47 protein-coding genes and 1 other RNA gene (1 of these 48 running past the window's edge) are annotated in these 57671 nt (G+C 31.2%); 11 read left to right on the top strand and 37 right to left on the bottom strand.

Annotation, left to right across the window (positions count from 1 at the left end; translation table 11 throughout):
• Window positions 1-479: hypothetical protein (locus OA93_RS25175; RefSeq protein WP_039115933.1), on the top strand; the 479-nt coding region annotated here is incomplete at its 5' end.
• Window positions 480-773: 294 nt separating this feature from the next.
• Here the strand turns inward: OA93_RS25175 and OA93_RS20775 are convergent.
• From OA93_RS20775 to OA93_RS20875, 21 genes are all read right to left on the bottom strand, one after another.
• Window positions 774-1181, bottom strand: a complete 408-nt coding sequence (locus tag OA93_RS20775; protein ID WP_039115934.1) for a hypothetical protein — start codon at window positions 1179-1181, stop codon at window positions 774-776.
• A gap of 182 nt (window positions 1182-1363) precedes the next feature.
• Window positions 1364-1834 carry a phage holin family protein gene (locus OA93_RS20780; RefSeq protein WP_039115935.1) on the bottom strand — a complete coding sequence of 157 codons (471 nt, stop codon included), beginning with the start codon at window positions 1832-1834 and terminating at the stop codon, window positions 1364-1366.
• Between the two features lie 18 nt (window positions 1835-1852).
• On the bottom strand, window positions 1853-2320 hold the full coding sequence (locus OA93_RS20785) for a hypothetical protein (protein ID WP_039115936.1): 468 nt from the start codon (window positions 2318-2320) through the stop codon (window positions 1853-1855).
• Between the two features lie 104 nt (window positions 2321-2424).
• Window positions 2425-4722 carry a fibronectin type III domain-containing protein gene (locus tag OA93_RS24270; protein ID WP_052259552.1) on the bottom strand — a complete coding sequence of 766 codons (2298 nt, stop codon included), beginning with the start codon at window positions 4720-4722 and terminating at the stop codon, window positions 2425-2427.
• 80 nt (window positions 4723-4802) lie between these two features.
• Window positions 4803-5429 (bottom strand): hypothetical protein, encoded by a 627-nt coding sequence (locus OA93_RS20795; RefSeq protein WP_039115937.1) that lies wholly within the window; start codon window positions 5427-5429, stop codon window positions 4803-4805.
• A gap of 15 nt (window positions 5430-5444) precedes the next feature.
• Window positions 5445-6512: a hypothetical protein gene (locus OA93_RS20800; RefSeq protein ID WP_039115938.1), complete on the bottom strand. Its 1068-nt coding sequence runs from the start codon at window positions 6510-6512 to the stop codon at window positions 5445-5447.
• 202 nt (window positions 6513-6714) lie between these two features.
• A complete protein-coding gene (locus OA93_RS20805) occupies window positions 6715-7017 on the bottom strand; it encodes a hypothetical protein (RefSeq protein WP_039115939.1) in 303 nt (100 codons plus the stop codon).
• Window positions 7004-7291, bottom strand: a complete 288-nt coding sequence (locus OA93_RS20810; protein WP_039115940.1) for a hypothetical protein — start codon at window positions 7289-7291, stop codon at window positions 7004-7006. The genes OA93_RS20805 and OA93_RS20810 overlap by 14 nt, the downstream gene beginning before the upstream one ends.
• A gap of 235 nt (window positions 7292-7526) precedes the next feature.
• Entirely contained in the window at window positions 7527-7859 is a 333-nt protein-coding gene (locus tag OA93_RS20815; protein ID WP_039115942.1) for a hypothetical protein, read from the bottom strand.
• A 4-nt stretch (window positions 7860-7863) separates the two neighbouring features.
• Complete coding sequence (locus OA93_RS20820) at window positions 7864-8334, bottom strand: hypothetical protein (RefSeq protein ID WP_039115944.1); 471 nt, start codon at window positions 8332-8334, stop codon at window positions 7864-7866.
• A gap of 4 nt (window positions 8335-8338) precedes the next feature.
• Window positions 8339-8821 carry a M15 family metallopeptidase gene (locus OA93_RS20825; protein WP_039115946.1) on the bottom strand — a complete coding sequence of 161 codons (483 nt, stop codon included), beginning with the start codon at window positions 8819-8821 and terminating at the stop codon, window positions 8339-8341.
• 388 nt (window positions 8822-9209) lie between these two features.
• Window positions 9210-9824, bottom strand: coding sequence for a hypothetical protein (locus OA93_RS20830; protein WP_039115948.1), 615 nt, complete (start codon window positions 9822-9824; stop codon window positions 9210-9212).
• 63 nt (window positions 9825-9887) lie between these two features.
• Window positions 9888-10502 (bottom strand): hypothetical protein, encoded by a 615-nt coding sequence (locus tag OA93_RS20835; protein ID WP_039115949.1) that lies wholly within the window; start codon window positions 10500-10502, stop codon window positions 9888-9890.
• A 100-nt stretch (window positions 10503-10602) separates the two neighbouring features.
• Complete coding sequence (locus OA93_RS20840) at window positions 10603-11061, bottom strand: hypothetical protein (protein WP_131474514.1); 459 nt, start codon at window positions 11059-11061, stop codon at window positions 10603-10605.
• A 517-nt stretch (window positions 11062-11578) separates the two neighbouring features.
• Window positions 11579-12193: a hypothetical protein gene (locus tag OA93_RS20850; RefSeq protein ID WP_039115953.1), complete on the bottom strand. Its 615-nt coding sequence runs from the start codon at window positions 12191-12193 to the stop codon at window positions 11579-11581.
• A gap of 11 nt (window positions 12194-12204) precedes the next feature.
• Window positions 12205-14487 carry a hypothetical protein gene (locus tag OA93_RS20855; protein ID WP_039115957.1) on the bottom strand — a complete coding sequence of 761 codons (2283 nt, stop codon included), beginning with the start codon at window positions 14485-14487 and terminating at the stop codon, window positions 12205-12207.
• A 38-nt stretch (window positions 14488-14525) separates the two neighbouring features.
• Window positions 14526-14870: a hypothetical protein gene (locus OA93_RS20860; protein ID WP_039115960.1), complete on the bottom strand. Its 345-nt coding sequence runs from the start codon at window positions 14868-14870 to the stop codon at window positions 14526-14528.
• Between the two features lie 339 nt (window positions 14871-15209).
• Window positions 15210-15635: a hypothetical protein gene (locus OA93_RS20865; RefSeq protein WP_035684757.1), complete on the bottom strand. Its 426-nt coding sequence runs from the start codon at window positions 15633-15635 to the stop codon at window positions 15210-15212.
• 140 nt (window positions 15636-15775) lie between these two features.
• Entirely contained in the window at window positions 15776-17107 is a 1332-nt protein-coding gene (locus tag OA93_RS20870) for a DUF2586 domain-containing protein (RefSeq protein WP_039115962.1), read from the bottom strand.
• A 292-nt stretch (window positions 17108-17399) separates the two neighbouring features.
• On the bottom strand, window positions 17400-17579 hold the full coding sequence (locus tag OA93_RS24955; protein WP_039117084.1) for a hypothetical protein: 180 nt from the start codon (window positions 17577-17579) through the stop codon (window positions 17400-17402).
• 112 nt (window positions 17580-17691) lie between these two features.
• A complete protein-coding gene (locus tag OA93_RS20875; RefSeq protein ID WP_039115964.1) occupies window positions 17692-18267 on the bottom strand; it encodes a hypothetical protein in 576 nt (191 codons plus the stop codon).
• A 283-nt stretch (window positions 18268-18550) separates the two neighbouring features.
• Between OA93_RS20875 and OA93_RS20880 the strand changes: the two genes are divergently transcribed.
• Entirely contained in the window at window positions 18551-19351 is an 801-nt protein-coding gene (locus OA93_RS20880) for a S24/S26 family peptidase (protein WP_039116100.1), read from the top strand.
• 111 nt (window positions 19352-19462) lie between these two features.
• Here OA93_RS20880 and OA93_RS20885 read toward each other — a convergent pair whose 3' ends face one another.
• The 12 genes from OA93_RS20885 to OA93_RS20940 all read right to left on the bottom strand — a co-directional run bounded on the left by OA93_RS20885 (window position 19463) and on the right by OA93_RS20940 (window position 33987).
• Complete coding sequence (locus OA93_RS20885; protein WP_039115967.1) at window positions 19463-19711, bottom strand: hypothetical protein; 249 nt, start codon at window positions 19709-19711, stop codon at window positions 19463-19465.
• A gap of 4 nt (window positions 19712-19715) precedes the next feature.
• Window positions 19716-20561, bottom strand: a complete 846-nt coding sequence (locus tag OA93_RS20890; protein ID WP_039115969.1) for a hypothetical protein — start codon at window positions 20559-20561, stop codon at window positions 19716-19718.
• 11 nt (window positions 20562-20572) lie between these two features.
• Window positions 20573-21877, bottom strand: a complete 1305-nt coding sequence (locus tag OA93_RS20895; protein ID WP_039115970.1) for a hypothetical protein — start codon at window positions 21875-21877, stop codon at window positions 20573-20575.
• Entirely contained in the window at window positions 21870-22427 is a 558-nt protein-coding gene (locus OA93_RS20900; RefSeq protein ID WP_039115971.1) for a DUF6046 domain-containing protein, read from the bottom strand. Before OA93_RS20900 ends, OA93_RS20895 begins: the two co-directional genes overlap by 8 nt.
• Window positions 22428-22445: 18 nt before the next feature.
• Window positions 22446-22916 (bottom strand): hypothetical protein, encoded by a 471-nt coding sequence (locus tag OA93_RS20905; protein ID WP_039115972.1) that lies wholly within the window; start codon window positions 22914-22916, stop codon window positions 22446-22448.
• A 64-nt stretch (window positions 22917-22980) separates the two neighbouring features.
• A complete protein-coding gene (locus OA93_RS20910; RefSeq protein ID WP_039115973.1) occupies window positions 22981-23175 on the bottom strand; it encodes a hypothetical protein in 195 nt (64 codons plus the stop codon).
• Between the two features lie 414 nt (window positions 23176-23589).
• A complete protein-coding gene (locus OA93_RS20915; RefSeq protein WP_052259553.1) occupies window positions 23590-25128 on the bottom strand; it encodes a BspA family leucine-rich repeat surface protein in 1539 nt (512 codons plus the stop codon).
• On the bottom strand, window positions 25128-26096 hold the full coding sequence (locus tag OA93_RS20920) for a hypothetical protein (RefSeq protein WP_039115974.1): 969 nt from the start codon (window positions 26094-26096) through the stop codon (window positions 25128-25130). Before OA93_RS20920 ends, OA93_RS20915 begins: the two co-directional genes overlap by 1 nt.
• Window positions 26097-26541: 445 nt before the next feature.
• A complete protein-coding gene (locus tag OA93_RS24275) occupies window positions 26542-28752 on the bottom strand; it encodes a BspA family leucine-rich repeat surface protein (protein WP_052259554.1) in 2211 nt (736 codons plus the stop codon).
• Window positions 28752-29720, bottom strand: a complete 969-nt coding sequence (locus OA93_RS20930; protein ID WP_039115975.1) for a hypothetical protein — start codon at window positions 29718-29720, stop codon at window positions 28752-28754. The genes OA93_RS24275 and OA93_RS20930 overlap by 1 nt, the downstream gene beginning before the upstream one ends.
• A 452-nt stretch (window positions 29721-30172) precedes the next feature.
• Window positions 30173-32275 carry a BspA family leucine-rich repeat surface protein gene (locus OA93_RS24280; protein WP_052259555.1) on the bottom strand — a complete coding sequence of 701 codons (2103 nt, stop codon included), beginning with the start codon at window positions 32273-32275 and terminating at the stop codon, window positions 30173-30175.
• Window positions 32275-33987, bottom strand: coding sequence for a hypothetical protein (locus OA93_RS20940; protein ID WP_039115976.1), 1713 nt, complete (start codon window positions 33985-33987; stop codon window positions 32275-32277). The genes OA93_RS24280 and OA93_RS20940 overlap by 1 nt, the downstream gene beginning before the upstream one ends.
• A 462-nt stretch (window positions 33988-34449) precedes the next feature.
• On the opposite strand from OA93_RS20940, the gene OA93_RS20945 reads away from it, so the two are divergent.
• The 7 genes from OA93_RS20945 (at window position 34450) to OA93_RS20975 (ending at window position 51476) form a co-directional block, all read left to right on the top strand.
• Window positions 34450-38478: a hypothetical protein gene (locus OA93_RS20945; RefSeq protein ID WP_131474515.1), complete on the top strand. Its 4029-nt coding sequence runs from the start codon at window positions 34450-34452 to the stop codon at window positions 38476-38478.
• Between the two features lie 31 nt (window positions 38479-38509).
• The gene (locus OA93_RS20950; RefSeq protein ID WP_039115978.1) at window positions 38510-39535 is read left to right on the top strand and encodes a hypothetical protein; all 1026 of its coding nucleotides are present in this window, start codon (window positions 38510-38512) and stop codon (window positions 39533-39535) included.
• 372 nt (window positions 39536-39907) lie between these two features.
• Entirely contained in the window at window positions 39908-40939 is a 1032-nt protein-coding gene (locus tag OA93_RS20955) for a hypothetical protein (protein ID WP_039115979.1), read from the top strand.
• 375 nt (window positions 40940-41314) lie between these two features.
• Window positions 41315-42928, top strand: coding sequence for a tetratricopeptide repeat protein (locus OA93_RS20960; RefSeq protein ID WP_039115980.1), 1614 nt, complete (start codon window positions 41315-41317; stop codon window positions 42926-42928).
• Window positions 42929-43341: 413 nt separating this feature from the next.
• Window positions 43342-49485: a M4 family metallopeptidase gene (locus OA93_RS20965; protein WP_082001859.1), complete on the top strand. Its 6144-nt coding sequence runs from the start codon at window positions 43342-43344 to the stop codon at window positions 49483-49485.
• Window positions 49486-49549: 64 nt separating this feature from the next.
• Window positions 49550-50191, top strand: coding sequence for a porin family protein (locus tag OA93_RS20970; RefSeq protein ID WP_039116108.1), 642 nt, complete (start codon window positions 49550-49552; stop codon window positions 50189-50191).
• A 301-nt stretch (window positions 50192-50492) separates the two neighbouring features.
• On the top strand, window positions 50493-51476 hold the full coding sequence (locus OA93_RS20975) for a hypothetical protein (RefSeq protein WP_039115982.1): 984 nt from the start codon (window positions 50493-50495) through the stop codon (window positions 51474-51476).
• 217 nt (window positions 51477-51693) lie between these two features.
• Here OA93_RS20975 and ssrA read toward each other — a convergent pair.
• Both ssrA and OA93_RS20985 read right to left on the bottom strand, forming a co-directional pair.
• Window positions 51694-52090: a transfer-messenger RNA gene (gene ssrA / locus OA93_RS24680) on the bottom strand.
• 117 nt (window positions 52091-52207) lie between these two features.
• Window positions 52208-53404 carry a serine hydrolase domain-containing protein gene (locus OA93_RS20985; protein WP_039115984.1) on the bottom strand — a complete coding sequence of 399 codons (1197 nt, stop codon included), beginning with the start codon at window positions 53402-53404 and terminating at the stop codon, window positions 52208-52210.
• A 246-nt stretch (window positions 53405-53650) separates the two neighbouring features.
• Here OA93_RS20985 and OA93_RS20990 point away from each other — a divergent pair, with 246 nt between their 5' ends.
• Window positions 53651-54853: an NAD(P)-dependent oxidoreductase gene (locus tag OA93_RS20990; RefSeq protein ID WP_039115985.1), complete on the top strand. Its 1203-nt coding sequence runs from the start codon at window positions 53651-53653 to the stop codon at window positions 54851-54853.
• 383 nt (window positions 54854-55236) lie between these two features.
• On the opposite strand, the gene fumC is transcribed toward OA93_RS20990, so the two are convergent.
• Window positions 55237-56634, bottom strand: coding sequence for a class II fumarate hydratase (gene fumC, locus OA93_RS20995; RefSeq protein WP_039115986.1), 1398 nt, complete (start codon window positions 56632-56634; stop codon window positions 55237-55239).
• A 298-nt stretch (window positions 56635-56932) separates the two neighbouring features.
• On the opposite strand from fumC, the gene OA93_RS24850 reads away from it, so the two are divergent.
• Entirely contained in the window at window positions 56933-57097 is a 165-nt protein-coding gene (locus OA93_RS24850; RefSeq protein ID WP_035621077.1) for a hypothetical protein, read from the top strand.
• A 70-nt stretch (window positions 57098-57167) separates the two neighbouring features.
• Here OA93_RS24850 and OA93_RS21005 read toward each other — a convergent pair whose 3' ends face one another.
• Window positions 57168-57671: the final stretch of an outer membrane beta-barrel family protein gene (locus OA93_RS21005; RefSeq protein WP_039115987.1), read on the bottom strand. Its footprint extends 1953 nt past the window's final position; the window shows 504 of its 2457 coding nt (coding positions 1954-2457); its start codon lies off the right edge, out of view — the gene reads right to left on this strand; it ends in the stop codon at window positions 57168-57170.

The raw sequence follows: 57671 nt of genomic DNA on the forward strand, positions 1-57671 counted from the left end.
TTAATTATAAAGTTAATGATAAAGGGAAATTTGAAATTGTCGATCAGTTTACCCCTCCTAATGAAGAAAAAATGTCATCTACAGATAGACTCGAATATATTATTAAAAAAACAACTCCAGTCAGTGGCAATGTAAATTTAAAATCATACTTAGAATCAGATGAGTTTACTTCTTCAAACACTACATTTATTGATGAAAAGGATGTGGAAAATATCTTATTTTCTAAAAGCCATTCAAGCAATGTGTACAAATTGTTTCATGACTCAATTGGAGAATATACTGATGATGATAAAGGCATAAATGTTTTAGGAAAAATAGTCAATACTGATAAAACATTGCTTATTTGTAATATAAGTGGAGCAGACCAAATTGGTATTATATTTATACTAAACAAAAATCACGAAATTACAGATTATAAAATTTTTAGTAGTGATCATCCGTCTGCTGATGAAAGTATATCTGGTTTGGTAAAAGAATAAAACACTACTTGATTATTTTTAAAGAAAAACATAGTTCAAAAATGTTACCACCAAATATTATGTTTCCAAGAAATTCTGAAAAGATCACATTTAAATATTATAACTTTAGAAAAACTAAAAAATCCTGTAAATAATCTTTACAGGATTTTTTTGTGGAATTCACTTGCAATCAAAACTCTTTTTTACTTTCAGAGAAATTTCATTAAAGTATTACAACTATTTCAATTCTATAAAACACCAATTTGTTAAACATTTTCTTAAGGCTGAATGCAATTTTTATTCATGATTTCTTTATCAATTTGTTTTTCTAAAAATTACCAAACCTTTATCTACCTCATCGGATTCTACAAACGAACTGTTTTCCTGATCAAATTGGATGGCAAAATCTGTTTGATAATCCAGAATTTCAAATTGCGATCCATCTCCAGAAAGAATTATACCCAAATACTCTTCTAAGATATTTACCTCTTTATCACAAATCAATTCATTACTAGTCAAGAACAGATCGTAACTTTTTAGTTCCCCATTCCTTTCTGCACTGAACGTCACTCTATAAATTTCTGCATCAAATAATCCCGAAGAAACTTCTTTATTTACAATATAAAAAGAATTACTTAAATCTATTATATTCTTTATTTTTTTTATCCTAAATACCCGTCTTAATGAATAAGGCTCCTCTTTAATTACTGTTTTTAATTTCATTGGTCATGTTATTCTTTGAAATTTTGAAAATATACAAACAGCATAATCTGCATCATTGATTGTAAATAATATGCGAAAATTTAATCTTTCTTTCTCCTTTATAAATCAAATTAATAAGAGATAGTATAGAAGTTGTTTAGTTATCTATACTATCTCTTTTATTTAATTGGATATTAATCGATTTATTTTTCTATATGATATTTTGGATCGATTGTAATCAAAACTCTTTTAAAGAGTTCTATCAAACGATTTCTTATTGACTTCAGAATCAAAGTCATTGCGTCAAAGTTTTCTACTTCTTTTTTTGTCTTTATAGCAATAATATTGCTAATTATCGAAATCCCATCACTAACAATCAGTAAATCCATTACTATGGTTACAAACCATTTAAAGTTGTAATTAAGTCCTTTACTCATTAATGCTAAAGCTGTTGGTATTAACAATACGGCTAACTTGGAAACAAATCCTAAAGCTAATTTTTTAAAACTAAACGGGTTATTTAATACTATGGTTTTGATAATGCCTAAAAAAGTATCCATTACCATTAAGTAAAACAACACTTTAACAATTTCTATATCCATTTCTAGGTAAATAAAAATCCCATAAAGTAATAGTTTTATTTCGTTTGAATATTCTGAAATTTTATGCATCATCGGTTTTTCTATTTTTTTTTAATCTTCTACTATAGATTTTTGAGCATGATTAAAATCAATTACTCCTAATAAGTTGGTAAACCTTTTTCCGAAAATTGATAATGTATTATCTCTTTCATTTTCTCCTAAATTATCGCTTATGGTTTCCTGAACCACACCAAATTTATTTGTAGAGGAAGCGATAATAAAGTTATCGTTTAATAATGCCCCAGCTACCATATTTCCGCTAATGTCGATACTCAAACTAAGTTTTCTTAAATAGCTTAAAAAACCATTCCATTTTATAACGGCATACATAAAACATATAGGATAAACACCTAAAGAACAAATCAATGCAAATAAAAAAAGGATCCATTCTGTATAATGTTTTTTTGAGATAAGTAAGGTTGGTAGTAATAAGGTTGCTATTGGCATCATTGTTAGTATTGTAATTAAAAGCCACAGCAATGCTGAAGCTGTAAAAATAAATTTCACAATTTTATTCATGTATAATCTTTTTTAGTTTAATTATTCTTTTAACAAATAATCTTTTGGGGCATAAAGTATGAAGCCCCAAAAAATTATTACATATTGTTATTTCTTATTCTCCTTTAATTCCCTGGAGCATTTGGATCCTTTGGATCTATTGGTTTACTATTGTGAACAACAATTCCCGAAATAACATAATTATCCACATTCTCAACATCTAATAATGCAACTTCTAGAGGCTCTTCTTTAAATAAGATTGATTCGATAGCTTTTGTCTTTCCAGTTTTATCAACCAATAGCATACTTTGTATTAAATTTTTCGCACATACATATTGAACATTTTCTCCATCTTGAGAAACTAATAATGGATGTTGCCCAGTAACTTTAATCACTATATCTGCTGTTATGATTTCGTAGTAATTTGGCTGTACACTTGTTTGTTTACTTACTACTGTTACTTCTGCTTTGGCAGCTTCATTTAATTTACCATTCCATAGCATGTAATCTCCTTCAGACTCATCAATTTCGTTCGGGAAAGAAAATCCTTGAAGTTTGTCTCCAACTACAATATTCTTTAATTTCTTTGCTTGTCCAGATGCCATTGTTACCAAAGATTCTACATCAAAACATGAATATTCTCCTTCTGTGGTTACTGAAACTTCAGGAGTAAAGTCAGATTTTTTTCCTGCAGTATCTATAGCTCTTACTTTAAAAAAATATGTTGTTTTTGCTCTACCAAGAACACTACGAGTGGTAGTGTCACCAGCATTTGTATGTGACGCAGTTTGTCCATAAGTTTCACCAGATTCTCTTTTAAATATCTCGTAGTAACTAACATTACCTGTTGAACTATTCCAACTAAGATTCATTAGATGCAAGTCTGTAACGTAGCAACTTAAGCCTGTTGGCGGAGCTATAACGATTACCGTTGTAGTTGTGGTTGCACTTACAGTTTTACTGACACCCAATTGTTTTCCAGCTGCATCTTGTGCTACAACATAAAAACTGTAAAATGTTCCTGCAGCCAATCCGGTAACATCATAGGAAAGAACATTCCCTACTGAGAATGGTAAAGCACCATTTATAGACACCAGATAATTAGCTACAGCTACGCTATCCGTAGATGCTGTCCAACTTAAAGTTACAGTTGTATTACCGATGTTCGATACCTCTAAATTTGTTGGGTTTGTTACTGCAGTTGTTCCTGTATATTCTATGAAATGAACTACTCTGTAGGGGTTCAATATTGAAAAATCATGACCAGCCCCAGCAGGTTCAGTAGATGAAGTTCTATCATTTACAGTTCCACCACCAATAGCGTATTCTCCTCCCTCATTATTTTCATTCCTATCAGATTTAATTGTATGACTATGTTCTGGAAGTTCATTAACTGTAATTTGTTTACGTTTTTGTCCAGCAGCATATCCTAGACCATTAAATTCAGTTTGTGTGATATCTAAACCAACTGGCATTCTTCCTCTTAACGGCACATATTCTTCCCATCCTTTCGGAAATGGTGCAGTTTTCCCCCAAATAGCAATCATTCCGATAGGTACTGTTGTTGCAGGTTGTTCTTCTAACTTTACGATACGATCAACAAGTGACTTGATTAATGTATTGTTCTTAATAACCTGATTTGAATCATCTAATACCAACAAAGAACTAGTAGAATCTGATGTATTTAAATTCTCTAAATATACTTTCCCTCCTATATTTGTATTCTGCCAATCTGAACCATAATTTAAAGAAAGATTAGTATTACTATTCACTATTGCTCTACCTAAAGTTGATCCCAATCTAAAATCTGTAACCCTTACATTGGCTGTAGCGCTTTCTTTTATGTCTAATTTTGATAATTTGTAAGAGCCCAAATCAAGATCTCCTTTCATTGCCTTTGATCCATCAAGCGGAAGATAGGTTTGATTGATTAAATCAATATCAGTTTCTATTGCCTGAAGATCTTTTACGGTTTTGAAATCTTTTAATTCATAATAATATACTGCTAATGCATCAGTGATTGGAGAAGGTACAGGACGATTTGCATAATCTTCCGGACTAATGTATTGGGCTTTATAATCAAAATAGGCATTTTGTACTACCCCTGTTCCGTATGTTAAACTTGTACCTGTTCTGGTAGTTTTTAAAAATCCAGTTGGAGTACCTTTTTCAATAGGATATAAAATTCCTTCCAGTATTTTCGCACCTGTTTCATCTTTAGGATCTTTTTCTTCTTGATGAATAATAGCCCAACCTTTCTTGTCGATCATTGCAGGGGCTACGATATAGTTTTTATTGGTCTTGATGCTTAAATGTCCTTTTAAGGCTTCGAATAACTCATGTCTGTAAGCGGTTTGAAGTCTTTCTAAAGTTTCTTGCTCCAGAGGAAATCCTCCTGAATGACTAAAATTTACTTGTTTCATTTTTATGTTTTTAAATGTCTATTATTTTTACTATTTTTTTTGAGATAAGAATACCTCTATTTTATATTTCAACTTTTAGTTTAATCTTTTACTGAATAAGAATAGGTCCCGTAACTTTTACCCGCCAGTTTATAAAAATTGAGTAGATTGTGGTATTCCATATTGGCTACGTTAATAGCATCCGTTTGTACAGATTGATCTTTGGCTGGCTGAACTGTTATTGTATTATTTGCTATTAAACTTTCGGGTATAAACACTCTAAAATTGGCATAATTTATTTGGGTATAATCCTTACGATGAGCGAGGTAAACAGGTTTATTGTTTCTTTTTTTATATTCATCATGTGTATATACTTTTAATTGCGGAATCATTAAAGTACCATCCGGTTCGTAGTATTCTTTGTGAAGATATACATACTGTATAGTGGGCTTAACCGATTCGTCTATATAAATTAATTCTTCTAATCGTTTTTCTTCTATACTTAAATTAGGATTGTAATTTTTAGTTGGATTATAAGTTTCATTCAGTACTTTTTCCAGATAAATGACCTGTCCTGTATGCTGCATTTTATACAGCGTTTCTTCATAAATGGTACGAAGAGGCGTCAACAAAACATTAAGCCAATCAACATGAGTTTTTTTCCTAAGAATTGGAGGAATAAGCCATAACAGCAACTTTTCCCATTTTAAAACAGTGTATTTATTCATTGTATATATATTAGACTATTGTTTATCTCGGTAAAATGTGTAAGGGATGTAGTTTACCTCAACCTGAAGTGTATCCATGTCAAAATAACCTGCGTTTGGAATAAAATATTCAATCTTGGTTGCATCCTTAAAAATAGGATCTACTTTGTCGTTAGGATTTTTTGCCCAAGCAGTTTCAACTTTACTTAGTATTGGAATTTTAACTCCTTGTGCTTTCTGAATAGCGTCTACCAGGTATGTTTTTACAAAAGCTCCATTAAACTCAATATTTTTTAAATGATTTTTAATGGCATCTAAAACTGGAAACACCGTATTATTATTTAAGATTAATGATCCGTTTCTTGAATCGAATTTATAATTATCCAATTCGTATTGTTCTTCTGGTGTTAAAGGTTTGTTTGAAATTTTTGATTGGTAATATTCAATATCTTTTGGGTTGATAAAAATGCTCAAAGGATCGATGTAAACATTCAAACTTAATTTCAGGTTATCTCCTTGGTCAGAAGTGATATGCACTTGATTTCCTGCATCTTTAATTTTTGCGATGTATTCTTTAAAAGCAAAAAGTTCGTTTGGAACGTCGATTCTCGAGATTTTATCCTCTTTTACAGTGGCAACTTTTATAAAAACAACTCCAACTTTATTGTGGAAATAATCAGAGAAAATTTCTTCTATTTCTTCTATTTTTTTATTTCGTTTAAGGACAGTTTCTAGATCAATTTCGCTTACTGCACAATGCTTTATAATTTTTGAATCTTCAATTTGTTTTTCATCTAGATTTGTGGTGTCAAATTGATAAGAGCCATCTTTCCAGATCAGCGACATTTCGTTACTCGAATCTGGATCTAGTGGTGCGCCATAATGAAAATTCAAAGCCTGTTCTCGATACCAGTTTAACGTATGAGGCCTCGATATAAGGGCATTTTTTTCGACTATTTTTTCGTGTATCCAGATAGCTGTAGCCACTATATTGATCCAAAGTTTCCAAATCGCAGCTTTTGATTCTGTTAAGCCGTTTAGGGAGGCTTGTTTCCCTTTCTCAATCAGAATTTCGTTCTGTATTTCAGCAATTGTACGTGCCATATTTTAATTTTTTAATATAGTTTAGCCTGTAAGACATGTGTAATATGCTTATAGAAAATTGTTTATGTTTTTTTTGTAAATACTACTGAGATGTAGCTTTCTTTTTAGAGAATTCTAAAAGAGAAGATTTAAATGTGAAATTTCAGTCAGTTTGATTGTTCATAACTGATGCTTCGGGTAATTAAAACAAAGAACTTTTTTATTAATAAATGATAAAATCATCTTCAATTATCATATAATCAATTCCGGAGAAGTCATCCAGTAAATACTGTTCTTCATCTGAAATAGAAGTTGCAGGCTTTAAGTTTCTGGAATTGTAGTATTCAACAATATCCTTTTTAAAGGCTTCACGGCCTATTTTTAAATCTTCGTAAACAGAAATATCATCTGTAATATTAAATTTTTCATTGTCTTCTAAAATATCAAATACTTTTTCTATACTTCCATATTCTTGCAAAGAGATGTCAAAAATGTTTTGGTTTTCTTGTGGTTTAATAGTTCCCATCGATTTTAATGTTTTGTAAATCGTTAACATCTAATGTTTTTACATTAAAGTTGTCATACGATAATTGTTTATCTATTTCGTTTTCTAATCTTAGCCTGGATGTTGCATCTGGACTATTCATGTATTTTTTTATTCCTACTCCAAGAATAGGAAACTCTTTATAACTCCCTTTCTGGCTTAATAATAGATGCTCTATATTTTGCTGATCTGCATCTTTAATAGCAAAATCTCCATTTGTAATTAACAAGTCTTCATCTATGATAAAATCTTTCATATGTCGTTATTATTTGTTCTTTTATTAATTAATTTCTTCTTTTGAATTTGCGCGCCATACTCAAAAGATGATGTCTTATTTGATACTGTAAAAATACGCTATGCTTTGCCTTTAACCAAGATTTTAAAGGTTGGGAATCAGTAGTTTCAGTAAGTTAAAATTCAACAACAAAAACCTAATTATCAATAACTTAAACCCATTACGTAATTGTTTTACAAGTTAAAAAATAACCTTTTTATGCGCCTGGAATAATCATATCGATAATCACTTTAAAAATTACTTTTATAATATTATTTTTAAGAGTATTCAGTTTTATTTTTGATATTCCAGTAGTTTGAAGCGCCTGTAATGTCATTAAATCCAGTTGACTTTTTAGCAGCCATTCTAATTCTTCTTCGGTTAAATCTCCAGTAGAGAAAAGAATCATCCAACGTTCTAGTTTTTCCTTTGATATCACTAAAAATGCGTTTAAATCTTTCTCTAATTCCGATTTGTAGTCTTTGTAACTTTTTGTTATAATAGTTTTTAGTTTGCTTTTTAACTCTTCTATTAATTGATCGTTATTCATAACTTTAGGTATTACTGTTAATTAAATATAAAAGTGCATCCTTTGATTCTTTGTCTTTTTTAATTTCATATTGAATGAGTAAATCCAAAGCATCTAAAACCTGTTTTCTAGACTCCTGTATAAAAACTGGAGATAAAATCCCTTTCGTTTCCCAACGTTTGAAGAATCCTGCCAAAAGATTTTTTTCTTTATCATTTAAAGCCTTCCACATCGCAAATGTGATTTCGTTATTGGGCTTGATTTTTTCATATTCAGTCAATTTTTCGATGTTCAGGAATAAAGCTTCAACTTCTAATTTCTGATTAGTATAAGGAGAAATCGCTTTATCCATTAATCTGGAAGTTTCATCTTTTATCTCAATCGCTTTTCGATAAGAATAAGGGTCGAATTGGGCCGTTTTAGTTGATGTGCATGAGATAATTGCAAAAAAAATAGCAATTAGAAAAATTAGATGTTTTAATTTCAAATGTTTCATCTGTTTATTTGTATAAGATTACATAGTTTTTTCTGTCACGTTTTAGTTTACTGAGTACTTTCCAGTCGCTATATCCTTTTTTATCAAAGTGCGGAAGATCTTTAAAGGTTTTCCAATCTCCCCCCCAGTTCCAGTTGTATTTCTTGAAAATTTTTACACATTCCTGCCAGTCCGAGATTCGGTCATCATCCCAGTCTTTTGCAGTATCCCACGAAGCCGTTTTACCGTCTATAATGAGGCAAATGTCTACCGCAAAGCCATAATTGTGAATAGATTGACCTCCTTTGGCATTTGTTACTTTTTTTCCAGGTTTCGTTCTGCCAAAAGCATAAAGATCTTCTTGTTCCTGAAAAGTTCTGAGACTTTGTGTAACGCGCACTTTAGCTCGTTTGGTTAATGCCATATCGCATTCCTCAATGATTTTAGTAACTTCTTCCCTAACCGAAGGATGCAGTAAATCAATGTGTTTTTTTGTTGTTTGATCCATATTTGTATTTATTAAAGATTTCAAATTTTAAGCATAAAAAGCCTTTCTAATTGTTTGAAGACAATCAGAGTTTGTAGTATTTGATAAGATTATTGGTGTTGTAAATTTATTTAAGACTAAAACAATTGCTTAAGTAAATCCTGAAAATGTTGTTTTTTTGTGATTGCAATCTTGATGGAATAAGTGCTTTTAATTATACTGTAAAAATACGCCTAAATAGCGTGTTATAAAAATAATATCAAATTGTAAATCAGTAGTTTCAGTATAGAATATTATACTTTTAATGGTTTTATTTTTATAGACAAAAATTAAAATTAAAGAAAAAAATCCCGTTTTTCTAATTAAGAAAAACGGGATTGCAATGAAAAGAAAATATTTTAAGAATCAATTACCAAATCATAACATACAATATCACTTTGTCTTCATTTATATTCAATTTTATGCTGTTTTTAGTAATTTCTAACGAAGCTATTGGACTGTCTTTTACTTCATAAAGTAATACCTCATCTTTTTCAGTTTTGGTATATTCTTTGCCTTCTAAAGCTTTGTCGATGACGTGAATTGGAACCTCTTGATTAAACTCCAGGAAAAGATTTTGCATATAATATTCACTCTTCCAATATTTCTCAATAATTTCCTCATCCGAATATTGTTCACTATGATATTGGGAAATCATACCAATAACTTCTGTTCTGGAAAAATTATAAGAGTCATATTTTGTTTCTGTAATAATTCTTCCTTTTTTATTGGTGTAAGATTGTAAAACCTGATCTTTTGAATCTAAGGAAATAATAGATTCAAATTTATCTCTAGCATATTTATCTTTATATATATATATCATTAGATATACCAATTCTTCAAAAGAGCAGGTTTTAGCATAATCTTCAAAATGTCTTTCATCCCAATCAACCTTATCGTAATATAGTTCTTTTCTATTCAGATAATTTTCTTCTGTATGTTCTAGATTAAAATATAAAAAATCTAGTTTTGGTAAGTTGGTCATAGTTCTTTTAGATGATGTAAAGGGAATTAGAAATCTGATTAAGTGCAACAAACTTTAAATCAATTACCAAATCATAACATATAATATTACTTTCTCTTCATTGATATTTAATTTTATACTGTTTTTAGTAACTTCTAGTGAAGCAATAGGACTATCTTTTACTTCATAAAGTAGTACGCCATCTTTTTCAGTTTTGGTATATTCTTTTCCTTCTAAAGCTTTATCGATGATATGAATTGGAACTTCTTTATTGAATTCTAAAAAAAGATTTTGCATATAAGATTCACCTCGCCAATATTTCTCGATAATTTCATCTTCTGTATATTCTTCGCTATGAAATTGAGAAATCATGCCAGCAACATCTTTTCTCAAGAAATTATTAAAGATATATTTATTTTCACTTATACCTCTTCCCTTTTTATTGGTATGGGATAATAAATTTTGTCTTTCATAATCTAAAGAAATAGCAGAATCAAATATACTCCTAGGGTATTTATCTTTATAGATATAAATCATTAAAAAAATCAATTCTTCAAAAGAGCATACCTTAACATAATCTTCAAAATGTCTTTCATCCCAATCCACAGTATCATAATATAATTGCCTATTGTTCAAGAAATTATCTTCTGTGTGCTCTAGATTAAAATACAAGAAATTTATTTTTGGTAAATTGTTCATATTTTTTTATTTGGTGAATTTATTAAATCCACATAGAGATTATAAATGTATCTTGTAATTACTTAGAATAGTTGAAACCCAAATTTTGTATTTAAAATTATTAGATAACTCCCAATTCCATTTCTCCAATAGAACTATACCAAAAATCTGTATTAACGTCATCTTTATCTATAGCCAATAATCTGTTTTTTAATTCCAGAGCATATTTTTCATGATGTAAATGGTATTGTCCTAGCGTTTGAGGTATCTTTACTTCCTTTCTGAAACGTTCGTATGAGTATATATATTCAAGATAGGTTTTTAGATTTTTATTGATACTATACGTTCTTATCCCTTCTCGATAATGAGTCCTTCCAATTATTTTTTGAGTTTCGATGTCAATGCATAATCCAAATAATTCATTAATGTAAGTATTTTTAGTGCCTATTTTTAAATATTTTTCATCTAATAATTCGACATTTCCAAGGAACTCATAGTCTCCACCAAAAGTATTATGATTTGGTAATCCAATATTGTATAGAATATCTGATGTTTCTTTTGAAACATACTGGTTAATCATATCATTGTTTGCGAATAGTACTAAGCTATTTGAAAAATATTCTTGAATTTCTGTTAAGTTCATTTTGTTTGATAAGTCTTGGTTAATTTTATTCAGCGCCTCGAAACAACACTCTAAGCATTATTACTTCATTCTAGAAATTTATCAAAATATAAAAACATTTTGCCTAAAAACATTAAACTAATGATAAGAAAAATAAAAGAAAAAACCAGATAACTTTTACTTTTAAAAACTCTAAGAAAGACAAAAAATAAACATCCAAAAAGAATACTAGTGATTACATACAACATTTTTAAGAATGCTACAATATCACCGTCAATGACTATTAAATCTCCTTCATTGACAGTGTATGGACTAATAAAATAGCTGACAATAAAAAGAAAAAATCCAATAAAAATTAATATTTTCATTATGGTTTTCATACATCAATAGTTGTAATTATAATAAAAATATAAGTTATGTCTTTTTAAACAATTGTTTATTGTTTTGTATTCATAAATAAAAAACTTAAAATCAATTAGTATATTGAAACATATAATATTACTTTGTCTTCATTTATATTTAGTTTAATACTGGTTTTAGCAACTTCTAGCGAAGCAATAGGGCTATCTTTTACTTCGTAAAGTAATACATTATCTTTTTCTACTTTTGTATATTCTTTTCCTTCTAAAGCTTTGTCGATGATATGAATTGGAACTTCTTCGTTGAATTCTAAAAAAAGATTTTGCATATATGATTCACCTCGCCAATATTTTTCTATACTTTCTTCATCTGAATATTCTTCTTCGTGATGTTCAGTACTCATTGCGATGACGTCTTCTCTTAAGAATTTATAATGGGAAAATTTATTTTCACTTATTGTTCTTTTATTTTTACTGATAAAAGAAAGTAAATTTTCTTGCTTAGAGTCTAATGAAATCGCAAAATGAAATACACTTCTTGGATATTTATCTTTATAGATATAAATCATTAAATAAACCAATTCTTCTAAAGAACATCTCCTGATATAATCATCAAAATGATTTTCATCCCAATCAAATTTGTCATAATATAGCTGCGTATTTGTTAGATAATTTTCTTCTGTACGATCAAGATTAAAATATAAAAAATCTAATTTTGGTAAATTGTTCATTGTTGTTTATTTTATTTTGTGAATTTAGTATATTCTATATAATCTCCAAACTGTTCTAATAAGGTTTCAGCATAAAACTGTGCCATTTCTATATTATCTCCGCCATCTATATATCTAGTCGGATGCAATGTTGGGTATTTTGATTGCATTTTAGCCCCTGCTTTTTTCATAATTTTTATATAAGTATCAGTGTTTTCTAAAGGATAGCTATTAACTCTTTTTAGACTGTAATCGATACCAGAACTTCCTACAGCACGTAGTTCTTTAAAATTATATTTAATAGCTATGAGTATGTCTGATGGGCTCAATGCTGAATTGCCAAAATGGTTGTGTGTTAGTATTAAGTCACCGGCTTGTCCACCATTTTTCAAAATTTGTTGCCTTGCTTTGAGAACTTGAATACGTTCAATTTTTAAACTAGCCTTTTCAATACCACCAAACTTATCAAAAATTGCTTTTCCATTTTTATCAAAAAACATTCCGAATTCCTTGTCTAAAACCCTAATTTCATCTTCAATCTCTTGTACTTTTGGAAAATTTCCAGTAAGATCATCAAGTTTACTTGAAATCTTTGCAAGCTTTGTTTCTAGTCTTTGAAATTCATTTATTATTTTTTCAGCATCCTCAATTTTCTCTTCTAACTTTAAAGCTTCATCCGTGTATCCAGCATCTCTAAGTACTTTTGCTCCTTTTCTACCTTTTTTAACTAAATTAATTAATCCTTCTAATCCAAAAGTGGTAATATCAACGGCAATACTTATTTTTGTCCAATTGTCTACCAACCATTCTAAATCATTTTGTATTAATATTTGTTTTGCCTTGTCATTAAGCATTGCCATTTCTGCAGCTTCCTTTGTAATTTCTATATAAGCCAGGGTTACGGCAAGTTGGCTTCCACCAACAACAATTACTCTTAAAGCAGATGCAACTCCCAGAATTGAAGTAGTAAGACTTACTAGTTCCCAAAACTGCTTGTTGTTTTCTTGCTCAGAAAGATGTAATAGCATTAAAATGGTTTCGGTTTTTTCAATGAATTCTCCAGGTTTCTGTCCTGTTGTTGTTAACGAAGCCAAATGCATCGGGTTCCCATAACGAATTGGCATTGTGAGATATTTTTTAGGCTCAGATCCTATATCTTTATCTAAAGGAAAAAAATCATCCCAAAACTTATCCCAAGTTAATCCATTGACAGATTCTATATATATTCTACCTGTTTCTAATCTTGTAGTATTTAAAAAGATGTCTTTAAAAATAAAAGAATCCTTAGAACTCACATATGCTTTATTAACTTCAGGACCGCCTTGGTTGCCATAATTTGTTGCCAGTTGGTGAATTAATTTTAAAAACTCGTTTCTTATACTTTTACCTGAATCGTATATTTGTAGAACCTTTTTAGGTCTTTGTTCTAACCATTTATAAAGTTTTTTCCCATCCTGTTTGTTTAGAGCTTTCAGAATGTTTATAATTCCTTGATCTTCATCACGTCCTCCTAAATCAAAAATATTTTGATTTAAAAGAATATCAAGATCTTGATAGAGTTGTTTGTTTGTTTTTAAGGATGCCAAAATGAAATACGGTATTACCTCATAAATGACATCTAATTTGTCTTTGTCATTTCCTGCTGCGGCTATTGCAGTTCGGTAATATTGAGTAATTACTTCTTTAAATTTCTTTAAATCATAACCTATAAACTCTGCTAAAAATTCCATCCCTTCGTAACTATCAGTTTCAAATCTAAGAGCCAAATTTTTTTGAAGATCGAAAATATCTAAAAGAAAGAAAGTCTTTACTGAAAAAGACACTTTAAATTCAATATTTTTTAGATCAACAATAGCTTCAAACTGATGACGATTACAACTAATTGTATATCCTTTAATAGTTCCATTAAAATTTAGAGGAGCATTTTTAGGAAAAGAGTCTAATTTTAACTTTTGTGCTTTATTGCCTATATTTTTTTTGATCCAAAGTAATATAGAAACTAATGGCGATATTGGTGCAACGACAACTACTTCCTCTAAAGCACTTGCATAAGTATATTGATAATGATTTTCATTATTTAGAATATAACGATCGCCTTTTAATGTAATTTCATCAGGTTTTTTAGGATCGTTTGCATATTTTGCATCAAGTTCTTTGGCTGTTGCATAATGATCTTTAAGAAGTTTTTCCCATTCACCCGAATTTTCATCATCTTCTTTTTGCTGACGCCAAATGCCTAGCATAATTTGCCTGAACCGGGCCATTTCAGAAGCACTGGTATCTTTTAGCTCTATAGTATGGTTTTTAATAATCATTAGGATAGTTTTTTTATGGGTAGGCAAAAAGGTATTTGCTATAGTATTTCGACTTTAACAGGTTTCGGCTGGATATGATCTGAAAATGCTGTAGTAATATTGAGGCGTAAATCGTCCTCTTGTTCAATTTTGGCATCTCCGCCTAGATAACAGTTTTTGAATAATACTTCAAGGGCTTTAAATTCATCCATTTTTGAAGCTTGCAATACAGCTGAACGAATGGCAATATCCGGTTTTTTGAAATAGGCAAACAAAGTCATTTCGTCGTCATCTGCAATGGTCAGTTTAACTACTTTTTTATGTTTGTATTTCCATTGGTTTAACTGAGCCTGAGTAATATTTCCGTCAAGGACATCTGCGGTTTTTGAAATTGTTTTTTCCATTGTAAAAGGTTTTATTTTTTATGATTGATGAGTTGAATTCTGATGTAATGATTTTTTATAAGTCATTGAAATGAGAATTATTTCGTTGACTGAATGATAAAAAAAGAGGCTGCCTGAGGTATTGTTTTGGAGTTGAATATTCTCGAAGCGGCCTCTTGAAGAAGATTCCCTTTCTAAAAACGGACTAATAAAGAGCTTGTAGAATAAGTTTGCAGACAAAAATCATGTTCCTTGAACTCCTTTTTTGTATAACGCAATTGATAATGGTTATCTCTTTTTAGTCGGTTTTATAGACAGAAAATAGGGTATTATGGTTTTAGTAGTAGTAATTTATGTAGATTAATTCCACTCAACGTGAGAACAGATCAAGTCAAAAGAAACCGCGATTTTAGTGTCTCCTTGACTAATTCCTCTGCTGTTTGAGTTAAATTCGCAGTTTCTTACCGTGTGTGTAATTACTTCATTACTGTCGTCCAGGTAACTTACAATGATGCTGAAAGGGTTGATATCCTGTAATCTTTGTCCTTTTGGTAAAGCAGCTAAAATAGCTTCTACCTCGTAGTTGTATAAAGTGATCGAAGCTTTTGCCTCATACTTCCCTCTACCCCTGTGCACTGGCATATCTCCAGCTCCGTAATGGTTTTCTTTAGATACTGAGTCGCTATAGTTTACAGCTGTAATTCCGGTAACGATGTTACCTGCAATACTTACTTCGATAGATGACCAGCTGTGTTGTTGTCCGTTAATTAATGGTAATTTATTCATATGTAGCTTTGTTTATTTTTTAATGATCTTTTTAACGATCTGGAACTATCACCTTATTCATTTGCATTTACAGTAAATGAATAAGTGCGATATAATTGGTGAATTTTTATGTTTTTTTGAATTATATTAAATTCAGTAAATTATGCTTTGTCGATTCCAAAAGGATTTTTAAATCCTAAATCGACCATAATTTTGCGGGCAGTTCCAATTGGAGTAATTTCAGCTTTTACTTTTAATTCTGAAGTTGCCAAAATATTTTGTTTTGGATCTACATAAACATCAAAAGCTGATACTTCTTGGTTGGCAACCATTCCTTCTAAAGCGCTTCTGCATAATCCTTCAAAGTTTTTTGAAACTGATTGTGGTAATTTGCCGTCAATATCTACTAAAACCGGAGAAGCTAATTTTGGTAATAAAGCGGTACGCAATAAACGAGTTGCCTTGTTAATAGTACGGTTGTTTTCGACATAAGCAAAGTCTGATGTACCTAGAGTACAAGTATGACTGTCGTTAAAATAAACACCTGGCAAACCAGTATGTGTTTTTGCGAAAATGTATCTTTTTTCGTTTAGTTCGCTTAAAGTTCCAAGAGTTTTAATTTCTTGTCCACCAATAAAACCAGCTTTAGAGAAACCTTCACCAGTAAGGTTAAACTTTTCAACCCAAGCAATATTTTCAGATACTTTTGCTTTAGAGATAGCACCTAATGCTAAACCAACTGCAGCGGTATTTTTGTATACATCTTTAAAAATGAACTCAAGAACAGCTCCATTTTCTTTTTTAAGGCCATCAGCAGTACTCACATTATAAACATTTAAGGAACCTTCTACTGCAACTAATTTTTCGCTAGCAGCTAAAGCATAAAGTTTGTCATCTGCCGTTGTAGTGCCTTTTTGAAATAACTTTTGTTCAAATGCTTTTTCAACATCCATAGCTACAACTACAGATACGTTTTCTGCGTTTAATTCAACTAAAGAAGTAGCTAATTTAGAATCAAAACCTTTCCCTTCCAGAATAACTTCAAAAGGCATAAAATTCGTATAAGCAAGTTCCGTTTGTGTTTTTGCTGCTGCAATTGCGGCTTCTGTTTCTCTGAATCCTGTTGCTGTAGAAGAGATAATTGCCATTTGGCGAATGTTTCCATTGGCTTTTTCTTGCATGTCTAATGCTTTTCCTGCAATGTTTGCGTAAGATGTAGCTGTTGTTCCCATAATGTACAAGTCACCAGAAGGATTCATTCTAAAAAATTGTTGGATTTGATAATGAGCGGATTGCCCATTTACATCATAATCAGCTGTAATTCCTAATGCTTCGGCATCTTCTAAGGAAGCCAGACGCTCTATTTTATCTAATGCTAATTTTGCAGTTGAAGCTCCATCAAAAAGTAATCCTGAAACCATGTCTTGTTCTGGATTTCTTCTTCCTAATCCGCCTGATAGTTTGTTAATCACTACATCGTTTAATGTACTCATAATATAAAATGTTAATTGTTTAAAAAATTGTTTTTGTTAAAAAAAGGGCAAAAGAATGGCTGCTACAAGTTCCTAAACTTGTAATTATCTACGATTTATCTTAAAATGGTATTTGTAATTTAGAATCCAAAAAATAAGATGACTCTTTTTGGACGGTTTTAAAAACTGGTCTTTTAATTGGATTTTGCTCTTGGCCAAGAGATAAATTTGCTTTTGCTAGCGAGTACAAATTTAAGGCTCAAGATTGCTTTTTCCAATTTTTCAGATTATCAAAGCCAGTAGTTTCAGTGGTTTAAGCTCTGGCCTCTGTAGCGAGTCCTTCATTTATAATAGTATAAATGGTGCGTTCTGTTAAGAACAAAGTGTCTGAAAGTTCAGACACAACAACTTTCATTTGTTTAGCTTGATTTCTATTTAGGTAGTTGATCACAAAATCTCTCCTTTTGTCTAATAGTGTTCTGCTTCTCTTCATATTTTAGGTTTAAATAGTATGGGTTAATTATTATTTAGATTTGTATCCTATTGTAATTTTATCTCATATAATTATTTGTGAATATCACCTGTTAAATTATAGACCGTTCAAATTAAGAGCTGGTTTTTAAATCAATATCTCCCTTAACCTGATTTGGGTTTATCCCTATTATTCCAGTAGTTAAGTTATACCCCAGCTCTTCTAATTCTTCATTACTTAATCCATTATTGAAAAGAATATATTTCTTCTTTAAAATATTTTCTATTAATGTAGTTTTATAGGTTATCTCCCAAATGAAATAATCGTTCTTATCCCAGTAAACTTCTTGATTATTACATTGCTTTTCTTTTATCTTAAAGGTTGAATTGGTATCTATAAAGGCATTGTTATTACTTGTAGATAATATAGCCTTGTCTATGCGATGTGCAATTTCGAATGCTTCTTCATAGCTTGTAGAAGAAATAGTTCCAACTGGCAGTACGACGTAAAGGCAAAATGATACATCTGCTTTGTAATTTTTTTCAGAGGATGTCTCCCAAGAAATAGTATCGTATTTAAACATTACTATCGGTGCTGTAATCGTAGTTTTAAAAACAGCATCACTGTAAAGATGTACTGCTGGCGCATTAGAAATGAACTCTTTTTCGATAGCGCTTTTTTTCTCGTTATAAAATTCTTTTAAAATCATATGGTGGATTGTTTGTTTGACAAATATACAACATATGTTTTAAAATATCCAACATATTGCCATAAAAAAAGCAGTGATTTCAGTAATATGATTTATTTTTTTTTCTCTACATTAGAGTATTACAAGAATAAAAACACCATAATCACCTTTAAAATTAGAAGTTACACAAAAAATTTATATCAGAATGCTATTATTTATTATATATTTTTTAGCTTTGCAACATATAGTGGAATACCTTGCAAACAGCAAAACATATTACACAAACAATAAATGCAATTACAACATGGAAATACATACTAAAATAAAACGTATTATAGATGAGATGAAGTTAAACAATAACTCATTTGCTAAATTAATAGGTGTAACCAGCACAACAATAGATAGTATCACTATTGGAAGATTGCAATCTGATGGACAGAGAAAAAGAACAAAGCCAGGTTTTGATTTACTACAAAGTATAATTACACATTGCAATGTGAATCCGGAATATTTCTTTGGAGAAAGTGATGCCATTTTTGTTAATAAAACGAACAATGAAGTTGGTTTAAATTTACCAAAGATTATAACAGTAAACGAAGACGGAGAAGAAAACATCAATTTTGTGGGAGTAAAAGCCCGTGCAGGTTATTTAGATGGCTATTCTGATCCGGAATACATGGAAAGCCTTCCTTCATTTAGTATGCCAATGCTAAAAAACGGAACTTATAGATGTTTTGAAATAAAAGGAAATTCGATGTCAACAACCATACATGACGGAGATTATCTCTTTGGCAAATATGTCGATAATTTTGATGATATTCTTGATGGAAGAATTTATGTTATTATCAGTAAGAATGATGGAGTGGTTGTAAAAAGGGTCCTGAACAGAATTAGAGAAAGCGGAAAATTAATCCTGAAGTCTGACAACAGAGATGGAAATTATCCAATGTATTCTATTTATGCCGAGGATATTCTCGAGGTTTGGTACGCGAGTATGTATGCTTCTAAACAAATGCCAGATCCTATTAATATTTATGAAAAGATTCATGATCTAGAAAGTAAATTCTATGAAATGGAAGAGGCTTTGAGAAAGAAACTGAATTAGATATTTTTGTGATTTTTTAGAATTTCAATTGAAACTAAGTTGTACTTTTCAAATATTAAACTGCCTCTTGCGATATTTCGCAAGAGGCAGTTTAAGTTTAGTTTGAATTTGTTATGAAATCTTTCCAGTCCCGGTTCCGGTTTGCGCTGATGCAGAGCCAGTCGTAGTTACTGTGGTGTTTACAGTTCCTGATTTGACAAATGTGTCAATTGCAGTTGCTAATTTTTCTGCTGTTTTTTCTCTCGCAATTTTTGATTGATTTGCATTATCATCTCCGTTGCTTACATCGACCGATATTTGTGTGCTTTTGTCTAATGCTTCTAAGATTGCTGCTTGTAATGCTGATATTTGTAATGCCATTTTTTTAAATTTTTAGTAAATTTTGTAAATTAGATTTTATTGTAAGTAGACTCCCTACATTCGGACCAACTCCTTGTACAACTACAATTTTTGAGACTTCTGTAATGAGGCTTTCTAATTCGGTTAATAAATTTTTTGTCCCAGCATCAATTTTAAATTTATCATCCATTTCAAAAATCAAATCACCTTTTTTAAATGAAGTTTTTACATCAGAAATTATTGCTTCAAACCCGTCTTTGATGGTTACTTTGACTTCTTTATCTTTTAAATTGAAAATTGTATTTCCTTCATTAATGCTGATATTTTGTTCTTTAATATTAAAGCTGTTTTTCGAAATTTCTGTACCATTTTCATCGTAAAAAGTGGTACTAATGTTCGAGCCTTCTTTACCGTTAAATTCTAGTTGAGCGATATTTTTATATGTAGGTACTGAAGTTGTCGAAGAATCATTACCTTCTTTTTCTTTAAATAAAACCTGGAATTTATCTACATCAATATCAATTTCCAAATAATGATTCTCGTCATTTTTAAAGCGAATAAAAGTACGTTCGACCTCCGAAAACTGCGAAATAAACGCGCGAGTTTCTACTCCGCCAATAATGGTAGCCAAAACCCAGCTGTCTTTTTTAGGAATCGTAATAATTCCTTGTTCTACATCCAGGATTGAAGCTTTCAATCGTACATTTTTAAGAATCGCGCCATCGGCCCTCATTATGTTTACGGTATAAGCATCTTCCGGATTATGGAGCGATTCTGTTTCTTTGTTTATTTCGATGACTTTTGCCGCAAAAGTTTCAATAATTTGATTTTTATTAGCGACATCTTTTATTAGATCTGTTATGTTTCCCATTTTAGTTTTTTTTAGATTGCTTCTACTCTTCGTCCTATATAAATCCTTTGTCTGTAACCGTTTTCGCCAAAACTTCGCTCTACTTTCTCGACTTGAAAAGTTCCATTTTTTTCTTTGTCTTTTGCGTTTTCAAGAATTACTTTATCTGTAGGTCGTACAAACGGCTCACCAAAAGTGAGAAAAGAACCTTCAAATCCGCTTGGTTTAGATTCCATTGCTCTTAAAGCAGCATATTGATACAATTCTGAAGCTATTTGTGTCGTTGCTTTTTTAAAAGCTGTTGGATCTTTTGGTAAATCATCGGAATCACTATGCAGAACATGGTTTTTTATTAATTGCCCATTTGGATCGCCCAATTCAATATAAATTGGCGTGTTTGAGTTCTTAAAGTATTTTTCTACTCGAGTTCGCGTGTTTTTTGTAGATTCATTAACTACAACCAATTTATCTTCAATAATATTATACCGAAATCTAAAACGTGCTTTTCCTGAAAAACTTCCGGAAATTGATTTCCCTACTTTGTCCAACTGAGAACTTAAAAGGCTAAGTCCCTCATTGATTAACTTTTTCACAAGTGTGCCTGCTAATGGACTTTTAATGAAATTACGAGTGATAAAACCACCCAATTCAGTAGCAGTATGTTGCTGCGGATTATTGGTAATTGTAAGTACAGGACCCGTTTCTTCGGTTTTAAAATAAGTATAAATCCCTTTGTCTTTTAACATATCAAAAACCTGCGCCAGACTTTGGTTTCTGTTAACCATTATATTTCCTAATTCTTCGTCAAGAGCATTTACTTTAAAAGGCAATTTTAGTTCTTTGATTCTTTTTTCGAAAAAAGTTTTAGGATTAAATTTTTCAACATTTGTAGTTGGATTTGTAGCAACAATATTTAACGTATCATTCTTACTTTGAACATCGTCGTCTTTTACCGCTTTTACTTTTTTAAAAGCATACATCGTGTCTTCACAAGATATAGTAGCAGTTGTTATATCCGATTGAACTCCTGTGACATAACCTCTAAAAGCTGGTTTATAATTGCCATCATATCCTAATAATATTTCGATATAATTTTCAAGTTTAAAAAAGTCGTGAATTGTTTTTTCTTCACCATTGGCATTTGCAAATAAGTTTTGGTCGAAACCTTTAGTATCTGTATATACTTTTTTTGGCATTACAAGGGTTGCCGTATCTGTTAGGGATTTGTATGAACTGTTTATATCGACATTTTTGACATAAGTAAATTCATAATATTTAGGAGTTGGAATAAGTCTTATTGTTTCGTAAACTTTAATTCTCGCATTTAGTTTAAGCATTGTCTCTAATTATTAGTTCTACGGTTTCATCTGACGTGGCGCTGGCAGTAAATTTTTGAATATTTTTTGTTCCAGAAATAGAAGGAATTGAATACGAATCTATCACAAGTTCATAAATACCAAATCGGTTTAAAATTGCATGTGTTACTCTTAAAGAATAAGGCGCATTTAGAAATTGCTTCAATAAAAAAAGCTTTTCTTTTGGATATTCATCTCCCGTTTCATTAGCGATTAATCCTTCGATAGAAATACTAAAATCACCATTTGTAATATGTTCTTTGATAGTTGAATCTCTTCCTTCGATTCCTTCTTTCCTGATAACTTTTGAACGATTTAAATTTACAGTAACAGCATCTATTCGCAAACTTGGTAAATTAAGATCGCTTTTTACCAGGGGTTCAAAAACTAAAGGAGCAAAAACTCTTAGATTAAACTCGCCCCCTGTTTTATCTATAATAAAATCTTTCGATTCTGATTCGTTATAGTTAATGCCAGCGTATTCAATATCCTTGGTATCTAAAATTTCGTTTACATTAAAATTGAATTTCATAATGATTTATTTTTGTTTTTAATTTGAAAATGTTTTAGCAAAAGCTGTTATAAGTGTATTTTCCTGTCTTGTTTCGTTATGTTTTTGCAACCAAAGAGCTTCTTCTAGTAATTTGTAAAACTCATCTATAGAAAGTTTATAAGGATCTACCTGAAAAGCATATCTGATAAGGGCTGCCGATTTTTTGAATTCATCTTTTTGAGGAGTTACATCTATCGCAAATTCACTGTCTTTTTTTATCATGGCTACAATAGAATTTCCTGCAGAAAGCATAAATTCATCATCATAATTCTCTTTATCCAGGACACACTCTTTAAATAAAAACAGAATTGCTTCGTGGGGATTGCCCTTATATTTATTTTGATAGTTTAAAAAAGTAGTAAATGATGGTTTTTTGCAATAGGTCGTTGTTAATTGATCATCTGAGGTAAGCTTTAACACTGTACCGTATTTTTCTTTTAGTCTTTGAATGGAAGTTTCGTCTTGCATTTTATGGTTTTAGAGATTTTGTTTTTTTGTGATGTAGGAGTAGCTTAAAAAAGTATTATGACTTTTAAATATTACTGTCTCTACTTTCTTTTTTTAAGGCCTCAGTCAGACTTTCATTTTTTTCAGATACTGATGAGGGCATAATATTAAAACTCTCTATAAAAATATTTCCCTCTTTTGCTTGTCCCAAAGGATTTTTAAAATTACTCATGTCTGGTGTTTTAGGAATTTCTCCTAAGTCTTTTGGTATATAATCCATGATTAGTCTATTGTTTAATTGTTAATGTAATTGTTGAAAGTATGGTGTGCAGTTGAGGTCTCTATTCAGTAAAAAAACCTAAAAATAAAGGGAATTGTTTTGCCTGTTAGGCATTCTAATATTCGTTATTAGAGCATGTAAAAATACAGTAGAAGAGGGTGAAAAACGAATAATTGAAGGGGTAGTTTCTGTAGTTTCAGTAGAATGTAAGTAGAGTTAATTGGTTGTTTTATATAACGAAACATTTTTTTTATTCATGGTTTGATATAAGGTAAAAAACACCCAAAATCATTATGGAATTTGTGTTTTCCTAATGCTTTTGAGTGTTTTTACAATCTATATGAAAATTTAGTTTTGAATTACGGATGTTTTTTTATTTCCGATTCTTGAAATCTATTTTAACTTTTGATTATTCTAAATACCACCATCTACTATTATCCAATTATTGGGAGCGTTTTGTAAAATTGTTTTTCCCACTGTTCCCGCAGACGTATATTTTACTAAACCGAATCTGATTATTATTTTGGGCTTTACAGGTCTTGAACTCCAGCCGTTATATATGGCATTAAGATTAGTGGTTGAAAGTGAGGATGTAATAAAATCATTAAAAGTAGTTACATTGGATGTGTTCCAAGAACCAATGTCTTGATTAAATGTTGATGCGTTGTTAAACATACTCGACATATTAGTTACATTGGATGTGTTCCAAGAACCAATGTCTTGATTAAATGTTGATGCGTTGTTAAACATACTCGACATATTAGTTACATTGGATGTGTTCCAATTCCTAATATCAATACTATTACTATTATTGAAAACTGATGCAGATAGAAACATATTTGACATATTGGTAACTTTTGACACATTCCAATTTCCAATGTTTTGATTAAATGCCGATGCGTTTCGAAACATACTTGAAATATTCGTTACATTTGATACATTCCAATTTCCAATATTTTGATTAAATGTCGATGCACTTTCAAACATACTCGACATATTGGTCGCATTTGATAGATTCCAATTTCCAATTTGTTGATTAAAATCTGTACATCCTTGAAACATTGCTCCAGTATTGGTAACTTTTGATACATTCCAATTTCCAATATCTTGATTGAATGTGCTTACGTTATAAAACATTCTTGACATATCAGTAACTTTTGAAACATCCCAAGAACTAATATTTTGATTGAACTCTCGTATGTTATAAAATAGACTTGACATATTAGTTACATTTGATACATCCCAATTATCTAATGGCCGATTAAATGAAACTGACCAAGCAAACATATATGACATATTTGTAACATTTGAAACATTCCAATTTTCGATATTCTGATTAAATGAAGTTGTTCCAAAAAACATTTCAGTCATATTAGTAACTTTTGAAACGTTCCAATTCCCAACCGGTTGATTAAAATTTCTACAGCCTGAAAACATATATGCCATGTCAATAACATTTGATACATCCCAATTATTCATATTCTTAACAGTCGTTAAATTGGTACAGTTTGCAAATGCATTTACCATAGAAATCAAACCAGATGTATTAAGTGTATCATTCGTGTTAGATAAGTCTAAGTTATCACATCCTATAAAATAAGATCCTTCTGTAGTACCGAGCCTTAAGATTCCCCAATTTGCGATGTTTAAAATCTTTGATTTATCTCCAGCATACTCAAAAGACCAACCATAACAAGTACCAGAAATTGTAATTGTATAAGTTCCTGCTGTAACGTAATTATGTGTCACTTCTAACTGATTGTAAGATGTGATAATATTACTACTACCATCACCCCAATCTACAATAAAATTATATGTTCCTGCTGCAATTAATGGCAATTTTATTTGAGTTATTGCACTAGAGTCTGTAGAAACATTGTCTGTTTTCCAAGTAGAAACAAACGGTTTAAATTTATTTCTCCCAAATACGGTATGTTGTAAAAGACTTCCCATTATACACCTAATAATAAAATACCGTTAGTACTACCTCTTTTCATCAAAGTAAAAATCTGTTTTTCGGTTGTTGCCAATGGAGTGTCAAAAAGCCAAGTATGAGGTGTAATAATTACCCAATTAACAGTAACACCTGGTAAGATAATACCGTTAAAAACATAACTATTGACTAATACCCCAGGAATAGTAATTGTACAACTGGTTGTAAATACTACTGTTTTTCCATGCCATGAAGCTTGCGCAAGTTGACTAGTTTCTACTTCAATTTGGCAAGCAATATCCTGCTTACCCGAAATATCTGTAGTAGGTATAGGTTGCCAAGTTTTATTATAATCATAATATTGTCCTGCCAAGCCTCCATTTATTAACGGTTCTTTTCCCGAAATAATAGTTGTCAAAGAATCAATCATTATCTTCAACGTTTTACCCATTTCGGCAGTTAATGCTTTTGTGGTTCCTCCTGTTATTAAATCATTTACTAAAATAGTACTCAATGAAACCTGCACAGCTTTAATAGCATCAGCAATTTTTTGGAGAGTATCCAAATTAATGTTGTCTGAAGCCAATAATATATTTATACTTTTTATTTGGTTTTGCAAAACCACGCCCTGTTCTGCACTTAAAAGCGAAGTGGAACCACCAGAAACTAAATCATTTACGATATCTAAATACTGACTGGCTAATTTTGCAAAAGAATCCAATGGAGCATATCCATCAGCAAGACCTTTTTGGGCTTTATCTTCTTTAGTTTCAAACAAAGCAGTATGTGCGCTCTTATCCGTTTTATGTGCTTCAAATTGGTCAGTTTCAACTTTAGCATTTAGAACGTTTGTAAGGTTGTTTATGCTACTTTGCGGTATCATTTCATCTTTGTGCCAAAATGATTGCCATGAAGCCCAAAATTGTGCTTGAGTTGGTTTTTTGCCAGTTTTAAACCAGCCTAGAATGGTATTGATATTTGTTGTCATATTTTATTGTATTTGAATTAATGATGTAATTAAATTATAGATTTTGATAATCTCAACCTTTCATAAAGTTGGTTCTATAGCGAATACTATCGGTTACTTTTCATACCTGATTCCTATTTATTAATTGTATTATAAGATTAGTATAGTATTAATTTAAAGGAAGAATGTTTTATATTAATATTCCGAAAGTTTGTAAACTGACATACATACACAAGCAATACTATTCGTCTTTTGAAAGTGGAAAAGTATTCTGAAAGCAGAAAAATATAATCTGTAGCTTCTATAGTTTCATTAGAAATAAACGAGGTTTAAATCCAATAAGTGAACGAGGTTTATTCACTAATATTCATGACAGGAACATCTAAGACTATCAAAGAATTTATGTTCTCATAATCTTGACACCTTTGAATTTATATCTCCAGAAATTGAGTTTTCTTTTTATTTACTAAATTCCTCCATCGCTAATTATCCAGTTGTTCGGTGCTCCAAGTAAAATATTTTTTCCTGTAGTTCCTACAGCTGTATGCTTGAGTTTATCAAATCCTATAATTTTATTTGGAAGTACAGGTCTTGAACTCCAACCATTATATAATGCATCAAGATACTCAGGATTATATGAACCTACCTGTTTTCCTGCCATAAAATTCGTGAAATCAGTTACATTTGAAACATTCCAATTACCAATGTTTTGATTAAAAACAACTGCACCAAATAATATATGCAGCATACTGGTAACATTAGAAGTGTCCCAGTTTCCAATTGGTTGATTAAAAGCTCTTGCAGTTTGAAACATTCCAGTTAAACTTACACCTGTACTTGCTCCAATAGTTCCCCAATTATTAATGTCAGGACTTCCGCCGTTGTTAAATGCAATTGCATTAATAAACATTCTAAAGAAAGATGTTCCTTTGGAAACATCCCAATTGCCGATATTTTGATTAAAAACAGATGCTTCTCCAAACACTTGCATAAAGTTAGTTACACTTGATGTATCCCAACTATTTAAGGGTTGATTGAATGACTTTGCATTATAAAGAAATAATTCTAAATTAGTTACACTTGAAACGTTCCATTTTTCAATTGGTTGATTAAATGCAATTGCACCGTTAAATGTGCCAGACAATGTTGTGACTCCTGAAACATTCCAATTATTAATATCGGGACTTCCTCCATTGTTAAAAACAGGATTACCTGAAAATGTTGATTGTAAGCTAACTAAATTTGATAAATTCCAATTTCCTAAATTCTGATTAAAAGCAAGTGTTCCTTGAAAAGTTTGCTGTAAAGACCTTACTTTCTCAGTATTCCAATTCCCGATTGGCTGATTAAAAGACCTTGCATTTTGAAACATAACTGCAAATAAAACATTTTGGCTTGTATTAAGAGCCCACTTATTTATATCAGGACTGCCGCCATTGTTAAAAGCAAATGCACTACTAAACATTTGCTCAAAGTTAGTTACATTCGATACATTCCAAGAACCAATGTTTTGATTAAATTCTTTTGCGTTTTGAAACATTACCCCCATGTTTATTGCACTTGATGTATTCCAATCATTTAATGGTTGATTAAATACCCATGTACTCTGTAACATATTTTGAAAATTAGCAACCCTTGAAACATCCCATTTTCCAATTGGTTGATTAAAGGCGTTTGCACCATTAAACATTGAATACATACTAGTTGCGTTTGATGTATTCCAGTTATTAATACTAGAACTTCCTCCATTATTAAATTTGTTTGCAACTGTAAACATATATTGAAAATTGGTAACCTTTGACATATCCCAATTTCCAATATCTTGGTCAAATTCTCTCGCATTATTAAACATTTGAGAAACTACAGTTACCTTTGAAGTATTCCATTTTCCAATCGGTTGGTTAAATGCAGGGGCATAATAAAACATCTCACCTATAGTTGTTGCACTCGATGTATCCCAATTATTAATATCAGGACTTCCTCCGTTGTTAAAAAAAGAGTTATTTGCGAACATAAGTCCAAAATCTTTAACCTTAGATACATTCCAAGAACCAATGTTTTGATTAAATTTAGAATATCTAAACATAGCCCCCATAGTTGTAACATTTGAAGTATTCCAATTTCCAATCGGTTGGTTAAATACAACTGTATTATTAAACATTGCATTAAGGAAAATTGCACTTGACATATCCCAATCATTAATTTTATTAATCGTTGTTAAAGAAAGACAACTATTAAAACAACTATAAAAAGAAGTGGTAATTAATAAATTTGGTATATCAATAACCTCTGATAAATCAAGTTTTTCGCATCCATAAAAATAAAATCCCTGAGTTGTTCCAAAAATTAAAGTTCCCCATGATTTTATAGAAAGTATTTTTAATCTATCCCCTAAATTATTAAACTGCCATCCTTGACATTTTCCAGTTATTGTAACTGTATAAGTTCCTGATGTGGCGTAACTATGTGTAACTTGTATTTGATTCCAAGAGGTTATTGTATTACTAGTACCATCTCCCCAATCAACATTAAAATTATATACTCCCGAAGCTATTAGGGGGAGCTTTATTTGATTAGCTGAACTTGAGCCAGTAGAAATATTATCCGTTTTCCAAGTAGAAATAAATGGTTTAAATTTATTTCTTCCAAATACTGTATGTTGTAAAAGACTTCCCATTATACACCTAATAATAAAATACTGTTAGTACTACCTCTTTTTGTGAGTGTGAAAATCTGTTTTTCAGTTGTTGCCGATGGAGTGCCAAAAAGCCATATATTAGGTGTAGTAATTACCCAATTAATAGTTACGCCTGGTAAAGTTATACCGTTAAAAATATAACTATCAATCAATGATACAGGAATAGTAATAGTGCAACTAGCCGTAAATATCACAGTTTTTCCCTGCCATGATACTTGCGCAGGTTGGCTGGTTCCTACTTCAATTTGGTTAACAATATCCTGCTTACCTGAAATATCTACAGTAGGAATAGATTGCCAAGTTTTATTATAATCATAATATTGTCCAGTCTCCCCCCCTGTTATTAACGGTTCTTTTTCCGAAATAATAGTTGTTAAAGAGTCTATCAAAACCTTCAACGTTTTACCCATTTCGGCAGTTAAGGCTTTCGTAGTTCCACCTGTGGTCAAATCATTCACCAAAATAGTACTCAATAAAACCTGCACAGCTTCAATAGCATTAACAATTTTCTGGAGCGTGTCCAAATTAATGTTGTCTGAAGCCAATAATATATTTATGCTTTTTATTTGGTTTTGCAAAACCACGCCCTGTTCTGCACTTAAAAGCGAATTAGAACCACCAGAAACCAAATCATTTACGATATCTAAATACTGACTGGTTAATTTTGCAAAAGAATCCAATGGAGCATATCCATCAGCAAGACCTTTTTGGGCTTTATCTTCTTTAGTTTCAAACAAATCTGCATGTGCGATTTTATCGCTTTTATGTGTTTCAAACTGTGATTTCTCAACTTTAGCATCCAATGTACTTACCAGATTAGTTATACTACTCTGTGGTATCATTTCGTCCTTATGCCAAAAGCTTTGCCACGAGGCCCAAAATTGAGTTTGTGTTGGTTTTTTGCCAGTTTTAAACCAGCCTAAAATGGTATTTATATTTGTTGTCATATTATATTGGGGTTAATTATGTTTTTTTAATTGAAGTTTTGATAATCTCAACCTTTCATAAAGTTGATTCTATAGTGAATACTATCGGTTACTTTTCATACCTGATTCATATTTATTTATTACTATTAATTGTTTAAATAAGATTAGTATAGTATTAATTTAAAGGAAGAATGTTTTGTATGAATATTCCGAAAGCTTATAAACTGACATACATACACAAGCAATACTATTCGTCTTTTGAAAGTGGAAAAGTATTCTGAAAGCAGAAAAATATAATCTGTAGCTTCTATAGTTTCATTAGAAATAAACTAGGTTTAAATCCAATAAGTGAACGAGGTTTATTTACTAATATTCATGACTGAAATATCTAAGACTATCAAGGAATTTATTCTTCTTATAATCTTGACACCTTTGAATTTATATCTCCAGAAATTGAGTTTTCTTTTTATTTACTAAATTCCGCCGTCTGTTATAGTCCAATTGTTAGGCGAACCTTGTAATATTGCTTTACCCGCTGCACCGTTTGAGGTGTATTTTATCGTTCCAAAATTTATAGTCATATTTGGCTTTACTGATCTAGAACTCCACCCGTTATAAATAGCATCAATATTATCAAATGAATAGTTTAAATTTGTTTTACCCAGCATGAAACCTGAAAAATTAATAACGTTTGAAACATCCCAAGCACCAATATTTTGGTTGAATACTTGTGCATTATTAAACATTTGCCTCATATCTGTAACATTCGAAGTCTTCCAATTACTTAAAGGTTGATTAAATGCTCTTGCGCTATTAAACATATTGTTCATATCTGTAACACTAGAAACATCCCAAGAATTAATTGGCTGATTAAATACAGTTGCTTCTGAAAACATTTGCCCCATATGGGTAACTTTTGAAGTATTCCAATTCCCAATCGGTTGATTAAAAGAAAACGCTTGTATAAATGCTTGATTCATTGCAACAACATCCCCAGTAACCCAATTATTAATATCAGGACTTCCTCCATTATTGAACGAAGCTGCGGTCAAAAACACTTGGGTCATTGTGCGAACTTTTGAAACATCCCAAGAGCCGATATTCTGATTAAATGCAGTGGCATTATGAAACATAGCCCTAAGTTCTAATACATTTGAGGTATTCCAATTGTTTAACGGTTGGTTAAAATTATTTGCTCGCATAAACAATTGAGTCATGTTGGTAACTTTTGAAGTGTTCCAATTCCCAATTGGTTGATTAAAAACCCTTGCGCTATTAAACATATTGTTCATATTTGTAAGACTTGGAGTGTTCCAATTGTTTATATCGGGACTTCCGCTATTGTTAAATGCGGTTGTGCCTTGAAACATACTAGACATATCAGTAACTTTTGAAACATTCCAAGAACCTATATTTTGATTAAATGCTGTTGCATTATTAAATACACCAAGCATATTTGTTACTTTTGAAGTGTTCCAATTGTTAATATCGGGACTACCTCCGTTGTTGAATACGGACGCATTATTAAACATTTGAGCCATATTTGTAATATTAGAAACATTCCAAGCACCTATATTTTGATTAAAAACAGTTGTATTTCTAAACATATTATTCATAGCAGTACAAGAAGATGGAATCCAATTGTGAAGAGGTTGATTAAAAGCTGTTGTACTTTCAAACATTTGAGTCATACTAATAACCTTTGAAACATTCCAATTATTAATTGGTTGATTAAACAAACCATTATTAAGAAACATAGCTGTCATATTAAGCGCATTCGATGTATTCCAATTACCTATTGGTTGATTGAAATTAAGTATATTAAAAAACATCGAAGTAAAATCTGTAACCTTTCCAGTATTCCAATTGTTAATGTCAGAACTACCTCCGTTGTTGAATTGCAATGCATTAGAAAACATAGAGTTCATGTCTATAACATTTGAAACATCCCAAGCACCAATATTTTGATTAAATATGGTGTTGGCATTAAACATGGATGCCATAGTTGTAACATTTGAAGTATTCCAGTTACTTAACGGTTGATTAAAACTTGATTCACTAAAAGCCCTCGAAAGAACTGTCACATTTGCTGTATTCCAATTGTTAACAAAATTAATAGTAGTTAAACTAGTACATCCTTGAAAAATCCTTGATAAAGAAGTTGTTCCCGATAAATTTAAAACATCCGTAACCTCATTTAAATTCAAGTTAGCACATCCATAAAAATAAAAACTTTGGTCTATACCTAATGAAAGTGAACCCCATGATAAAACGGATTTTAATTTTAATCTATCACCAGTATTATTAAATTGCCATCCCTTACAAACTCCCATGATGGTTACAGTATAGTTCCCTGCTGTAGAATAGTTATGTAAAACCTGTGCTTGATTCCACTGTGTTATTTTATCTTGCTTTCCGTCACCCCAATCTATTGTAAAGTTATATACCCCCGAATTAATCAGGGGTAATTTTATTTGAGTTATTGCACTAGAGGCTGTAGAAACATTCTTAGTGTCCCAAATTGAAACAAACGGTTTTAATTTATTTCTCCCAAATACATATTTTTTTATACTCATTATGCACTTAAGATTATATTGTTAGTATTACCTACTCTAGTAAAGTTTAAATAAGTTTTCTCGGGGGTCACACTCGGATTTCCAAACAACCATGTAAAAGGAGAAGTTATCACCCAATTAATAGTTACAGTTGGCATTGTGATTGCATTAAAAGAAAACTCTGCGGGCAAGGTTGCCGGTACGGTAATTGTTCCGCTTCCTGTAAATAGGATTGTTTGACCATGCCATGAATTTTGCACCAATATATCACCCGCTACCAATATTTGATTGTCTTTAACTTGTGTTTTTGATTCTAAATATTCTTTTGTTAATAAAGATCTATCTCCTCCTGAAGTAATTAGTCCATTAGTCAAATTTGGTGCAATTATTTCACCATTTGTATTTTTCCTTATTGCTACTTTTCCTGTTCCAGTAGCTAAAACAACCAATTCACTATCATTAGCTGAAAATGCACCATCGAAACCACCTATAATTGTATTTCCACTACCTGTTGTAATTCCTGATTTTTGCCTAGGATTTAAAACAATATTATTATTACCTGTAGTTATACTAGCATTTGTAATATTCTCAATTAATAAGTTTCCACTTCCTGTAGAGATATCTCTTCCTGCTTGATACCCTATTACTATATTATTATTACCTGTAGCATTTTGAATTCCTACAGTAGTACTAAACGCCTGATTACCTAAAACCGTATTCCTATTACCCAGAGAGTAGCTAGATGAATACATCCCTATAGAAGTATTGTATGATCCCGTTACATTTTCTGACAAACTAGAACTACCTACAGCTAAATTTTGCTGACCACTGGTATTACTAGATAAAGCCCAATTTCCAATAGCTTGTTGAAAACTTCCAGAAGTATCACTATCTAATGCTTCTCTTCCAAATATAAGATTATAATTATCTGGTCTTTCTCCAATACCAATCCTAACTCCATTTATTAATTTATCTACCCCACCAAGTTCTTGCAATGGGACATTGTTAACAATACCTATTGCTGTTGCAGATACCGGAATAGAAACTTCATCTGTAGTTGCTATCGTGTAAACTTTACTATCTTCTAATTTTGCTGGAAATTCAAATTGAGTATTTGCTATTGGTTCAGCTATTTTTACTATTGTCTGTTTTCCGTTTTTAGATTTATTCAACCTTATATCACCTTCAAAAAGTGCTATACTACAATTATCTCCTGTTTCTACTACTCTACTGCTAAGTGATATTTGGTTTGTTAACTGAAATAATGATGTGTTATTTAAATCATTTCCAACTTCAATCCTATTATATTTAGAATCTCCATAATCTCCCATTATAGTTGCAGAACTATTTCCATAATCAGCAATAGGATTTGTATCTAAAGTAGATTTTAATCCTTGATTTTCAATATCTACAGCAATATCCCCTGTTCCTACAATTGCTTCCCCATTAATAGTTTTAAATTCAGGTTTATTAAGCAATTGACTAAAACCAGAATCACTATTCCAATCCGTATTTACTTGTGGAGCATGCGCATTTTTATCAGCCAGGTGATTATTTAAAACTACTTTGTCTGCCTTAGTTAAAAGCAATTCGTCAAGCCCTTCAACATCTTTTACAGGGACTTTTTCATATTTATGTCGAAAAGAATCCCATGTATCCCAGAATTGATTTTGAGTTGGTTTAAAACCTGTTCTAAACCAGTTTTTTATGGTATTTAATGTTTGTAAAGCCATGTTTTTTTATTTTAAATTATATAATTAGAAGTTTTATTTTAAGCATTGTAAGATCAATAGATATCCTTGTATTTTTTCATAATTGTTAGTTTAGAGTAAGGTTAAATTCCTTACTTGGGATCCTTCAATAATTGTTTAATTAGAAAAAAAATGGAAATTACTCTTGTCAGGTATTTTAGGCATTCTCTTCATGCCTTTCGATAATAAATAATCCATAATGGCTATTGTTTTAGTGAGGTTACTATATAGTGTGATGATTCTTTCTTTAAATAGCAGGAGAATTTGCAAATCATTATGATAAATAATGCAACCTGCTAGTTGTTTTTTGAGAGTGTAAAAGTAGAATGCAAGAATAAAAAAAGGGCTAAAAAAAGCTTTGTAGTTTCAGTAGTTTCAGCAGAAACAAAACTTACTGAAACTACTGAATACAAAAGGCTTAAAATTTTAAAATCACAAGTCACAATGCTACTTTTACACCCAGAAAAACACCTAGCGATGAGTAAAAATGCAATTCACAATTTCAATCTTTCAATAAAAAATAGTGCTGATATAAAAAGTTCCGAACATTTAACTAACATCATTATAAAAGAGCTAGCTAAAGTTTCAAAAGAGATGAGCCAGCAAAAGGATATAGTACAAATATGGCAAGAGCAAAAACATCAAAATGTTATTCCCATTACAAACAATCTTAATTCCTTAACCGAAGGAGGCGCTATCGACCCCACTGCTAAAACCAATAAAGATACAGCAACATCGTTTAGCACTACTCCTTCAGTTTCAAGGGAAACAATACCAAGCTATAATATCACAACTGGTATTACGCCTTCAAGTGCTCTAATCGGAGGAGGTGTTGCTGATAACACTGGTAGAACAACTATGAGTTCTCCCACATCAGCAAACATTACTCCTTCGACTTTAAGAGTAGAAAATAATACTCTAAACTTTAGTAAAGGCATAGCAACTCAGCAAACCTTGACGGTACCGAAAATGCTTCAACCAAATAGTAGTGAACCAACTATAGAAATAATAAAAGCTGAAATCAAAAAGAATTTAGATGCAGCCATTTTAGCAAATGATACCTCAACAATAGCATATTGGACAGGTATTTCAAAAGCTTTTGAAGAAGGAGCTACAGCTCAGGATTTTGATGGTAAACCAAATGATATATTATTTACTCAAATGTATACCATCCTGAAACAGGCAAATTCAGGCCTTATAGAAAGTCAATTTTTTAATTGGGACACTATTCGTAAAAAAATGATCGAGTCTATTGACGCCAACATACTCAATGGAAACATTTCTAAAGCAAGTAATGAACGTTGGACGAAAATTAGAAAAGAATTAAATAATGATAAAACTAACATCGCTAATCTTTTCGAGCAATACGACGAATTATTCTTATTACTGAGAGAAGTAGAAGGACTAGAGAGATTACCAAATACGATCACTATAACAACCAAAACTAAGATATATCCTAATTTAAGTGCAGACAAACTATACGCTCCTATCGGGAAAGAAGATGTGTATGTATTCCTGAAGGAAGTAAACAATGAAAATACTCGTGGAAGTGCAGTAAATAAAAGCGCGATTAAAATAAAAAATACTCAAAAAACTTCGTTTATAGTAGGAGAAAGTCTTGAATTTTTCCTTGATGAGTTTTTTATTGTTCAAAACTTATTTAAAAAAGAAAACATTGATTGGATTGTTTATGATATTAATAGTAAAAAAGATAAAGGAATTGTTTTTGAAAACGAAGGAACCTCTTTCAATTATAATTTTGATAAGCCCGGTATTTATAAAATTGATGCTTATGGACATAGTGCTACAATTCATCATAAAAAAAGCGCAAAAACGGCAACATATATACAACTTGAAATAATAGCTCAGGAAATTCTAATTACATCTCCAACTATTCCTAAAAGCGGAATAACAAGAGCTTCTACGCAAGAACAATTGTTTAAAGTGAGCCTAAAAAATAAGGAAGTAAAAACATTAAATCCATTAAAGCTTTATTATCAACTAGAAATTTCAGATAACAATAAATCAATCAAAATTTCAGATGAGCAGGAATTAGATTCGACTGGTATTATTAAACTTGCTATGCCTGATCTAGGCGAATACAAAATTAAAATAACTAGTAAAGATCAATATTCCTTACTTAAAGAATTTAAAACCTCAGTAATTAAAAATGAAGTTACCAGTATTGGTCTAGCCGAAAAAACATCGAACAATAATGTGTTTTTATTAGGTAAACCAAACAGCACTATAACTTTAGAAGCGAAAACTTTTAAAATAAACCCTCCTACAGACAACGAAAAAGAAGATGTAAAATGGATGGTTTATGATTCTAATAATAAACCATATCTACGATCCGATGATGTTTTATTCACCGAAAAAAATAATCCTCAAAAGAAGTACATTCATAAATGGAGTTCTTTTAAAATGCATATTCCTCAAAAAGAAGGAAATTATACGGTAGAAGCTTATAGTGATAGTAAAAAAAGTACTAACTCGGGATGTATTTATAAAATTGAAATTAAGCAGCCAGAAATAACCGAAGCACATTGGGCATGGAGCGGAGGAAGCAAAAAAGTAACTTCTGGTTTTTCTGGAGAAAGTAATTACATACAGGCACAAATACCTTACTATGAAAACCAAACTGTAAGAGTTTATTTTTATTTAAACAATGCAAAAACGAACCATTACATTGATGTAAGAACTAATGGAAAAGGTGAAATTTTTGAAAAAATAAAATTTGATGCTAATTTTCAAAAAGAAATTGGATTCAAGAGTGGAAAAAATGCCAAAATTGGATTTAAATTATTAGGAATCCAAAATAGTAAACCATATCCATTTATGGCATCAGCTAATTACGAATCTGATACTGTTCTGTCTGTTACAACAGATAAAAAAATACTTGATGTTTATTTTATGTACGATGGAAAAAGGATAACATCACAAGATCATATTCCTTTTGACAAGAAAGGTACAGCGGTAACTATAGTAGCTAAAACGCAAAATATGGTTGGAAAAGAAATTGTTTTAACAGCTCATAAAGTGGGAGAAAAACCAGTTTTTAGACATAGAGTTATAGTAAATTCTGAAGGTGTGGCGACTGTAGTTTTTATTATAACACCAACTAAAGGAGCGAAAAATGGAACAGTAAATAAGTATTATGTAGGGATTGAAGATTATTCTACGAAACATTTGACTGATAAGATGATTAATATGGTTGTGGGAGCTAAAAGAAAAAACACCGAAAAATTAAATTCTGATGCTCTAGAAATGATTTGGGGAGGAAAAGTTAGTGTTGAATTTAGACAGAAAGTCCTTCAAATATGTGAAGAACTTTGGGGTAAAGATCAAAAGTATGAAATGGCAAATGCCTTAATGATTGCTATGTCTGTAGAAACTGGTGAAACATTTAGTAGTTCATTAATAAGATTAACAAAAAATGGATATGTTGGTGCTTCTAAAGAGGAGCATAAAAATAATCCAAGTTTGGTACACAACAACCCTATAGGTTTAGCTCAATTTACAGAAGATGCTGTTAAATCTCTTATTTTAAAAGAAAAAGGAATTTTAGAAAATAAAGAAACAGCTAAAGCTATTACTAAAAAAGAAGTTGACGATTATAAACAAAAATTAGCATTATTGTCGCCTGAAGATCAATTGAGTTATGTTAGAGACTATTTAAAGCTTTTCAATATTCATAAAAAAGTTGCAAGACCTGAAGATGTTTATATGATAATATTTGCACCTAGAGCTACAGGGAAAGGAGATAATATTAATATCTATAAAAAATTTTTAACAGACGAAGACAAAAAAAAAGGAAAAGTTAATCCGAATTATGAAAATAATGACACAATGGATACTAGAAATGATGGATTTAATAAAGGAAATAATGATAGCATAATTCAATCTGGAGAGTTGTTATCTAGGTATAGACAAATGAAAGTGAAAGGAATGAGATATGCGATAGATACTAATGAAGCCAGAAAACTTAATCAAGTTTTAGCAGAAAAAATAATAAAAGGAGGAAGAGTAACCTTTGCAAATTCACACGTTTCAGGTATAATAGACAAGGCTATGGCACAAGATAATATAACAGATACTTCACTTGGTCAAAATGCAAAAAGGAGTAATTATAAAAGGGCACCAGGTGGTGAGATAGAAGTTTTATCTGAATTACTATATATTATGTATCAATTAAGTAAAGATTATACATTTAACGTATCTGAAATTAGTGGAGCAGATCACTCAGTAAATAGTAAACATTATTTTGGTAAGGCATTTGATATAAACGAAATAGATGGTAAAGATATTGGATATGGTATTGGAGCAAAAGCAGTTTGTCTTATACCAGATAGTTTAATTCTTGAGGTTCAGAAGAAGGCATTAAGTCATGGTGCAAGTAGAGTTTTAAATAGCCTAAATGATGTAAAAAAAAGAGAGCATCATAATCATTTTCATATTGAGGTAACACCATAAAAATTACTATTTTTACTAAAAAAATTAAATTATGTTAAAAAAAGGATTACTTATATTTATCATATCTATCGCTATAATTTCATGTAGTAAAAAGATAGAAAATAATACTTCTATAGGTATTGTTGCAAATTTGAAAGGCATTGATTTATTTTCTAATGAAGATTTGTCATCTAAGAAATTACATCATTTAGATTATGCATCAAAAATCAAAATTATTTCCTTAGATACAATTAAGAATATTTCAAAGATTTTATACAAAAATCAAGAATTATATGCTCCTCTTCATGATGTAGAATTACTTTCTCAATTAGAAAATGAAAAAAGCTATTTTTCAATAGATTGTTATTGTTTATTAGGTTTAAAAGAAATAAAGACAATTAACTACCCAACTAAATATGATACCATACATTATTTTATAAAAGATGATAAGGTAAGACTTATAAAGCAAGTATCTTGTTTTCAACCAAGTTATGAAACCTACAAGCAACATGATTTTGATATTAATAAAGATAATTATGAAGCGGATAGACCAAACTTATATTCTTATCTTACAATTGATAAAAATGATTTTTTTATTGGTAATTCTTTTATGGATGAAAATAAATCCTATTTAGAATGTTATAATAAAAAATCAACCTTTGAAATTTCTAATACTACTAGTAAATTGTCGAAATATCGAATACCTGAGGACTTTAACTATGCAATAGATTTATTTAACATAGATCTATTATTTGCAAAAATTGATAATAATAGTTTTACAAAACCTTTGCCTAATTTTGATTATAAGAAAGAAACAATTTATCTTGAACAAAGTGATTTATATTTAGAAAAAACTACTAATATAAAATTATATAGTTTGAGTGATTTTAAATCTATTACCTATAACGAGAATGCAATACAATTTAACTATCTACGTGATTTTAAAATTATCAAAAAAGATGGAAAAAAAAGATATTTTGTAAAAATTAATATCTTAGAATCAATTAATTCTAATCTTACCGGAGAATATTATATAGATTTAAAAGAAGTTGCAATGTTTGCTTCTATTCCAGATTAAAAAAAGTAAAATTAACTTATATCCGTTACCAGATACAACCTCTAAAGTTGTCTCGTATTTAAAATATTATGGCTGGGTTATTATAAACGTTACCCTAAAAAAACAATTAAATGATAATAATTTATAGGTTAATGTTTACGATATGGCTCTTTTAATTGATCAAATGATTTGAAAAAATATAATATTTTAATGAGGAAGAAAAGATTAATTCAAAATAGATTAGAATTGTATTCGGATGTTCATTTTTATTTTAAACACAAAAATAAAAGCATGTTTTAAAAAATTCTTGTAAGATTTTTTTTATTATGAAGTTGAATGATATTTAGCTCGTTAAAGGAGAGTCAAACCTTTGGACTTGGAAACAATTAGAAGATGATAAAATTACATTTAGGCGTTATGAATGGTATTATTTATAGACTTACGATTTTTAGTTTATTTATTTTTTTTGGATGTAAAAACGATTCAAAGATAAAAGAGAATAGTAATGATTTCAATATTAAAAGTATAAAATTGATTACTGTTAAAGATACTTTATTTCTCAAAGATGATAATGAGCAGTTTGGAGAAGAATGGAGAGATTATGTAAAGGATAAAGAAAAATATAATCAAATATTCGTAAATAACAAGAAATTTGATAAAGAGACTGAACAACGATTTAAGAAATCTCATTTCCTAACTAAAGAATCGATTGAGTACTTAATTATTAAGCGAAGAATCAATTTGCATTCAGATTTCAATACATTAATTGTTACTACCCCAGAAACTTTTATATTATTAAATTATAATTCAAAAGACGAACTAATAGACTTTCTAGATTTATCAAAATTCAATCAACAAATCTGTCAATGCACATCCAAAGTATATATAGACAAAAAGGGTGTTATTCATTGTCAAATTGAATCAGGCAAGCCTTTTCATCCTTATGTTAATTATAAAGTTAATGATAAAGGGAAATTTGAAATTGTCGATCAGTTTACCCCTCCTAATGAAGAAAAAATGTCATCTACAGATAGACTCGAATATATTATTAAAAAAACAACTCCAGTCAGTGGCAATGTAAATTTAAAATCATACTTAGAATCAGATGAGTTTACTACTTCAAACACTACATTTATTGATGAAAAGGATTTAGGAAATATCTTATTTTCTAAAAGCCATTCAAGCGATGTGTACAAATTGTTTCATGACTCAATTGGAGAATATACTGATGATGATAAAGGCATAAATGTTTTAGGTAAAGTTTCAAATGGAAGTAGTTTACTACTAATTTGTAATTTAAGTAGGGCTGACCAAATTGGTATTATATTTATACTAAACAAAAATCACGAAATTACAGATTATAAAATTTTTAGTAGTGATCATCCGTCAGCTGATGAAAGTATATCAGGTTTGGTAAAAGAATAAAACACTACTTGATTATTTTTAAAGAAAAACATAGTTCAAAAATGTTACCATCAAATATTATGTTTCCAAGAAATTCTGAAAAGATCACATTTAAATATTATAACTCTAGAAAAACTAAAAAATCCTGTAAACACTATTTACAGGATTTTTTAGTTTTGGATTGAATGAGTTACAAGCAAATACCGTATTTTTCGGATTCGATTTTCAGGTTTACCAATAAACATTTGAAAAAAATAGAGATCTACAATTGATTCTTTTCCTTCAAATGGTAAATCACGATTAATAATTAGATACTTTAACAAGATTTACATCTTATTGTCATACTAATCCTATTTTTTATTTAAATTTGAAATTCATCTTTAGCATTTTTATATTATGATGGCACGACTCTTTCCCTTGTTTTTTCTTTTTCTTTCTATTAATATTCATTCTCAGTCTTCAACACAAGAACTGATTGATAATTTAAATAGCATTAACGATAATCAGAAAAAAGTAGAATTGTGCCGAAAAATAGCACTAAACCTTCAAAATTCTGATTGGGACAGAGCTATTAAGTACATAGAATTAGCTGAAGCAGAGGCAAAAAAAGCTAAAGAATCAGAACTCACTTTGGCTTCTGTTTATACTACAGCAGGCAAAATGTATTCTTCTAAAGAGGTCTTAGATATTGCTTTACAATACTACTTAAAAGCGTATGAGATTTATAAAAATAACGGTAATCATGAGGAAGTATCTAAAGTAGAAAACAATCTTGCGATTATTTATGCGCAAGGAAAAAACAAAGAAAAAGCATTAAAATACTTTTTAAATGTATATCGCTATCAAAAGACTAAGAACGATCCTGTTAAGCTTGTAAAAATTTTAAATAATATAGGTACAACTTACTTAAGTAAAAATTTAGACTCTTCTTTGTATTATTATCACAAAGCCGATTTAATAAATTCGACCATAAAAGATAATGTTTTAAAAGTCTATGTCAACACAAATTTAGCACGAACTTATGTTTTAAAAAATGATAAAACACATGCTGACTATTATTTTGATCGCGCTTTTTCTCTATTAAAAAAGCCTGTTGATAATTTAATACAAGCTTTTGTCTATGAATCTTATTCTGATTATAAGTTAAAAGAAAAAAATTATGATGCTGCAATTGTAAATGCAAAAAAAGCATTAGAATTATGTAGTGAAAATGAATATACTTTTTCGGTTTTAAACCTCAACAAAATGCTTTATCAAGTATATGTAAGTAAACAGGATTATAAAAATGCTGTCCATTATTTTGAAAAATATAATGCAATAAATGATAGCATACATGTAGAAGAAAAGGCAGTAAACCTAGAAAAAATAAAGCTAGAACAGGACTACAAAGTACGCGCCCAAATAAAAACACTTATTGAAGAAAAGAAATTATTTAAGTACTCTGTAGTTGGATTGATATTAGTTGTCGGTATATTAATTTTAATTATTTTTTTGATAAAATACAGAAACAAGAATATCAAAAATCAACTCGAAAAAGAGAAATTAAAGACAAAAATGCAAACCTTAAAGCAAAATCTGGATGCTAAAAATAAGGTTCTCATAGGAAAAGCAATGGCAGAAATACATCGTACAGATAGCATTAACGAAATTCTGACCGATCTTAAACAGATTAAACTCAAAACTATTAATAAAGAAATGCAGCAAGCTATCGATATAGTTTTAAAGCGTTTGGAGAAGAATTTGAATACTGATATCTGGAAAGAATTTGAAATAAGTTTTGAACAGGTTCACCAATCCTTTTTTGACAAATTAACTGTCGATTATCCCACACTTACTCCAAAAGACCGCAGATTGTGTGCCCTTTTATATCTGGATTTAAGCACAAAAGAAATTTCTCAAATAACGGGGCAATCTTTCAAATCTATCGAAAATGCCCGTACAAGACTTCGCAAAAAGTTTGAATTAACCAATGAAAAAGTAAATCTTTCTACTTATCTCAATACATTTTAATCTGATTTAATGAAATATTAAATCAGAACTAACTTCATGACTTACTTATACTTATAAATTTATGAGTGTTTTTTTAGTGACTGTTTTTTACCTCAGAGTGTTTTTGTAATAGTCCTTTTTTATCAAAAACACCTACCTCCGTTCTACATTTACGAAAGCGATGTAAATAAATCTAGTAATGAATCGGAAGAAGAAAAATGTCCCTCCTAAAAGTTTAGAAGAGCTTTTAGAAGAAACAAAAGCAAAAAAGAAAATCCTCTTAAAGATTCTGAAGAAAATAACGAATGAAGATTCTGAAAATCAACCCCAAAATTGATGCTTCAGAAAATGCTTTTTATGGTTTGCTATTAACCATAGAAGCATAATGACTATTAACCAAACAAACTCTAAGTATTAATTTTAAATTTAAAAGAATGAATCAAATTTACTTCAAAACCAGGTATTTGTTTATTTTGTTAAGTCTCTTTGCCTGTTCTGTCGGAATGGCTCAGTCACCTTTTCAAAATATCAAAAATGATGGCGTGAAAACCGCCTTGGGAGCACCTGACGAAACAAAGGAACAAGTTTCTAAAAAAACTAGCAATCCTAATTCTAATCAGGATAAAGATGCCAATAATCTCTTCATGCCAAAAGAAGAAATTATAAATGGCAAAGAACTTTCTGCTACAGAAAGTGAGGCTGTGACAAAACAAGTACAACAGAGCCAAAAGTTATTTGTAGAAAAACTAACTAATGCTACTGAGAAAACAAATCCGCAAGACACAGTTCGCACAAAAGTTAAGTCTTTTGCAAAATCTTCAAATTTAACTGTGAAAAATTTATTTGAAGTTAAAAAAGGAGATTTTGATTTATCTACTTCTGATAAAATGCAATTAAAATCAATTTCTGATAATCATGGAAGAACTCTCGCCACTTATCAGCAATTGCATAACTCTGTTCCTGTTGAAGGTGCAATATATAAGGTTAGAGAAAATAAAACTAAGATTGATGCATTTGGTTATACAGCTAAAAAATTGTCTGCAAACAGCAATTATAAAATAAATGCCGCAACAGCTTTAGAAAATGCGCTTAGAACCGTAAATGCTAAACAATATATTTGGGAAAGTAAAAAATTAGGTGCTTTACTGGACAAAAAGATAAGCGCTAAACCACAAGGGGAATTAGTTTATGTTGGGCCTAACTTTTCTTCTGAACTAAAGGAATATTACCTAGCTTGGAAATACGATATTTTTGCTACCAATCCGCAATCTAGCCAGACAATTTATGTTGATGCAAATACTGGAAAAATAATCCTTACTATAGATTTAAGTCGAGATGCTAACATTACAAATCAAAGCCAAACCCAAAGCTTGGGTAAAGGTAAATCACGATATGCCGGAGAAGTAAGTTTTAATACCAAGCAATATGCTGATGGATACAGATTAGAAGGGTTGCAAGGGAAATACAATGTTCCGATGTATACTATGAACATGAATCATGCAAATCAGGCTTCAGATGAAGTGATTACTGATTTTATTGACGAAGATAACATTTGGAATGAACTGCATAATAAAGATAATGATGAGGTTGCATTAGATATTCATTGGGGTATGCAAAAAACCATAGAATATTATGGTGACAGATTTAACCGAAATAGTATCGATGACAAAGGAATGACAATTATTGGTCTTGCCCATTTAGGCACTAATGTAGATAATGCTTCCTGGACTGGTGGTTGGGCACAATTTGGAGATGGTTATAACACACCTTATGTTGGTTTAGGGATTACTGCACATGAATTAACTCATGGAGTAACACGTTTCACGGCTGGATTAATCTACCAAGGTGAATCGGGTGCTATGAATGAATCTTTCAGTGATATCTTCGGTGTAGCTGTTGAATTTTATGTTGGAAAAGACAAAAAAGAAGATATTTGGATGTTGGGTAATGAACTTTACACACATGGCAGTATGAGAAGCATGTCTAACCCTAAAGCTCAAGGGCAACCTGACACTTACGGAGGGGTAAATTGGGCAAATCCATTAGCAGTTAATTACGATAATGGAGGTGTACATATTAATAGCGGAATTACAAATTACTGGTTTTACCTTTTAAGTGAAGGTGGCCAAGGCGTAAATGACCTTAATAACAGTTACGATGTTAAAGCAATTGGTCTTGCCAAAGCAGAAAAAATTGCATACATAACTCTTACGGAGTATTTATCTCCTTCTTCAAACTTTAACGATATGCGCCAAGCAACTTTAATGGTTGTAGAAGATTTATACGGATTAGGTTCTGAAGAATACAAACAAGTTACCAATGCCTGGTATGCTATTGGTATTGGGGCTCCTTATACAGATACACAAATAGCTCTTGTGGCGGTTGAAAAACCTTCTGTTGCTTGTGGTTCCTTAAAAGGTGATGAGCCATTTTATATTAAAATAAAAAACACAGGGACTACTGTAATTAAAGCAAAAGACGCCTTAAATTACAAATTGAGATTAATGACTACGGGTTTTGGTGGAAGGTTTAATACTATTTACACCAACAATAATGCTATTAATCTTGATAAAGATCTGGGAATTGGTGAAGAAACAACTATAAAAATTCAAGATAAACTTCCTTACATAATAAGTGCGACTACCGTAAATTATGTAGAAATTAAACTAGATTTTAAACCTATTGCAGAGTTTGGTACAAAAGACGGCATATCTTTTATTGCAAGTTTAGTCGTTCCTCCAGCGCAAAAAGATTTCGACCTTAAACTTGTAGGATTAAATCTTCCAGCGTATTCAGGCGAAGCATTATCAGCAAGTCATCCATTAGCTATTACCATTTACAATTTAGGCTGTCAGGATATAACTGCTGGGGCTCAGCTAAAAGTAGGATATCTTAATACACTTTCAGGAAATCAAACTATCTGGAAAGATATTACACTAGCTACTGCTTTTAAAGGAAACTCAGAAATGACAATTTCTTTTGATGGTACTATCGATTTATCTGCAGCTGGATTGCATACGTATGAAGCTTTTGTGACCTATAGTCAAGATCCAGTAACAACTAATAACAGTACGACAAATGCAGTTTACAATGGACTTGTAACTCAATTACCATATTATCAGGATTTCGAAAAAACACCAGGAGGTTGGTTTTCAAAATCAATACTTACAAATCAAAAATTTGTATGGCAACAGACGTCTGTTATTTCATTTAGAGATACAAAATCGAAATATTTGTGGGGTACTGTAACTTATGGTACATCTGAAAAAATACCTACAAATGCTGATTTTACTTTAGAATCTCCAATATTTGATTTTACAAACATTATCTCTCCGTATGTTGAGTTTGATATGATCCATTTGTTTTCTAAAGGATATGACGGACTAATTGTGGAGTATTCTGAAGATAAAGGTCAAAACTGGAAAAAAGTGACCGGTATTGATTATCCAGAAAATTTGCACTACAATGATTTAGTAACAGGACCATGGTTTAGCGGAATTAATAATGCTACTGATAAAAAACCATATGCTATCCGTTTAAATGAACTTGCTGGTAAAAAAGCTGCAATCCGTTTTAGAGTAGTTACAGATAAATATAATAGCAATTATTTAGGTGCTTTTATAGACAATATTCGTGTGAGTAATGCCCCTTATGATTTAGAAGTTATAGCTGCAAACTTAGATGCTGGCACCTGTACTATTAACAATGATAACATAACCATAAAGACTAAGATCATTAATAATTTCAGAACTACTAATGAGCAAGTTAATGTTACAGTAAAAATTCTTGATAATGAAAAAAATGAAGTTTTTTCAAAAACCGAAAAAACAACATTAGCATTTACTAAATATAGAGATACACTAACCTATTCTATTTCAAATATTAATTTAAAAAGCATAGGCCAAAATACTGTTACAGTTTCTGTTTTTCCAGAAGATATGTCTCTGGATGATAAACCTGAAAATAATTCTATCACATTTGGCTACGACAATTGGAACAATGAAGATATGAAAGTAGCAGTACTTCCCTATACAATGGATTTTGAAGATGCAACCAAATATAAAGGATGGAGAACTTCTGAAAATAAAAATGCTACAGGCTGGCAACATGGATTAGGTAAAGATTTACGTTCTCCAGCGTGGCAAGTAGCAGACCATACAAATTTTATGGCGAGTAACGATGATAAATGCAATTGTGACTCTTCAAATGATATGTTGATCTCACCTGTGTTCGATTTAAGCAATTACAAAGAAGCACATTTAATATTTGATGGCTTTGGAGACGGGCTGAGAGATTCTGACGGATATGTAAAAGTAAGTACAGATGGAGGTGGAACTTGGGAAACAATATTTAAAATGCCTTATGTTGCTAATTGGATAGAATATCATGTGAATTTAAGCCCTTATGCAGGAAATCCTTGTGTTCTTGTAGCATTTGTACATGATGATAACGGATTATTTGCTAATGGTTTTGCAGTAGATAATATTAAAATCAAAGAAACAGCAGATTATTTAGAGCTGTCTAATTTAAGTGTAGCCGAAAATGTTTACGAAGATGCACCTTCACATGAATTTTATATAAGTGCAAGAAATTCATCATACGCTAATATTGGCAACGTTTCTATCGAATATCAAATTACCAAAGACGGTGCTGCAGTGGGTGAACCAATTCTGTTGGAAAAAAATAGCCCGCTATTGCAATATCAAACTCTTGTTTATAAAATAAATGGTATTCCGCAGCTTGCAGCTGGAAATTATGAAATTAACGTAAAAGTATTTACAGACGGACAACCAAAGGCTCTGATAGAAAGTCTTACAAAAGTTTTTGAAGTTATTACAAAGGCTCCAGACTTAAACATAGAAACTTTCTCAACTATGCCTGAAGGAGTGTTATTTGGAACAAAAGGATTCGTTTCAAGTCAAAGTGATAGAACTTTTCCATGGGGAGTAGTAGTTAAACCTGACAACAAATACTTAGGTATTCCTGTTAAAGATCATACAGGAGATGCTGCTGCAAAAATGCTTTACCACCCGTTAGAAAATGGATCTAACTATGGAGATTTAATTCTCCCTATGTATAAGTTACCTGAAAGTGCAACTGCTATGGAGTTTTATTACGCAATCGAAAGTAATGCCAACAATACCTTTATTGTAGATGTTAAAACTGTAGGAGGCGAATGGAATGAAGCATGGAAAACCACTAAAGAAGTAATGAATTCAGATAAAGAATGGCAAAAAGGAGTCGTGAATTTAGATAAATATAAAGGAAAATCCATCATGCTACGATTTAGACATTCATTGACAAGCGGTTATTCTTATATGGTGCTTGATGATTTAAAAGTAATCACTAACCCTATTCTAGATGTATCAGTACAAATATTGTCTCCAAAAGATGTATGCGGAGGATCTGAAGTTAAACTGAAGTTAACCAATGAAGGGCAAACTCCAATTAATGGAAATGCAATTCAACTAAATTTAGAATATATCAATACGCTTGAAAGTATTTCAGAATTTGTTGAAGCAGGAATCCCTGCTGGCGAAAGCATCGAATATATTTTCAAAAAACAGCCTAAACTTGATACAAGCGGTGACTCTCATGTATTCAATATTAATGCTAAATTAGATAATGATGCTATTCCACAAAACAACGAAATAAAAAATTATATATATCAGGAGGTATCATCAGATTTCAAAATATTTGACACCTCAACAATACATGGATATGCTGGTAAAAAACTGTACATCGATGCTCAAACTAATTTTAATGCTAATAAATTAGGAGTTGCTTCATACAAATGGAACACAGGGGATGTTACTAATGGTATTGAGATAAATAAAGCGGGTGATTATACAGTAACAGCAGTAATGAAAAATGGATGTACACTTACAGAAACTATAACTGCAACATTTGATACTTTCGAATCTGATTTAGCAAGTGGAAATGTTTGTGGTCCTGAAGTTGTATTATCTCCGGGAGATTACAAATCGTACGAATGGTTTGATGGCTCAACAGAACCAACTTACACTACAACTAAAAGTGGAGAATATTATGTAACTGTTTATAATGAAAATGGCATTGGTAAAACTTTTAGTACTACCATTTCAATTCTTGAGAACATTACACCAGAAATTCAGGTAGTTGCTGATAAAAAGTTAACCGCTTCAGCCGATGCTGTTTCGTACCAATGGTTCTTAAACGGAAGACCTATACCAAATGCAACTGAAAAATCTATAGTTACAATTTGGGAAGGAGATTATAGCCTACAAGTGACCAATAATAATGGATGTAATAGTACTTCAGCACCATTTGATTCAAGAGGTATGCTTGTTGGAAAAATAACAAATGCTTTTAGGGTATTCCCTAACCCAGCAATTGATATTGTAAATATCTTCTTGGCAGATAAAGTTGAAGGAGAAGCACAAATCAATATTTATGCAATCGATGGTAAAGCTGTGTGGAGTAAAACATATACAAGTATTCCGTCTAATATAAATGTAAGCGGATTAGCTCCTGGAGTGTATGTTTTAGACTGCAATGTACAAGGCAAGAAATATACCGCAAAGATTGTTAAGAACTAACAAATTTACAGATAAAACGATGGTAACTCTCCCATTGAGAGTTACCATTCTTAAAACAACAAATATGAAAAAATATATGTTAATTATATGTACACTTTTTTTGGGTGTGCCTATTATGGCTCAAAGTCAAAAAGTTAAATTAGGTGTAAAAGCGGGTTTAAATATCGCTAGTCTTAATTTTGATGAAAGCGAATTGAACTCATCTAGTAAAACAGGATTTACAGGAGGGATTATGGTTGAAGTTCCTATAGCGAAAAACTTTGCGCTACAGCCAGAATTATTGTACAGTCAGCAAGGAACAAAGGTTTCTTTTTCTGATAGCGATGTAACAAACTCTAACTATGATGGTACTATTAAATTGAACTACTTAAACATTCCTGTAATGTTAAAATATTATGTCCTAGAAGGATTAAGCATACAAGCCGGACCTCAGGTAGGAATACTCCTAAAAGCAAATAATAAATACCAAGATAATTTTTTAGGCTATGAGAACCATGACAATTTTAACTTAAAAGGATATTCAAGTGGTGTAGATACTTCTTTAAATTTTGGTTTGGGTTATCAATTTAAAGATAAATTCTATGCCGATGCTAGATATAATATTTCTTATTCTAATGTCTTTAAAGAAAGTGATGTAAATTATTTCATTAACAATGACATGAAAAATAGAGTTTTTCAAATATCGATTGGTTATTTTTTTAAATAGAATTAGTATTCTTTATGCCTTTATAAAAGCCACTCCCTCAAAGAGTGGCTTTTTATATAACTATATGTAAATATTTTGAGACCAAAATAGATTCTATCTAAAAACAAAAAAATCCTGTAAACAATGTTTACAGGATTTTTTTGTTTGTGGAGTCGATAGGACTAAAATCGAACACCTCATCCCCTTTCAACTTTTTTGACAACTTCAAATATTGCATTTAAAAAAAACGGGTAATTCTACGTGGATGTAAGATTATATTTTGGGCTAGATTTAATACTTAAACCAAAAAAGTCTTCAAATCATGCAAAACAATGAAAATTCACCCATTCCAATCGGATGGGTTGGCGGATTTCCACCAGCGGGTTCACCTATGTTATATCCAACCCGAGATCTTTCCTCTTTACCAATGTTAGGTAATATGGATAATATTAATTTTTTACAACGTCAGCTCGGTGTAAAGTGGCCAGAGTTTAGTTGGGAAACACAAAAAGGCAGTCCTAATCCGAAAAGATGTTATCAGCAATTTGCGCCATATATTTCCAGAGCCGGTTATACTGATGAAGGAAGAGTATATTCTGTTATCTGTCCTCAGCAAGGAGTCTGGCTTAAAGATGAAATTTGTATAAATGTAGAGGTTACTGTTACCGGACAAAGAGGTTGGGTTAACGAAGTGACAAAAGAAATTGCAATAGACATGACAGTTGAAGGCAAAATTTGGTTAACACCAAATGAAAAACAAGGCGATAAGATAAAAGACGTTTGGCCTCTGCTGGAGTATAGTTTTCCGAAATTCCCATTGAATAAAGAAAATGCAATAAGAGTTACTACGCACAAACAGAATGATCCTAATCAGCCTATTTTTGAAGTGATACACGGATTAAATCCTGAATTCTCTAATCCGACGTTTGCATTACATAATGATGAAGCATTTGCTACAGCCTACCTTGCAGTTGAAATTGGAGATATTAAGTTAACTAAAGATAAAATAGTTGATGATTTTAATCAATTAATAATGAAAGCATTTAATCTTGGTTCAGGAAATATGCTTCAGGCAGGAAATACTTTGTCATGGAATCTTTGGTTCACAGAACCGGCTTTGGTAAATAAGGAGGAGTGGAAAAATCACGCTGAATTTTGGAGAAAATCTATCGATGTACATCATCGTTCTCCTACCGGAAATGGTGGTGATGCCAAATATTTTGACGGAACTTTATTTAACCCTGAAGCAAATGCAGTAGACGAAATAATTATAGATATTATCAACTATATTGAAAAAAATCTTTAGGCCGTTATAATTTGTTTAATAGTCTCTGTTATTATACCTAAATCAAACACTTTACAAAAAAAGGAATTTATAAATATGGTATTCGATAGCAATTTATACAATCAAAACAACATCTGTCGAACACCTACAATGAGAAGCGTTCTTAATCATTACTCATTGATAGTAAAAAATACCTGGTATAAAAAAAGGGAAGATATATTTAAATATCTTCCCTTTTTTGTGGAGTCGCCGAGAATCGAACTCGGGTCCAAACAAGCAACTAAAGAGCTTTCTACACGTTTATTTCCTGATTGGATTTTCGTTGTTAAGCTAGGTCAGGAACAACCACTCAACACTTATCTTCTTAATTTCGAAATCCACCCGAAGCTCATGGAAATCTAGGTTTATTTTTACGGTTCCCCTGTACTGACCGCCACAAACCAAGGCTTTCAAGGAGAATCCAGCTTTCCTATCTGATAGGAACGTGGCTTAATCTTACTATAATTCGGATTATGCAGCTAAAGCGTAGTTATTTTCGCCGTGTAAAATTGTAAGATCTTATATTTACGAGCAAGGTCTCAATGCTCGACGTGCTTACTGTTCAATTCGACTTGCTGTCAAAACCAGTCGACCCCATTTCTTTTTCAATAAAAAATTGAGATTGCAAAATTACGCTTTTTGAACCATCATTTGACATTAATTATCAAAAATATTTATTACAATTTTTATGCCAAATCTATTATTACAATTTATTATTCTATGTCCTTAAAAACAAAAGGATAATCTCCAAAAATTGGTGCCAATTTACGAACCGCATATGTTTTACGAGTAAACTTATTAGACAATGCTATAATCGTAACATTCTCTTTTTGCAATGTTATATACGATGAGGTATTACCATGCCACCAGCCATTATGAAAATAAAAGTGTTGTCCTGAGTACCAATTGATCATTCGGATACCAAGTCCATAGTTTTTCTCGCCTTTACGCTCATTACTATATCCTTCGTAAACTTGCTTAAGTAATGCTGGTTTTAAGAAACCTAGCGCATTTCTGGCTCTATCAAATTTTAATAAATCACGAGGTGTAGAATAAATGTTTTTATCTCCGTAAACGGCATCCAGATAATCTATTCCTATTTCGACATTATTTCCTTTATAAGATGGAACAGCAGTTTTTCTATCTTTATCAATATCAAAAACATAAGTATGCGTCATTCCTAACGGTTTGAAAATCATCTGAGACATTGCATCTTTATAATTAAGTCCTGTGATTTTTTCTATAATTAAAGCCAACATAGCATAATTGGTATTACAGTATGTAAAACGTGTATCGGTTTTATACTCTAAACCAATATCTTTTGTAGCCATTATATTTAGGATGTCCTGATTGGTTAACTGGTTGTGTCTGTCCCAAATCGATTTATCTCTATCTGTAAAATAAGCATAATTACGCATTCCGCTTCTGTGGTTTAACAGCATTCTTACTGTTACATCTGGATAAGGAAATGTTTTTAAGATTGTATTTACTTTCTGATCCAAGTCAATTTTCCCCGCGTTAACCAATTTTAAAACTGCAGTTGCTGTAAGTACTTTACTTACCGAAGCAATATGCAACGGCGTATCTTTATCTATCTCTGTCTTTTCGTTTTTATTTGCGTAACCCTCGTATTTTTCATAAATAATCTCGCCATTTCTTGCTACCAAAAAACTTCCGTTCATGGTATTGTTTGGCCAGTTTCTATTATAAAAATAATCGACTCTGTTTTTTATAGCTGTTACATAATTTGCAGGCAGTTTTTTTTCCTGAAGCATTGGCTTCATTTTAGGGAGTGTATCTTCTACTGTATCGGCTGTGGTTGCATTTGTATTTTTATCTTTTCCGCAAGAGCTTAAAACTAAAATAAGGAAAAGGATTTGTGGTATATTTGCTTTTTTAATGAAATTCATGTGTGGGATTCTAGGAAAACAAATATATAGAATTGAATACTTTTGTTTATTTGTGTTTTTGAAGCAAATTTCCAGATTTTAACACAGTTTTAAGCTTGATTTTCGTCAGGCTATTGAACATCAGGTTTTAATAAATTTGATTTCGATTTTTTTCAAAAAAAACAACAAAATTTTAACTATATTTGTTATATTTAAAACAAATTTAGGTAAAAAAGTTATATTAATACAATATTTAAACAGTAATAAATGAAGTTTGGAATTATAAAAGAAAGAAAAAACCCACCAGACAGGAGAGTTGTATTTACTCCAAGTGAGCTGGTTCGACTTAAACAACTTTATCCTGAAGCTACTGTAGCAGTAGAAAGTTCAGATATTAGAATTTTTACAGACGTTCAATACCAAAGTTTAGGTATAACAGTTACCGATGATGTTTCGGACTGTGATGTACTATTTGGAGTAAAAGAGGTTCCTATTGAGAGTTTAATTCCAAATAAAGCTTATTTTTTCTTTTCGCATACTATAAAAAAGTCACCTGGCAATCGAAAATTATTGCAAGCTATTTTAGAAAAAAATATCGAATTATATGACCATGAAACAATAGTAAATTCTCAGAACAACAGACTTATTGGGTTTGGAAGATATGCCGGAATTGTTGGTGTATATAATGGTATTCGTGCATTTGGGATTAAATTTGAATTGTTTAAATTACCAAAAGCGGAAACTTTATCTGGAAAAGAAGCACTAATTGCTCATTTAAAACGCATTACTTTACCACCTTTAAAATTTGTAATTACCGGATCTGGAAAAGTAGGTAATGGTGCTAAAGAAATTCTTGATGCCATTAAAATAAAAGAGGTAACTATAGATAATTACTTAACCAAAAATTATACTCAGGCTGTTTATGTACAACTTAACGTATTGGATTATAACAAGCGTAAAGATGGACAAGTTTTAGATTATACCGATTTTTACGAACACCCTGAAGAATACGTTTCTGATTTTGAAAAATACACCAAAGTAACTGATGTTTATTTCACAGGACATTTTCATTCGCCTGCCGCTCCAATAATATTAACTAGAGAAATGCTTCAATCTAAAGATTGCAAGATAAAAGTGGTTGCCGATATTTCATGTGATGTAAATGGGCCTATTGCCTGTACGCTTCGTGCATCGACAATTGCGGAACCTATATATGGTTATTTCCCTGGAGAAGACAAAGAAGTTGATGTTTTTCATCCTGCTGCAATTGTAGTAATGGCTGTAGATAATTTACCGTCTGAGATTCCTAAAGATGCTAGTGAAGGCTTTGGTGAACAATTTATGGAACACGTAATCCCTGCCTTTTTTAACGGCGATAAAGATGGTATCCTACAAAGAGCCAAAATGACCGAAAACGGAAAGCTTACGCCACGTTTTAGTTATTTACAGGATTATGTGGACGGAAAATAATTGTGAATTATAAATTGTGAATTGTTAATTATCCTTTGTTTGTCTAGAGAATAACCCAATATTGTCACCCTGACGAAGGAAGGGTCTCTACAAGTAGCTCCACAATTAAAACCCACTGTTCAAGATGCATTATAGAGAGGTCCCATTCTTCGGAGTGTCAATTTTAAAAGAAATACTGTATCTAAATAAACATAAGTTGCCCTTCGACTCCGCTCAGGGTGACAGAAAAACAAAACCCCTGCAATCAGATTGCAGGGGTTTATTTTTACATAAAAGTTGTAGAGTTACTTGCGGAGACCCTTCCTTCGTCAGGGAGACAACATTGCGGTTATCATCCTTGGCAGAGTAGAGACCTAATTAACAATTCATTATTAACAATTCAATTATTTAAGGCTTCCAACCATATCTTCTGGTTTTACCCAAGCATCAAAATCTTCTGGTGTTACATAACCTAAACGAACTGCTTCTTCTTTAAGTGTTGTTCCGTTTTTGTGTGCTGTTTGAGCAATTTCTGCCGATTTGTAGTATCCGATTTTAGTATTTAAAGCTGTTACTAGCATTAATGAATTGTCTACTAATTCTTTGATACGTTTGTAATTTGGTTCGATTCCTTGTGCACAATGCTCATCAAACGAGATACAAGCATCTCCTAATAAACGAGCCGATTGCAAGAAGTTTGCAGCCATTACTGGTTTAAAAACATTCAGTTCATAGTGTCCTTGCATTCCTCCTACCGAGATTGCAACATCGTTACCCATAACCTGAGCACAAACCATTGTTAATGCTTCACATTGTGTTGGGTTTACTTTTCCTGGCATGATAGATGAACCTGGTTCGTTTTCTGGAATGATGATTTCTCCAATTCCTGAACGTGGTCCTGAAGCTAGCATACGTACATCATTTGCAATTTTATTTAATGAAACTGCTAATTGTTTTAATGCTCCATGAGATTCTACGATTGCATCGTGTGCTGCAAGTGCTTCAAATTTATTCTCAGCGGTTACAAATGGATGTCCTGTAAACTCTGCAATATATGCTGCCACTTTTACATCGTATCCTGCTGGTGTATTTAATCCTGTTCCTACTGCTGTTCCTCCTAAAGCAACTTCTGATAAGTGTGCTAAAGTGTTTTTAACGGCTTTTATACCATAAGTTAACTGTGCAGCATATCCTGAAAGTTCTTGCCCTAATGTAAGTGGTGTTGCATCCATAAGGTGCGTACGGCCAATTTTTACAACACTTTTATATTCTACCGCTTTTGCGTGAAGTGTATCTCTTAATTTCTCAACTCCTGGAATAGTAATTTCAACTACTGCTTTGTAAGCTGCAATGTGCATTCCTGTTGGGAAAGTATCGTTTGATGATTGTGATTTGTTTACATCATCATTAGCTTTGATGAATTGCTCTCCTTCGCCAATTTCAAATCCTTTTAAAACTTGTGCACGGTTTGCAATTACTTCGTTTACGTTCATGTTACTTTGTGTACCTGAACCTGTTTGCCAGATCACCAACGGAAATTGGTCGTCTAGTTTACCTGCTAAGATTTCGTCGCAAACTGCTGCAATTGCATCTCTTTTTTCTACTGGTAAAACACCTAAATCATGGTTTGCATAGGCAGCTGCTTTTTTTAAGTAAGCAAATCCTTCTACGATTTCTTTTGGCATCGATGCTGATGCGCCAATTTTAAAATTGTTTCTAGAACGTTCTGTTTGAGCTCCCCAATATTTTTCTGCAGGAACTTGCACCTCTCCCATGGTGTCTTTTTCTATTCTGAATTTCATTTTAATGTATTTATGTGTGTTATTATATAAAAATTCGTGTAAACTGTAAAACTATCATCGCAAACCTAGATTTCTAGCCCAGATGGAAGCGGCATCCTTTTTTGGGTCTTTTTTCGGACCAAAAAAGATATAGCGGACAGCTGGAAATAGCTCCTAAACCAAATTATGAGCTTATCTTTTTAAAACTGACCTCAAAAATACGGATAATTACTTTTTTATAAAAATTGATTTAGTTTTTTATTGGTAAGAAAAAATATTAGACCTACATTTGTGGCTACATTCAAAAATTCCGGAAAACATGTTTGAATTTTCACAGTATTTAGGCTTTTTACTTTTCTTAACCATTCTAACTATAGGGTTTTGGTTAATGTTCTTCTTGGTAGGTTTCGTTCAATATTGGATTGGTGGAGCGCTATGGGAAATGTACAAAGAAAGAAAAGCAAAGAAAGAGCAATCAATTTAAGATTAATTTGATTACTACATAAAAAAAGGACCCGTTTACACGAGTCCTTTTTTTTATTTCCTATGTTTCCTTATCCAGGAAACTCTCCTCCTCCATCATTACCTTCATTTTTAGGCCCTTGTTTTTCTCTTTCGTTTTTAGGCTTATTGAATCTATATGTAAATGAAAGATTGAACTGTCGCTTACGAAATTGCATTTCGCTATATGAATTTACATTATCTAGATATGTTTCAGTTTTCATAATTCTTGAATTGAATACATCACTTACATTAAAAGCAATTGTTCCTTTATCTTTCAAGACATCTTTACTAAAAGCTAAATTTAATCCAAACTGTCCTAAGTTTTTACCTTGTGCTGTTTTTTGCGCTCCATTATACATAGCCGTAGTTTGCCAATCGATTTTGTATGGTAAAGTTATTCTTGAACTTATACGGGCAAACCATGATGTTGCCTCGTTATCAAAATTTTCTGTAATTGCTAAATTGTTGACATCTGTATAAGTATAATCTCCTGTTGTATTAAGATTATAAAGATTAAAATTGGTATTTAATTTCCACCATTTAAAAGGGGTATA

Origin of the sequence: Flavobacterium sp. KMS, assembly GCF_000813005.1 — a bacterium.
Taxonomy (GTDB): domain Bacteria; phylum Bacteroidota; class Bacteroidia; order Flavobacteriales; family Flavobacteriaceae; genus Flavobacterium.

Bases quoted from the DNA above. Each gene is read 5' to 3' on its own strand.
- OA93_RS20920 (WP_039115974.1), bottom strand. From the start codon at position 26,096: ATGACAACAAATATCAATACCATTCTAGGCTGGTTTAAAACTGGCAAA.
- OA93_RS20965 (WP_082001859.1), top strand. From the start codon at position 43,342: ATGAATCAAATTTACTTCAAAACCAGGTATTTGTTTATTTTGTTAAGT.
- OA93_RS20805 (WP_039115939.1), bottom strand. From the start codon at position 7,017: ATGGGAACTATTAAACCACAAGAAAACCAAAACATTTTTGACATCTCT.
- OA93_RS20950 (WP_039115978.1), top strand. From the start codon at position 38,510: ATGTTAAAAAAAGGATTACTTATATTTATCATATCTATCGCTATAATT.
- OA93_RS20915 (WP_052259553.1), bottom strand. From the start codon at position 25,128: ATGGGAAGTCTTTTACAACATACCGTATTTGGGAGAAATAAATTTAAA.
- OA93_RS20985 (WP_039115984.1), bottom strand. From the start codon at position 53,404: ATGAATTTCATTAAAAAAGCAAATATACCACAAATCCTTTTCCTTATT.
- OA93_RS20900 (WP_039115971.1), bottom strand. From the start codon at position 22,427: ATGAAATTCAATTTTAATGTAAACGAAATTTTAGATACCAAGGATATT.
- OA93_RS20990 (WP_039115985.1), top strand. From the start codon at position 53,651: ATGAAGTTTGGAATTATAAAAGAAAGAAAAAACCCACCAGACAGGAGA.
- OA93_RS20780 (WP_039115935.1), bottom strand. From the start codon at position 1,834: ATGATGCATAAAATTTCAGAATATTCAAACGAAATAAAACTATTACTT.
- OA93_RS24955 (WP_039117084.1), bottom strand. From the start codon at position 17,579: ATGAAGAGAAGCAGAACACTATTAGACAAAAGGAGAGATTTTGTGATC.
- OA93_RS20840 (WP_131474514.1), bottom strand. From the start codon at position 11,061: ATGATTAACCAGTATGTTTCAAAAGAAACATCAGATATTCTATACAAT.
- OA93_RS20870 (WP_039115962.1), bottom strand. From the start codon at position 17,107: ATGAGTACATTAAACGATGTAGTGATTAACAAACTATCAGGCGGATTA.
- OA93_RS20865 (WP_035684757.1), bottom strand. From the start codon at position 15,635: ATGAATAAATTACCATTAATTAACGGACAACAACACAGCTGGTCATCT.
- OA93_RS24275 (WP_052259554.1), bottom strand. From the start codon at position 28,752: ATGGGAAGTCTTTTACAACATACAGTATTTGGAAGAAATAAATTTAAA.
- OA93_RS20940 (WP_039115976.1), bottom strand. From the start codon at position 33,987: ATGGCTTTACAAACATTAAATACCATAAAAAACTGGTTTAGAACAGGT.
- OA93_RS20960 (WP_039115980.1), top strand. From the start codon at position 41,315: ATGATGGCACGACTCTTTCCCTTGTTTTTTCTTTTTCTTTCTATTAAT.
- OA93_RS24270 (WP_052259552.1), bottom strand. From the start codon at position 4,722: ATGAAACAAGTAAATTTTAGTCATTCAGGAGGATTTCCTCTGGAGCAA.
- OA93_RS20895 (WP_039115970.1), bottom strand. From the start codon at position 21,877: ATGCTTAAACTAAATGCGAGAATTAAAGTTTACGAAACAATAAGACTT.
- OA93_RS20890 (WP_039115969.1), bottom strand. From the start codon at position 20,561: ATGGGAAACATAACAGATCTAATAAAAGATGTCGCTAATAAAAATCAA.
- OA93_RS20905 (WP_039115972.1), bottom strand. From the start codon at position 22,916: ATGCAAGACGAAACTTCCATTCAAAGACTAAAAGAAAAATACGGTACA.
- OA93_RS20875 (WP_039115964.1), bottom strand. From the start codon at position 18,267: ATGATTTTAAAAGAATTTTATAACGAGAAAAAAAGCGCTATCGAAAAA.
- OA93_RS20850 (WP_039115953.1), bottom strand. From the start codon at position 12,193: ATGAACAATTTACCAAAATTAGATTTTTTATATTTTAATCTTGATCGT.
- OA93_RS20955 (WP_039115979.1), top strand. From the start codon at position 39,908: ATGATAAAATTACATTTAGGCGTTATGAATGGTATTATTTATAGACTT.
- OA93_RS20830 (WP_039115948.1), bottom strand. From the start codon at position 9,824: ATGACCAACTTACCAAAACTAGATTTTTTATATTTTAATCTAGAACAT.
- OA93_RS20930 (WP_039115975.1), bottom strand. From the start codon at position 29,720: ATGACAACAAATATAAATACCATTTTAGGCTGGTTTAAAACTGGCAAA.
- OA93_RS20860 (WP_039115960.1), bottom strand. From the start codon at position 14,870: ATGGAAAAAACAATTTCAAAAACCGCAGATGTCCTTGACGGAAATATT.
- OA93_RS24280 (WP_052259555.1), bottom strand. From the start codon at position 32,275: ATGAGTATAAAAAAATATGTATTTGGGAGAAATAAATTAAAACCGTTT.
- OA93_RS20885 (WP_039115967.1), bottom strand. From the start codon at position 19,711: ATGGCATTACAAATATCAGCATTACAAGCAGCAATCTTAGAAGCATTA.
- OA93_RS20855 (WP_039115957.1), bottom strand. From the start codon at position 14,487: ATGATTATTAAAAACCATACTATAGAGCTAAAAGATACCAGTGCTTCT.
- OA93_RS20825 (WP_039115946.1), bottom strand. From the start codon at position 8,821: ATGGATCAAACAACAAAAAAACACATTGATTTACTGCATCCTTCGGTT.
- OA93_RS20800 (WP_039115938.1), bottom strand. From the start codon at position 6,512: ATGGCACGTACAATTGCTGAAATACAGAACGAAATTCTGATTGAGAAA.
- OA93_RS20970 (WP_039116108.1), top strand. From the start codon at position 49,550: ATGAAAAAATATATGTTAATTATATGTACACTTTTTTTGGGTGTGCCT.
- OA93_RS20820 (WP_039115944.1), bottom strand. From the start codon at position 8,334: ATGAAACATTTGAAATTAAAACATCTAATTTTTCTAATTGCTATTTTT.
- OA93_RS20785 (WP_039115936.1), bottom strand. From the start codon at position 2,320: ATGAATAAAATTGTGAAATTTATTTTTACAGCTTCAGCATTGCTGTGG.
- fumC (WP_039115986.1), bottom strand. From the start codon at position 56,634: ATGAAATTCAGAATAGAAAAAGACACCATGGGAGAGGTGCAAGTTCCT.
- OA93_RS20835 (WP_039115949.1), bottom strand. From the start codon at position 10,502: ATGAACAATTTACCAAAAATAAATTTCTTGTATTTTAATCTAGAGCAC.
- OA93_RS24850 (WP_035621077.1), top strand. From the start codon at position 56,933: ATGTTTGAATTTTCACAGTATTTAGGCTTTTTACTTTTCTTAACCATT.
- OA93_RS20775 (WP_039115934.1), bottom strand. From the start codon at position 1,181: ATGAAATTAAAAACAGTAATTAAAGAGGAGCCTTATTCATTAAGACGG.
- OA93_RS20880 (WP_039116100.1), top strand. From the start codon at position 18,551: ATGGAAATACATACTAAAATAAAACGTATTATAGATGAGATGAAGTTA.
- OA93_RS20795 (WP_039115937.1), bottom strand. From the start codon at position 5,429: ATGAATAAATACACTGTTTTAAAATGGGAAAAGTTGCTGTTATGGCTT.
- OA93_RS20975 (WP_039115982.1), top strand. From the start codon at position 50,493: ATGCAAAACAATGAAAATTCACCCATTCCAATCGGATGGGTTGGCGGA.
- OA93_RS20815 (WP_039115942.1), bottom strand. From the start codon at position 7,859: ATGAATAACGATCAATTAATAGAAGAGTTAAAAAGCAAACTAAAAACT.
- OA93_RS20945 (WP_131474515.1), top strand. From the start codon at position 34,450: ATGCTACTTTTACACCCAGAAAAACACCTAGCGATGAGTAAAAATGCA.
- OA93_RS20810 (WP_039115940.1), bottom strand. From the start codon at position 7,291: ATGAAAGATTTTATCATAGATGAAGACTTGTTAATTACAAATGGAGAT.
- OA93_RS20910 (WP_039115973.1), bottom strand. From the start codon at position 23,175: ATGGATTATATACCAAAAGACTTAGGAGAAATTCCTAAAACACCAGAC.